This window comes from Pseudomonas sp. PvP025, from assembly GCF_017832155.1.
Taxonomy (GTDB): domain Bacteria; phylum Pseudomonadota; class Gammaproteobacteria; order Pseudomonadales; family Pseudomonadaceae; genus Aquipseudomonas.
Genome location: NZ_JAFIBJ010000001.1, coordinates 5,566,800 through 5,624,470, shown reverse-complemented (window position 1 = coordinate 5,624,470; position 57,671 = coordinate 5,566,800). Strand labels below are relative to the sequence as shown.

General features: G+C 61.8%; 50 protein-coding genes (2 of these 50 cut by a window edge). 22 read left to right on the top strand and 28 right to left on the bottom strand.

What is annotated here, in order from left to right:
- From JOE32_RS24635 to JOE32_RS24625, 3 genes are all read right to left on the bottom strand, one after another.
- Positions 1–785 carry the 5' portion of a lipoprotein-releasing ABC transporter permease subunit gene (locus tag JOE32_RS24635; RefSeq protein WP_209990150.1) on the bottom strand. Its footprint begins 460 nt before the window's first position, so only the first 785 of its 1,245 coding nucleotides appear in the window; the start codon lies at positions 783–785; the stop codon falls past the left edge of the window.
- A gap of 62 nt (positions 786–847) precedes the next feature.
- Positions 848–1,531, bottom strand: a complete 684-nt coding sequence (lolD, locus tag JOE32_RS24630) for a lipoprotein-releasing ABC transporter ATP-binding protein LolD (protein ID WP_209990148.1) — start codon at positions 1,529–1,531, stop codon at positions 848–850.
- A gap of 7 nt (positions 1,532–1,538) precedes the next feature.
- Positions 1,539–2,789: a lipoprotein-releasing ABC transporter permease subunit gene (locus JOE32_RS24625; RefSeq protein WP_209990145.1), complete on the bottom strand. Its 1,251-nt coding sequence runs from the start codon at positions 2,787–2,789 to the stop codon at positions 1,539–1,541.
- Positions 2,790–2,883: 94 nt separating this feature from the next.
- On the opposite strand from JOE32_RS24625, the gene JOE32_RS24620 reads away from it, so the two are divergent.
- Entirely contained in the window at positions 2,884–3,462 is a 579-nt protein-coding gene (locus JOE32_RS24620) for a PilZ domain-containing protein (RefSeq protein ID WP_209990140.1), read from the top strand.
- A 44-nt stretch (positions 3,463–3,506) separates the two neighbouring features.
- Positions 3,507–4,229 (top strand): glycerophosphodiester phosphodiesterase family protein, encoded by a 723-nt coding sequence (locus JOE32_RS24615; protein WP_057009572.1) that lies wholly within the window; start codon positions 3,507–3,509, stop codon positions 4,227–4,229.
- A gap of 42 nt (positions 4,230–4,271) precedes the next feature.
- Here the strand turns inward: JOE32_RS24615 and sthA are convergent, their stop codons facing one another.
- Positions 4,272–5,666 (bottom strand): Si-specific NAD(P)(+) transhydrogenase, encoded by a 1,395-nt coding sequence (gene sthA, locus JOE32_RS24610; protein ID WP_057009571.1) that lies wholly within the window; start codon positions 5,664–5,666, stop codon positions 4,272–4,274.
- 214 nt (positions 5,667–5,880) lie between these two features.
- Here sthA and JOE32_RS24605 point away from each other — a divergent pair, with 214 nt between their 5' ends.
- Positions 5,881–6,414: a chalcone isomerase family protein gene (locus JOE32_RS24605; RefSeq protein WP_209990137.1), complete on the top strand. Its 534-nt coding sequence runs from the start codon at positions 5,881–5,883 to the stop codon at positions 6,412–6,414.
- A gap of 180 nt (positions 6,415–6,594) precedes the next feature.
- On the opposite strand, the gene JOE32_RS24600 is transcribed toward JOE32_RS24605, so the two are convergent.
- Entirely contained in the window at positions 6,595–8,058 is a 1,464-nt protein-coding gene (locus JOE32_RS24600) for a glyceraldehyde-3-phosphate dehydrogenase (protein WP_032870509.1), read from the bottom strand.
- 340 nt (positions 8,059–8,398) lie between these two features.
- Between JOE32_RS24600 and mfd the strand changes: the two genes are divergently transcribed.
- From mfd to JOE32_RS24585, 3 genes are read left to right on the top strand one after another with little or no spacing between them, the layout of a single operon-like run.
- Positions 8,399–11,848 (top strand): transcription-repair coupling factor, encoded by a 3,450-nt coding sequence (mfd, locus tag JOE32_RS24595; RefSeq protein WP_209990135.1) that lies wholly within the window; start codon positions 8,399–8,401, stop codon positions 11,846–11,848.
- An 11-nt stretch (positions 11,849–11,859) separates the two neighbouring features.
- Positions 11,860–12,426 carry a CsiV family protein gene (locus tag JOE32_RS24590; RefSeq protein WP_209990132.1) on the top strand — a complete coding sequence of 189 codons (567 nt, stop codon included), beginning with the start codon at positions 11,860–11,862 and terminating at the stop codon, positions 12,424–12,426.
- Positions 12,427–12,435: 9 nt separating this feature from the next.
- Positions 12,436–15,141, top strand: coding sequence for a DEAD/DEAH box helicase (locus JOE32_RS24585; RefSeq protein WP_209990128.1), 2,706 nt, complete (start codon positions 12,436–12,438; stop codon positions 15,139–15,141).
- Between the two features lie 691 nt (positions 15,142–15,832).
- Here JOE32_RS24585 and JOE32_RS24580 read toward each other — a convergent pair.
- From JOE32_RS24580 to JOE32_RS24570, 3 genes are all read right to left on the bottom strand, one after another.
- A complete protein-coding gene (locus JOE32_RS24580) occupies positions 15,833–16,669 on the bottom strand; it encodes an SWIM zinc finger family protein (RefSeq protein ID WP_209990125.1) in 837 nt (278 codons plus the stop codon).
- Between the two features lie 124 nt (positions 16,670–16,793).
- Entirely contained in the window at positions 16,794–17,804 is a 1,011-nt protein-coding gene (nagZ, locus tag JOE32_RS24575) for a beta-N-acetylhexosaminidase (RefSeq protein WP_209990122.1), read from the bottom strand.
- A gap of 135 nt (positions 17,805–17,939) precedes the next feature.
- Positions 17,940–18,647: a TetR/AcrR family transcriptional regulator gene (locus JOE32_RS24570; RefSeq protein ID WP_209990119.1), complete on the bottom strand. Its 708-nt coding sequence runs from the start codon at positions 18,645–18,647 to the stop codon at positions 17,940–17,942.
- 263 nt (positions 18,648–18,910) lie between these two features.
- On the opposite strand from JOE32_RS24570, the gene lexA reads away from it, so the two are divergent.
- A complete protein-coding gene (lexA, locus tag JOE32_RS24565; protein WP_003172575.1) occupies positions 18,911–19,519 on the top strand; it encodes a transcriptional repressor LexA in 609 nt (202 codons plus the stop codon).
- A gap of 8 nt (positions 19,520–19,527) precedes the next feature.
- Entirely contained in the window at positions 19,528–20,001 is a 474-nt protein-coding gene (gene sulA / locus JOE32_RS24560) for an SOS-induced cell division inhibitor SulA (RefSeq protein ID WP_209990116.1), read from the top strand.
- Positions 20,002–20,059: 58 nt separating this feature from the next.
- Here sulA and JOE32_RS24555 read toward each other — a convergent pair whose 3' ends face one another.
- The 7 genes from JOE32_RS24555 to JOE32_RS24525 all read right to left on the bottom strand — a co-directional run bounded on the left by JOE32_RS24555 (position 20,060) and on the right by JOE32_RS24525 (position 28,524).
- On the bottom strand, positions 20,060–20,293 hold the full coding sequence (locus tag JOE32_RS24555; protein WP_209990112.1) for a hypothetical protein: 234 nt from the start codon (positions 20,291–20,293) through the stop codon (positions 20,060–20,062).
- A gap of 252 nt (positions 20,294–20,545) precedes the next feature.
- A complete protein-coding gene (locus JOE32_RS24550) occupies positions 20,546–21,067 on the bottom strand; it encodes a DUF6586 family protein (protein ID WP_209990109.1) in 522 nt (173 codons plus the stop codon).
- Between the two features lie 115 nt (positions 21,068–21,182).
- Positions 21,183–23,804, bottom strand: a complete 2,622-nt coding sequence (topA, locus tag JOE32_RS24545; RefSeq protein WP_209990106.1) for a type I DNA topoisomerase — start codon at positions 23,802–23,804, stop codon at positions 21,183–21,185.
- Between the two features lie 114 nt (positions 23,805–23,918).
- On the bottom strand, positions 23,919–24,155 hold the full coding sequence (locus JOE32_RS24540; RefSeq protein WP_057009560.1) for a DUF1653 domain-containing protein: 237 nt from the start codon (positions 24,153–24,155) through the stop codon (positions 23,919–23,921).
- A 96-nt stretch (positions 24,156–24,251) separates the two neighbouring features.
- A complete protein-coding gene (fadA, locus tag JOE32_RS24535; protein WP_003234046.1) occupies positions 24,252–25,427 on the bottom strand; it encodes an acetyl-CoA C-acyltransferase FadA in 1,176 nt (391 codons plus the stop codon).
- Between the two features lie 30 nt (positions 25,428–25,457).
- Positions 25,458–27,605, bottom strand: coding sequence for a fatty acid oxidation complex subunit alpha FadB (gene fadB, locus JOE32_RS24530; protein ID WP_209990103.1), 2,148 nt, complete (start codon positions 27,603–27,605; stop codon positions 25,458–25,460).
- A gap of 481 nt (positions 27,606–28,086) precedes the next feature.
- Positions 28,087–28,524, bottom strand: a complete 438-nt coding sequence (locus tag JOE32_RS24525; RefSeq protein WP_209990100.1) for a hypothetical protein — start codon at positions 28,522–28,524, stop codon at positions 28,087–28,089.
- 105 nt (positions 28,525–28,629) lie between these two features.
- Between JOE32_RS24525 and JOE32_RS24520 the strand changes: the two genes are divergently transcribed.
- Positions 28,630–29,070, top strand: coding sequence for a universal stress protein (locus JOE32_RS24520; RefSeq protein WP_209990097.1), 441 nt, complete (start codon positions 28,630–28,632; stop codon positions 29,068–29,070).
- Positions 29,071–29,165: 95 nt separating this feature from the next.
- Here JOE32_RS24520 and JOE32_RS24515 read toward each other — a convergent pair whose 3' ends face one another.
- Positions 29,166–31,088, bottom strand: coding sequence for an ATP-binding cassette domain-containing protein (locus tag JOE32_RS24515; protein WP_209990093.1), 1,923 nt, complete (start codon positions 31,086–31,088; stop codon positions 29,166–29,168).
- 213 nt (positions 31,089–31,301) lie between these two features.
- Here JOE32_RS24515 and JOE32_RS24510 point away from each other — a divergent pair, with 213 nt between their 5' ends.
- Positions 31,302–33,230 carry a transglycosylase SLT domain-containing protein gene (locus JOE32_RS24510; protein ID WP_209990091.1) on the top strand — a complete coding sequence of 643 codons (1,929 nt, stop codon included), beginning with the start codon at positions 31,302–31,304 and terminating at the stop codon, positions 33,228–33,230.
- 254 nt (positions 33,231–33,484) lie between these two features.
- On the opposite strand, the gene JOE32_RS24505 is transcribed toward JOE32_RS24510, so the two are convergent.
- Positions 33,485–35,242 (bottom strand): ABC transporter transmembrane domain-containing protein, encoded by a 1,758-nt coding sequence (locus tag JOE32_RS24505; RefSeq protein ID WP_209990088.1) that lies wholly within the window; start codon positions 35,240–35,242, stop codon positions 33,485–33,487.
- A 243-nt stretch (positions 35,243–35,485) separates the two neighbouring features.
- Here JOE32_RS24505 and JOE32_RS24500 point away from each other — a divergent pair, with 243 nt between their 5' ends.
- Entirely contained in the window at positions 35,486–35,653 is a 168-nt protein-coding gene (locus tag JOE32_RS24500) for a PA1571 family protein (protein ID WP_209990085.1), read from the top strand.
- 57 nt (positions 35,654–35,710) lie between these two features.
- On the opposite strand, the gene pdxB is transcribed toward JOE32_RS24500, so the two are convergent.
- Positions 35,711–36,853: a 4-phosphoerythronate dehydrogenase PdxB gene (pdxB, locus tag JOE32_RS24495; protein ID WP_209990081.1), complete on the bottom strand. Its 1,143-nt coding sequence runs from the start codon at positions 36,851–36,853 to the stop codon at positions 35,711–35,713.
- Between the two features lie 180 nt (positions 36,854–37,033).
- On the opposite strand from pdxB, the gene JOE32_RS24490 reads away from it, so the two are divergent.
- Positions 37,034–38,428 carry an MATE family efflux transporter gene (locus JOE32_RS24490; protein ID WP_209990078.1) on the top strand — a complete coding sequence of 465 codons (1,395 nt, stop codon included), beginning with the start codon at positions 37,034–37,036 and terminating at the stop codon, positions 38,426–38,428.
- Here the strand turns inward: JOE32_RS24490 and tusA are convergent.
- Both tusA and rlmM read right to left on the bottom strand, forming a co-directional pair.
- The gene (gene tusA, locus JOE32_RS24485) at positions 38,425–38,667 is read right to left on the bottom strand and encodes a sulfurtransferase TusA (protein ID WP_209990075.1); all 243 of its coding nucleotides are present in this window, start codon (positions 38,665–38,667) and stop codon (positions 38,425–38,427) included. The two genes, JOE32_RS24490 and tusA, sit on opposite strands and share 4 nt — an antisense overlap.
- A 125-nt stretch (positions 38,668–38,792) precedes the next feature.
- Positions 38,793–39,869: a 23S rRNA (cytidine(2498)-2'-O)-methyltransferase RlmM gene (gene rlmM / locus JOE32_RS24480; RefSeq protein ID WP_209990070.1), complete on the bottom strand. Its 1,077-nt coding sequence runs from the start codon at positions 39,867–39,869 to the stop codon at positions 38,793–38,795.
- A 189-nt stretch (positions 39,870–40,058) separates the two neighbouring features.
- Between rlmM and acnA the strand changes: the two genes are divergently transcribed.
- On the top strand, positions 40,059–42,800 hold the full coding sequence (gene acnA / locus JOE32_RS24475; RefSeq protein ID WP_209990067.1) for an aconitate hydratase AcnA: 2,742 nt from the start codon (positions 40,059–40,061) through the stop codon (positions 42,798–42,800).
- 484 nt (positions 42,801–43,284) lie between these two features.
- On the opposite strand, the gene JOE32_RS24470 is transcribed toward acnA, so the two are convergent.
- Both JOE32_RS24470 and cysK read right to left on the bottom strand, forming a co-directional pair.
- Positions 43,285–44,223 (bottom strand): aspartyl/asparaginyl beta-hydroxylase domain-containing protein, encoded by a 939-nt coding sequence (locus JOE32_RS24470; protein ID WP_209990065.1) that lies wholly within the window; start codon positions 44,221–44,223, stop codon positions 43,285–43,287.
- A gap of 144 nt (positions 44,224–44,367) precedes the next feature.
- The gene (cysK, locus tag JOE32_RS24465) at positions 44,368–45,342 is read right to left on the bottom strand and encodes a cysteine synthase A (protein WP_209990062.1); all 975 of its coding nucleotides are present in this window, start codon (positions 45,340–45,342) and stop codon (positions 44,368–44,370) included.
- Positions 45,343–45,466: 124 nt separating this feature from the next.
- On the opposite strand from cysK, the gene JOE32_RS24460 reads away from it, so the two are divergent.
- From JOE32_RS24460 to JOE32_RS24445, 4 genes are all read left to right on the top strand, one after another.
- Positions 45,467–46,543, top strand: coding sequence for a DUF748 domain-containing protein (locus tag JOE32_RS24460; protein WP_209990060.1), 1,077 nt, complete (start codon positions 45,467–45,469; stop codon positions 46,541–46,543).
- 213 nt (positions 46,544–46,756) lie between these two features.
- A complete protein-coding gene (locus JOE32_RS24455) occupies positions 46,757–47,602 on the top strand; it encodes a MoxR family ATPase (protein ID WP_209990058.1) in 846 nt (281 codons plus the stop codon).
- Positions 47,602–48,780 carry a VWA domain-containing protein gene (locus JOE32_RS24450; protein WP_209990055.1) on the top strand — a complete coding sequence of 393 codons (1,179 nt, stop codon included), beginning with the start codon at positions 47,602–47,604 and terminating at the stop codon, positions 48,778–48,780. Before JOE32_RS24455 ends, JOE32_RS24450 begins: the two co-directional genes overlap by 1 nt.
- A 487-nt stretch (positions 48,781–49,267) precedes the next feature.
- On the top strand, positions 49,268–49,441 hold the full coding sequence (locus JOE32_RS24445; RefSeq protein ID WP_209990052.1) for a hypothetical protein: 174 nt from the start codon (positions 49,268–49,270) through the stop codon (positions 49,439–49,441).
- On the opposite strand, the gene JOE32_RS24440 is transcribed toward JOE32_RS24445, so the two are convergent.
- Genes JOE32_RS24440 through JOE32_RS24430 form a run of 3 tightly spaced genes read right to left on the bottom strand, consistent with a single transcriptional unit; the run spans position 49,438 to position 51,320 of the window.
- A complete protein-coding gene (locus JOE32_RS24440) occupies positions 49,438–49,980 on the bottom strand; it encodes a DUF2937 family protein (RefSeq protein ID WP_209990048.1) in 543 nt (180 codons plus the stop codon). The genes JOE32_RS24445 and JOE32_RS24440 overlap by 4 nt on opposite strands.
- A gap of 11 nt (positions 49,981–49,991) precedes the next feature.
- On the bottom strand, positions 49,992–50,768 hold the full coding sequence (locus JOE32_RS24435) for a class II glutamine amidotransferase (protein ID WP_209990046.1): 777 nt from the start codon (positions 50,766–50,768) through the stop codon (positions 49,992–49,994).
- A gap of 21 nt (positions 50,769–50,789) precedes the next feature.
- Positions 50,790–51,320, bottom strand: coding sequence for a hypothetical protein (locus tag JOE32_RS24430; RefSeq protein ID WP_057009543.1), 531 nt, complete (start codon positions 51,318–51,320; stop codon positions 50,790–50,792).
- A gap of 24 nt (positions 51,321–51,344) precedes the next feature.
- On the opposite strand from JOE32_RS24430, the gene JOE32_RS24425 reads away from it, so the two are divergent.
- On the top strand, positions 51,345–53,390 hold the full coding sequence (locus JOE32_RS24425) for a S9 family peptidase (RefSeq protein WP_209990043.1): 2,046 nt from the start codon (positions 51,345–51,347) through the stop codon (positions 53,388–53,390).
- Here the strand turns inward: JOE32_RS24425 and JOE32_RS24420 are convergent.
- Positions 53,387–53,671: a hypothetical protein gene (locus tag JOE32_RS24420; protein ID WP_209990041.1), complete on the bottom strand. Its 285-nt coding sequence runs from the start codon at positions 53,669–53,671 to the stop codon at positions 53,387–53,389. The two genes, JOE32_RS24425 and JOE32_RS24420, sit on opposite strands and share 4 nt — an antisense overlap.
- Before the next feature lie 78 nt (positions 53,672–53,749).
- Between JOE32_RS24420 and JOE32_RS24415 the strand changes: the two genes are divergently transcribed.
- Positions 53,750–54,436, top strand: a complete 687-nt coding sequence (locus tag JOE32_RS24415; RefSeq protein WP_057009540.1) for a hypothetical protein — start codon at positions 53,750–53,752, stop codon at positions 54,434–54,436.
- Between the two features lie 123 nt (positions 54,437–54,559).
- Here JOE32_RS24415 and JOE32_RS24410 read toward each other — a convergent pair whose 3' ends face one another.
- Positions 54,560–55,480, bottom strand: a complete 921-nt coding sequence (locus JOE32_RS24410; RefSeq protein WP_209990038.1) for a ParB/Srx family N-terminal domain-containing protein — start codon at positions 55,478–55,480, stop codon at positions 54,560–54,562.
- Positions 55,481–55,577: 97 nt separating this feature from the next.
- Between JOE32_RS24410 and JOE32_RS24405 the strand changes: the two genes are divergently transcribed.
- From JOE32_RS24405 to JOE32_RS24395, 3 genes are all read left to right on the top strand, one after another.
- Positions 55,578–55,952, top strand: a complete 375-nt coding sequence (locus JOE32_RS24405; RefSeq protein WP_003172528.1) for a YajD family HNH nuclease — start codon at positions 55,578–55,580, stop codon at positions 55,950–55,952.
- Positions 55,953–56,112: 160 nt separating this feature from the next.
- Positions 56,113–56,580 carry an RNA methyltransferase gene (locus JOE32_RS24400; protein ID WP_003189607.1) on the top strand — a complete coding sequence of 156 codons (468 nt, stop codon included), beginning with the start codon at positions 56,113–56,115 and terminating at the stop codon, positions 56,578–56,580.
- A gap of 67 nt (positions 56,581–56,647) precedes the next feature.
- Positions 56,648–56,998, top strand: a complete 351-nt coding sequence (locus JOE32_RS24395) for a DUF2892 domain-containing protein (protein WP_209990034.1) — start codon at positions 56,648–56,650, stop codon at positions 56,996–56,998.
- 145 nt (positions 56,999–57,143) lie between these two features.
- Here the strand turns inward: JOE32_RS24395 and JOE32_RS24390 are convergent, their stop codons facing one another.
- Positions 57,144–57,671, bottom strand: the 3' portion of a protein-coding gene (locus JOE32_RS24390) for a hypothetical protein (protein ID WP_209990031.1). The gene runs 693 nt beyond the window's last position; the window shows 528 of its 1,221 coding nt (coding positions 694–1,221); its start codon lies beyond the right edge, outside the window; it ends in the stop codon at positions 57,144–57,146.

The window sequence follows — 57,671 nt, the reverse complement described above, 5'->3', positions numbered from 1 at the left end:
AACAGGCTGCCCTGGGTGTGAGTCCAGTCATCCGGTTTGTAGGCCGCACCGAGACTGGCGGCGATATCGGCCGAGACCTTGGGCGCCGCATACAAGTCCTTTACCGCCAGGCGCACGCTTTGCACCTGATTGGGTTGCCAATGCTGGATCTCGGCGGCGTCGGCCATATGGATCAACGCCATGGAGCCATCCAGCTCGGCACCGACCTTGAAGATACCCACCACGTTCAAGCGCTGCATGCGCGGGGTGATGCCGCCGGGGGCGGTACTGATTTCCGGCACGATCAGGGTCAGTTTGTCGCCCACGTTCAGGCGAAAGCGCCGCGCGGTGATGTCACCGATCACCACGCCGAACTCGCCGGCCTTCAAGTCGTCGAGTTTGCCGCGCACGATGTGCTGGGCCACGATCGACACCTTGCCTTCCTGTGCCGGGTCGACGCCGCTGATCTCGATCGGCTGCATGGCGCCCTTGTAGGAAAACATGCCGTCCATCTGGGTGAAAGGTACGGCAGCGGTCACTTCAGGATTTTTCATCGCCGCCGCTGCCACCGGCCGCCAATCGTCCATCGGCTTCACGCCGACGATGGTGGCGTGGGGCACCATGCCGAGGATGCGTGAGCTCATTTCACGCTGGAAACCGTTCATCACCGAGAGCACCACGATCATCGCCAGCACGCCCAGGGCGAGGCCGATCATCGAGGTCATCGAGATAAACGAGACAAAACGGTTGCGGCGCTTGGCGCGGGTATAGCGCGTGCCGATGAAAATCGATAACGGTCTGAACATTAGCGGGCACCGTCTGAAAAAATGAAAAAGCCCGGCACGTGAAGCACCGGGCCTGAAACGGGTCAGATGGCGACCAGATGACCTTCCTGCAGATGCAGCACGCGATCCATCTGGCGGGCCATGCTCATGTCATGGGTCACCACCAGGAACGCGGTGCGCATCTGGGTGCTCAGTTCCAGCATCAGGTCCTTGATGCCCTGGGCGGTGTGGGAGTCGAGGTTGCCGGTGGGCTCGTCGAGCATCACCAGTCCCGGGTTGTTGATCAGGGCGCGGGCAATCGCCACACGCTGGCGCTCGCCGCCGGACAACTCGGCCGGTTTGTGCTCCAGGCGATGGCCGAGGCCCACGCGCTCGAGCAAGGCCTTGGCGCGCTGGCGTGCTTCGGGGATCGCGGTCTTGCCGATCAGCAGCGGCATGCACACGTTCTCCAGCGCGGTGAATTCCGGCAGCAGATGGTGGAACTGGTACACAAAGCCCAGCGAGCGGTTGCGCAACTGGCCACGGGCCTTTTCACCGAGGGCCGACAGTTCTTCGCCAGCCAGCCATACGCTGCCCTTGGACGGCGTATCAAGGCCGCCCAGCAGGTTGAGCAAGGTACTTTTGCCCGAGCCGGAACTGCCGACGATCGCCACGCGCTCGCCCGGATGCAACTCAAGTTGCAGGTTGGACAGCACCACCACCGACTCCGGGCCTTCCTCGTAGGATTTGCCCAGGTTGCGGCAGCTCAGGATTGCTTTTTCACTCATGCCCGATTCACTCATAACGTAAGGCCTGTGCTGGCTGGGTACGTGCCGCGCGCCAGGCTGGATACAGGGTGGCAAGAAAACTCAGGACCAACGCGGCGCCGCCCACCATCAACACGTCCTGGGCCTGAACCTGGGACGGCAGGTAGTCGATGAAGTAGACGTCGGCGTTGAGGAACTTGTGACCGAGCACTTTTTCCAGCGCGGCAATCGCGGCGCTGACATTGAGCGCGGCCAGGATCCCGACCGCCGTGCCGATCAGGGTGCCGACCACGCCGATCACGGTGCCCTGCACCATGAAGATCGCCATGATCTGCCCCGGCGTGGCGCCGAGCGTACGCAGGATCGCGATATCGCCCTTCTTGTCATTCACCACCATCACCAGGGTGGAGATGATGTTGAACGCGGCCACGGCGACGATCAGCAGCAACAGCAGGCCGATCATGGCTTTTTCCATGCGGATGGCTTGATACAGGTTGCCATGGGTACGGGTCCAGTCGCGCGCGTAGTACTCGGACTCGCCCAGGTGCTGGGCAATTTCCCAGGCGCCGCGCGGCGCATCGAACAGGTCGTTGAACTTGAGGCGCAGGCCTTGCACCTGGTCCGGCTGCCAGCGATGCAGGCGCGCAAGATCGGTGAGGTTGGTAAGGCCCAGGTAACCGTCGATCTCGCCGGCGCCGACGTGGAAGGTGCCGATCACGGTAAAGCGCTTCATGCGCGGGAACATGCCGGCCGGGGTCACGGTCACTTCCGGCGCGACGAAGGTGAGCTTGTCGCCGACGCCCACGCCGAGCTTGGCCGCCGCCTTGTCGCCGATCACGATACCGAAGCTGCCGGGAGCCAGGTCGTCGAGTTTGCCCTGCAACATGAACTTGTCGATGATCGACACGTTGCGTTCCTGGGCCGGGTCGACGCCATTGAGCAGGATTTTCTGCACCTTGCCGTCATGGGTCAGCAAGCCCTGCATCTGGGTAAAGGGCGCTACGGCCAGCACCTTGGGGTTCTGCTTGACCCTGGCGGCCAGGCTTTGCCAGTCGCTGATCGGTGCATCGCCCTCGATGGTCGCGTGGGGCACCATGCCCAGCACGCGGGTGCGCATCTCATGATCGAAGCCGTTCATCACCGACAGCACCACGATCATCACGACCACGCCCAGGGCGAGACCGATCATCGAGGTCAGGGAAATGAACGACACAAAATGATTGCGACGCTTTGCACGGGTATAACGCGTGCCGATAAATACGAAGAGAGGTCTGAACATGTCGGGGCTTGTTCGGAGGAAAAGAAGACGTCCCGGTGGCGGGGGCTGGTCAGCAGCTTTACACTCAGACCATTGCCGCTAACTGGGGTTCGCCATGTCGACATTAGATGAAGAAGAGCGCCGCGAATACTACCGTATCGACGACATGATCGCACTTCAAATCAAAACCTTGTCGGCCCCCGAAGCGGCGGGCAAGGAAGTGTTGCTGGATGATTCACCGCTGTTCAATCTGCTCAGCGAACTGCACCTCAGCGAATTCGAAGCCCAGCACCTGCTGCGCCAACTGAGCGAGAAGGATCGCACCCTCGCCGCCTTCCTGCGCGTGCAGAACAAACGTCTGGACCTGCTCAGCCAGATCATGGCGCGCGGCCTGCTCGATGAAGTCGGCGCGCCGCAGCCGGTGATCATCTCCGAGGGCGGCATCGACTTCCATCACCCGGCCCCCGTGGCACCCGATTCGCACCTGGCGGTCAAGCTGGTGCTGATGCCCCAGGCGCTCGGCCTGCTGCTGCGTGCGCGAGTCACCCAGTGCACGCCACAGGACGACGGCTTTGAGGTGGCCACGGAATTCGAATCCATGACCGATGCCCAACGCCAATTGCTGGCACGCTACATCCTGCAGAAACAGGCGCAGGAACGCCGCCTGGCGCGGGAACAAAGCGACGACCTCTGACTACGAATTCACTACGCCAGCCACCCTGGCGCAAAGGAGCAACTGTGACCCTGATCTACGGCCATCGCGGTGCCAAAGGCGAAGCACCGGAAAATACCCTGACCAGCTTTCAGGAATGCCTCAAGCACGGCGTACGCCGCTGCGAACTGGACCTGCACCTGTCCATGGACGGCGAGCTGATGGTCATCCACGACCCGACCCTCAAGCGCACCACCGACCGGCGCGGCAAGGTGGTCGAGTATTCAGCGGCGGACCTGGTGAAAATGGATGCGCGCAAAGGCGGACCCGGCTGGGTGAAGCCGTGCCCGATCCCGCGCCTGGAGCAGTTGTTCGAACAGTGCGATTTCGATCATTGGCAACTGGAAGTCAAAAGCGCCTCACGCACCCGCGCCGCGACCACCGTGCTGGCGATTCGCGAGATGGCCGTGCGCTTTGGCCTGATGGACAAGGTCACCGTCACCTCAAGCTCGCGGGAAGTATTGAAAGCGGCGGTGGACCTCACCCCGGACCTGTCACGCGGGCTGGTGGCCGAATACGCCTGGCTCGATCCGTTGAAGGTCGCGCAGAACTACGGCTGTGAGTACCTGGCCTTGAACTGGACACTGTGCACCCCTGAACGGCTGGAAAAAGCCCAGCGCCAGGGTTTGCACGTGTCGGTGTGGACAGTCAACGAACCTGCGCTGATGCGCCGGCTCGCCGACTTCGGCGTAGATAGCCTGATTACAGACTTTCCCGGTTTGGCCACTGCCACCCTCGGGAATTACTGAAATCGGTCTCCCCGGCCGGCTCAGGCCACCGGCCGGAGCCGCTCAAAAAAGCCGGTTGAGGCCGTCGTAGGCGGCTACCCGATAGGCCTCAGCCATGGTCGGGTAGTTGAACGTGGTGTTCACAAAGTACTTGAGGGTATTTTGCTCACCCGGCTGACTCATGATGGCCTGACCGATGTGCACGATCTCCGAGGCCTGGTAGCCGAAGCAGTGCACGCCGAGCACTTCCAGGGTCTCGCGGTGGAACAGGATTTTCAGCATGCCTTGCGGCTCACCGGCAATCTGCGCCCGCGCCATGCTCTTGAAGAACGCCTTGCCCACTTCGTAAGGCACCTTGGCCTTGGTCAGCTCGTGCTCGTTCTTGCCGATCGAGCTGATCTCGGGAATCGTGTAGATCCCGGTCGGCACGTCGTTCACATAGCGCCAGCTGCCGTTGTCGATAATGCTGCCGGCGGCCGAACGACCCTGGTCATGCGCCGCACTGGCCAGGCTCGGCCAGCCGATCACATCGCCGGCGCCGTAGATGTTCGTCACGCAGGTGCGGTAGTTCTCGTCCACTTCGATCTGGCCACGGCTGTTGACCTTGACCCCGATGTTTTCCATGCCCAGCTTGTCGGTGTTGCCGGTACGGCCGTTGCACCACAGCAAGGCGTCGGCCTTGATCTTCTTGCCGGACTTGAGGTGCAGGATCACCCCGTTGTCCAGGCCTTCGACCCGCTCGTACTCTTCGTTGTGACGCACGGTGATGTTGTTGTTGCTGAAGTGGTAGCTCAACGCCTGGGAGATTTCCGAGTCGAGGAAGCTGAGCAACTGGTCGCGGTTGTCCACCAGCTCGACCAGCACACCCAGGCCGCTGAAGATCGAGGCGTATTCACAGCCGATCACACCGGCGCCGTAGATGATCAGCTTGCGCGGGGTATGGCCCAGGCTCAGGATGGTGTCGCTATCGTAGATACGCGGGTGGTGGAAATCGATGTCCGCCGGGCGGTACGGGCGCGAACCGGTGGCGATGATGATGTGCTTGGCCACCAGCTTCTCGACCACGCCATTGGCGCAGACCACTTCGACAGTCTGCTCGTCGGCGAAGCTGCCGGTGCCGAAAAACAGGTCGACGCGGTTACGGGCGTAAAAGCCGGTACGCGAGGCCACTTGTTTGGCAATGACTTTTTCGGCGCTTTTCAACACGTCCGGGAAGGAGAACCAGCGCGGCTCACCAATGGCCCGGAACATCGGGTTGGTGTTGAACTGCATGATCTGGCGGACCGAGTGACGCAAGGCCTTGGACGGGATGGTGCCCAGGTGGGTGCAGTTGCCGCCGACCTGGCGACGGCTGTCGACCATCGCCACCTTGCGCCCCGCTTTGGCGGCGTTCATTGCCGCGCCTTCTCCAGCCGGGCCGGAACCCAGTACCACCACGTCGTAGTTGTAGACAGCCATGCGTACTCCTCAGAACAGGCCAGGCGTACGGTTGGACGCCTGGCTAAATCATGCCGCGGCCAGCGGTCATGAAGGACAATTTGGCTCAAGTGTGTGAACCGGGGCACAGTCTATAGAAGGCTCACCGCCGCGCACATTAACCCTTGGTCGCGTCGTAGGCCAGTCTTGCCATACTACAGCACCCAAATCAGCGCTGAATTCAGGAAGGGCCATTATGCGACAACTCTTTATCTGCTTGATGCTCATGCTGTCGATCACCGCGCACGCCAACGATGCCGACCGACTCAGGCAAGCGGCTTTCCGGCCGCAGGTCGAGGGGCTGGTGCTGAAAAATCAGGCGGTGCTCAATTATCTCTGGGCGGATGTGTATGCGGCTGCGCTGTATGCGCCAGCGGATTCGAGCGCAAGGCAAGCCTGGGATCAGCAGAAAGCGCTGCGCCTGGAGCTCTATTACTTTCGCGACATTGACCGCAATGATGTGATCAAGGCCGCGACGGCTACCCTGGAGCGCCAGCAGGCCAGCGCCCGGTTAAAGCCGGAGCTGGACAAGTTGCACGCCAGTTTTCGCACTATCCGCAGCGGCGATCGCTATGCACTGGATGTTCGACCGGGACGCGGTTTGAACCTGGAGATCAATGGCAAGGTGGTGTTCAGCAGTCGCGATGAGGCGCTGGCGAAGGCCTATCTGGGCATCTGGCTGGCGCCCAAGGGCTTGTCCGACAGCCTGCGCAGCGCGTTACTCAATTGAGGAGAATGTTGACTGCCCCGCCGCTATCGGGAGCAAGCCCCCTCGCACATTTCGACTGCATTCACACAGTCGAAATGTGGGAGGGGGCTTGCTCCCGATGAGGCCCTCACAAACAACACAAACTGCGCGCCATAAAAAAGCCCCGAACCAGTCGGGGCCTTTTCATTTCAACACACAGGCTTAACGCGGAAACGCCGGCGGGTTAACCCCAGCCATGTCTTCCATCACGCGCACCACCTGGCAGCTGTAGCCGAACTCGTTGTCGTACCACACATACAGCACAACGCGGTTGTCCTGGCTGATGGTGGCCTCGGCGTCCACCACACCGGCGTGGCGCGAGCCCACGAAGTCGGTGGACACCACTTCCTGCGAGTTAACGTAGTCGATCTGCTTGTGCAGATCCGAGTGCAGCGCCATGTAGCGCAGGTACTCGTTCATCTCTTCACGGCTGGCGGCAGTCTCAAGGTTGAGGTTGAGAATGGCCATCGACACGTTCGGCGTCGGCACGCGGATCGCGTTGCCGGTCAGCTTGCCGGCCAGCTCAGGCAGGGCCTTGGCCGCAGCGGTGGCGGCGCCGGTTTCGGTGATCACCATGTTCAGCGCAGCGCTGCGGCCACGGCGGTCGCCCTTGTGGAAGTTGTCGATCAGGTTCTGGTCGTTGGTGTACGAGTGAACGGTCTCGACGTGACCATTGACGATGCCGAACTTGTCGTTCACCGCCTTGAGCACCGGCACGATGGCGTTGGTGGTGCAGGACGCAGCGGAGACAATCTTGTCGTCAGCGGTGATCTCGCCATGGTTGATGCCGTGCACGATGTTCTTCAGCTTGCCCTTGCCGGGCGCGGTGAGGACAACACGGTCGATACCCGGGCAGGCCAGGTGCTGGCCGAGGCCTTCGGCGTCACGCCATACGCCGGTGTTGTCCACCAGCAGGGCATCCTTGATGCCGTACTGGGTGTAATCCACCTCGGACGGGTTCTTCGCGTAGATCACCTGGATCAGGTTACCGTTGGCGGTGATGGTGCTGTTTTCTTCGTCGATGACGATGGTGCCGTTGAACGGACCGTGCACCGAATCGCGACGCAGCAGGCTGGCGCGCTTGGTCAAGTCGTTGTCGGCACCTTTGCGCACCACGATGGCCCGCAGGCGCAGGCCGTCGCCGCCGCCGGTTTTTTCGATGAGGATGCGCGCCAGCAGGCGACCGATCCGACCGAAACCGTACAGCACCACGTCGGTGCCCTTGCGGGCGGCGGCGCTTTGCTGGCCAACCACGTCGGCCATTTCTTCACGCACGAACTGCTCGGCGCTGCGGCCGGCGCCTTCCTTGCGGAATTTGTAGGCCAGTTTGCCGAGGTCGACCGAGGCCGCGCCGAGCTTGAGCTCGCTCATGGCCTTGAGCAGCGGGAATGTTTCGTGGACGGAGAGTTCGCTGTCGTCGGCGGAACGGTGACGCGCAAAGCGGTGGGCTTTGAGAATCGCGATGACAGACTGGTTGATCAGGCTGCGGCCATAGATCGAGCTCACCACATTGTTATTGCGGTACAGCTGACCGATAAGCGGGATCATCGCTTCTGCGAGTGCTTCACGGTCGATCCATTCACCAAGACACTGGTCGGGCTTCTGAGTCACGGGAACCTTCCACATGTAGGGGCTGAAAAAAGGGGCTACATTATGTCGTCCGAGTGCGCGATGAGCAATGCGCCAGGGCGAACAAAAACCCCTTGCAAAAAACCACCACCCCGCCACAGCCCTTGAAATACGTGGCTTCCAGAAGGCCACCAGTGGCACGCCACGGCCGACTTGTCCGTAACCCTCCGAAATATCCATCGTTTTTGGCACTACATATTGAGTCAAAACCGAGCATTGTTTGTCTTAGCCACTACATTTCCCGAAAACCGCATCAGGCACAGTCAGCAACTGACAGGCGGCACCTCTGGCCGTTACAATTACCGACTTTGTCGCAACGCTTGGAGCTCAACCTTCCGTGCCCGTCCTGCGTCTACCGCTCCTCCCTGCTGCGGCAGGTAAACAGCACTGGGGCAACCTGCCCGGTGCCGCCCTGAGCCTGGCCATTGCCGAGGCTGCCAGCGCAGCCAAGCGCTTTACCCTGCTGCTCACCGCCGACAGCCAGAGCGCCGAGCGGCTGGAGCAGGAGCTGAGCTTCTTCGTGCCGGATTTGCCGGTGCTGCATTTTCCCGACTGGGAAACCCTGCCCTACGACCTGTTCTCGCCGCATCAGGACATCATTTCCCAGCGCATTGCCAGCCTGTACCGCCTGCCGGAACTGGCCCACGGCGTGCTGGTGGTGCCGATCACCACCGCCTTGCACCGCCTGGCGCCGACCAAATTTCTGCTGGGCAGCAGCCTGGTGCTGGACATCGGCCAGAAGCTCGACGTGGAACAGATGCGCACGCGCCTGGAGGCCAGCGGCTACCGTTGCGTCGACACGGTGTACGAGCACGGTGAGTTCGCCGTGCGCGGCGCGCTGATCGACCTGTTCCCCATGGGCAGCAAGTTGCCGTACCGCATCGACCTGTTCGATGACGAAATCGAGACGCTGCGCACCTTCGACCCGGAAAACCAGCGCTCCATCGACAAAGTCGACTCGGTCAAGCTGTTGCCGGCCCGGGAGTTCCCGCTGCAGAAGGACGCGGTCACGCGCTTCAAGGCGCGCTTTCGCGAACGCTTCGACGTCGACTTCCGCCGCTGCCCGATCTTCCAGGACCTGAGCAGCGGGATTACCCCGGCCGGTATCGAGTACTACCTGCCGCTGTTCTTCGACGAAACCTCCACGCTGTTCGACTACCTGCCCCAGGACACCCAGGTGTTCTCGCTGCCGGGCATCGAGCAGGCGGCAGAAAACTTCTGGAACGACGTGCGCAACCGCTATGAAGAGCGTCGCGTCGACCCGTCCCGCCCGCTGTTGCCGCCCGCCGAGCTGTTCCTGCCGGTGGAAGACTGCTTCGCCCGCCTGAAAAACTGGCCGCGTGTGGTCGCCAGCCAGCAGGACGTGGACGCCGGCAGTGGCCGCGAGCGCTTCCCCGCCGCGACCCTGCCGGACTTGTCGATCCAGGCCAAAGCCACGCAACCGTTGGAAGCGCTGTCCAACTTCCTCGGCGACTTCCCGGGCCGCGTGCTGTTTACCGCCGAGTCCGCCGGGCGCCGCGAAGTGCTGCTGGAGCTGTTGGAGCGCCTCAAACTGCGGCCGAAAACTGTCGACAGTTGGCCGGACTTCGTCAACAGCCAGGAGCGCCTGGCCATCACCATTGCGCCGCTCGATGAAGGCTTGCTGCTGGACGACCCGGCGCTGGCGCTGATCGCCGAAAGCCCGCTGTTCGGCCAGCGCGTGATGCAGCGTCGCCGCCGCGAAAAACGCGCCGACCACAACAATGATGCGGTGATCAAAAACCTCACCGAGCTGCGTGAAGGCGCGCCGGTGGTGCATATCGACCACGGCGTGGGCCGCTACCTCGGTCTGCAGACCCTGGAGATCGACAACCAGGCCGCCGAATTCCTCACCATGGAATACGCCGAGGGCGCCAAGCTCTATGTGCCGGTGGCCAGCCTGCACCTGATCGCACGCTATACCGGCAGCGACGACGCGCTGGCGCCGTTGCACCGCCTCGGCTCCGAGACCTGGCAAAAAGCCAAGCGCAAGGCCGCCGAACAGGTGCGCGACGTGGCGGCCGAACTGCTCGATATCTACGCACGACGTGCCGCGCGCGAGGGCTATGCGTTCGCCGACCCCAAGGCCGACTACGCCACCTTCAGCGCCGGCTTTGCCTTCGAAGAAACCCCGGACCAGCAAACCACCATCGAAGCCGTGCGCGCCGACATGCTCGCGCCCAAGCCGATGGACCGCCTGGTGTGCGGCGACGTCGGCTTCGGCAAGACCGAAGTAGCAATGCGCGCCGCGTTCATTGCCGTGCACGGCGGTCGCCAGGTCGCCATTCTGGTGCCGACCACCCTGCTCGCCCAGCAGCACTACAACAGCTTTCGCGACCGCTTTGCCGACTGGCCGGTGAGCGTGGAAGTGATGAGCCGCTTCAAGTCGGCCAAGGAAGTCAACGCCGCCATCGCCGACCTGGCCGAGGGCAGGATCGACATCGTCATCGGCACGCACAAGCTGCTGTCGGACGACGTGAAGATCAAGAACCTGGGCCTGGTGATCATCGACGAAGAGCACCGCTTCGGCGTGCGTCAGAAAGAACAGCTCAAGGCGCTGCGCAGTGAAGTCGACATTCTCACCCTCACCGCCACGCCGATTCCGCGCACGCTGAACATGGCGGTGTCGGGCATGCGCGACCTGTCGATCATCGCCACGCCACCGGCGCGCCGGCTGTCGGTGCGCACCTTCGTGATGGAGCAGAACAAAAGCACGGTCAAGGAAGCGCTGCTGCGTGAACTGCTGCGCGGCGGCCAGGTGTACTACCTGCACAACGATGTGAAGACCATCGAGAAATGCGCCGCCGACCTCGCCGAACTGGTACCGGAAGCGCGCATCGCCATCGGCCACGGGCAGATGCGCGAACGCGAACTCGAACAGGTAATGAGCGACTTCTACCACAAGCGCTTCAACGTGCTGATCGCCTCGACCATCATCGAGACCGGCATCGACGTGCCGAGCGCCAACACCATCATCATCGAGCGTGCCGACAAGTTCGGCCTGGCCCAGTTGCACCAGTTGCGCGGCCGGGTCGGGCGCAGTCACCACCAGGCCTACGCCTACCTGCTCACGCCGCCGCGCCAGCAGATCACCTCCGACGCCGAAAAGCGCCTGGAAGCCATCGCCAACACCCAGGACCTGGGCGCCGGCTTTGTGCTGGCCACCAACGACCTGGAAATCCGTGGCGCCGGCGAGTTGCTGGGCGACGGCCAGAGCGGGCAGATTCAGGCCGTGGGCTTCACGCTTTATATGGAGATGCTGGAGCGCGCGGTCAAAGCCATCCGCAAGGGCGAGCAACCCAACCTCGATCAACCGCTGGGCGGCGGCCCGGAGATCAACCTGCGCCTGCCGGCGTTGATTCCCGAAGACTACCTGCCGGATGTGCACGCGCGGCTGATCCTGTACAAGCGCATCGCTTCGGCCACCGACGAAGAAGGCCTCAAGGACCTGCAGGTCGAGATGATCGACCGCTTCGGCCTGTTGCCCGACCCGACCAAGAACCTGGTGCGTCTGACCCTGCTCAAATTGCAGGCCGAGCAGTTGGGCATCAAGAAGGTCGACGCCGGGCCGCAGGGTGGGCGCATCGAGTTTGAAGCGCAGACGCCGGTGGACCCGTTGGTACTGATCAAGCTGATCCAGGGCCAGCCCAACCGCTACAAATTCGAAGGGGCGACGCTGTTCAGATTCATGGTGCCGATGGAACGCCCGGAAGAACGCTTCAATACCCTGGAGGCGCTGTTTGAGCGCCTCATTCCGAAATCTGCATGAAGGACGCCCCCATGCGCCTGTTCCGCATCTTGAGCCTGTTGCTGGTGGTTGTGGCGCCTGCGGCATTGGCCGACAGTCCTTACCAGGTCGAAATGATCCTGGTGCGCCAGAACGCGGAACCGCTGATCAACAGCCGCCCCGCCGCAGAAGACTGGGACGCCGGCGCACCGCGCCTGGGCGAGCGGATGAGCCCGCCGCGCCTGGGCACCATCGTCGACAAGCTGCGCGCCGACTCAAGCTACACGGTGTTGGCGCACAAGGCCTGGGAGCAGAACCTCGGTGAGCAACCGGTAAAAATCGCGATCACCGACGGCGCCGAACAGTTCGGCCAGTTCCCCCTCCAGGGCGTGCTGCGCCTGCAACTGGGGCGCTTTACCGACATCGACGCGGACTTCTGGATCAACCAGTTCGACGCCAACGGCAGCGTGATCGCCAGCGAACACTTGGCCCAGAAAGACGTGCGCACCAAGAACAATCAGCTCAACTACCTGGACGGCGGCCACCTGGCGTTGCTGATCAAGATCACTTCGCTGACCGCCAAGCCCCCCAGTGCGCCTCCGCCGGGCCTTCAGGACTGATCCTGCGCCATGTCCCTGACGCCGTCGTTGACCAAGCCCCTGGCCCCCTCGTGGGCCAACCGCTTCAAGGAGCAAAGCCTGGAGCGCGGCCGGCGGTATGCGCTGGAAAACCGCGTGCGCATCGTCGAATCCGGCGACAGCACCATCGTCGCCAGTTGCGAGGGCTCGGGCGGCAACGTCTATCGCCAGACCATCTCGTTGCGTGAGTCGGCCAAGGGCATGCTGATCCTGGTGGACAGCCGCTGCACCTGCCCGGTCCACACCAATTGCAAACACATCGCTGCGGTGTTGCTCAAGGTCCAGGAAACCCTGGCCTACCCGGCGGCGGTGCAGGACGCCGAGCTGCTGGGTAAATTGCAGGCCGTGCTCGACAACCGCGTGGTGCTGCCGCAGGTGGTGATGGAGGATGTGCTGCCGGTGCCGCGCCTGTGGCTGGCCAGTGTCGAGTTCAGCGCGTTCGAGCCGCGCAACGGCAAGATGCAGCGCTACATCCAGCACCGTGCGGCGTTGTCGTTCAACTACCTGGGCAACTACGTCAGCGGGCAGAAAAACGCCGACATCATCGTGCGCCAGGAAACCCGGAGCCTGCGCATCAAACGCCACCCGGAGCTTGAGCAACCGTATCGCGAGCGCCTGCGCCAGCTCGGTTTCAAGATCGCCACGCGCCAGAGCAAGGCACTGCCGGAAAGCGCCGGCGAACTGTTCGAGATGGTCAACGACAGCGCCTGGCTGAACTTCACCCTCAATGCATCGCCAGGCTTGCGCGCCGAGGGCTGGGAGCTGCAGATCGATGAGGATTTCGGCTTCGACCTGAGCCCGGTAGACGACTGGTACGCCAGCGTCGACGAAGCGCCGGAGCGCGACTGGTTCGACCTGGAGCTGGGCATCATCGTCAACGGCGAACGCCTGAGCCTGCTGCCGATTCTGCTGAACCTGATGCGCTCCCACACCGAAATTCTCAACCCGGAGAAACTGGCACGGCGCCGCGATGAAGAGCTGATCCTGGTGAATATCCCCGGCCTGCCCAACGGCCACGGACCGCTGCAGGTGGCGCTGCCGTACGGTCGACTCAAACCGGTGCTGGCCACCCTCGGCGAGTTCTATCTGCAGGAGCCGGGCACCACCACGTTGCGCCTGGCCAAGGCCGACGCGATTCGCTTGAACCCGTTGCAAGACCTGCCGCTGCAATGGGAAGGCGGCGAAAAGATCCGCAACTTTGCCCAGCGCCTGCGCGACATCAAGGACTTCACCTGCGTCGCGCCCCAAGGCTTGAATGCGACGCTGCGCCCGTACCAGTTGGAGGGACTGAGCTGGATGCAGTCACTGCGCCAGTTGGACGTGGGCGGGATTCTGGCGGATGACATGGGCCTGGGCAAAACCCTGCAAACCCTGGCGCATATCCTTACGGAAAAGGCCGCCGGGCGCCTGGACCGGCCGTGCATGGTGGTGATGCCCACCAGCCTGATTCCCAACTGGCTCGACGAAGCCGCGCATTTCACCCCACAACTCAAGGTGCTGGCGCTGTACGGCGCCGGGCGCAAGAAATATTTCGCGCCGTCGAAGGATCAGAGCCTGCAGGACTACGACCTGCTGCTGACCACCTATGCGCTGCTGCCCAAGGACATCGAACAGCTCGCCGCCCTGCCCTTGCACGTGCTGATCCTCGATGAAGCGCAGTACATCAAGAACCCCAACAGCAAGGCGGCCCAGGCGGCACGCGGGCTGAATGCACGCCAGCGCCTGTGCCTGAGCGGTACGCCGCTGGAAAACCACCTGGGCGAGTTGTGGTCGCTGTTCCACTTCCTGCTGCCGGGCTGGCTGGGGGACGTCAAAAGCTTCAATCGTGATTACCGCGTGCCCATCGAAAAGCGCGCCAGTGAGGTGCGCTTGCAGCACCTCAACGGTCGGATCAAACCCTTCCTGTTGCGGCGCACCAAGGAACAGGTGGCCACCGAATTGCCGCCCAAGACCGAGATCATTCATTGGGTCGATCTCAACGAGGCGCAGCGCGACGTGTACGAAACCATGCGCCTGGCCATGGACAAGAAAGTCCGTGACGAGATCACCCGCAAGGGCGTGGCGCGCAGCCAGATCATCATCCTCGAGGCGCTGCTGAAGTTGCGCCAGGTGTGCTGTGACCTGCGCCTGGTCAACGACGCCAGCCTGCCCGCCCATGGCAGCAGCTCGGGCAAGCTCGACAGCCTGATGCAGATGCTCGATGAGTTGTTTGCCGAGGGGCGCAGGGTGCTGCTGTTCTCGCAATTCACTTCGATGCTGAGCCTGATCGAAGTGGAGCTGCAACAGCGCGGGATCGCCTACGCCTTGCTCACCGGCCAGACCCGGGATCGGCGCACGCCGGTCAAGGACTTCCAGAGCGGCAAGTTGCAGATATTCCTGATCAGCCTCAAGGCCGGCGGTGTGGGGTTGAACCTGACCGAAGCCGACACCGTGATTCACTATGATCCGTGGTGGAACCCGGCCACCGAAAACCAGGCCACCGATCGCGCATACCGCATCGGGCAAGAGAAGCCGGTGTTCGTGTACAAGATGATTGCGCGGGGCACGGTGGAGGAGAAAATCCAGCACCTGCAGAAGGAAAAGTCGGATCTGGCGGCGGGCGTACTGGACGGCCGAACCACCGGGGATTGGCAGTTGGGCAATGACGATATTGAGGCGTTGTTTGCGCCGTTGCCCAATAAACAGGAAAAGCGTTGACCGGATAGAGCGGTTCTGTGGCGAGCAGGCTTGTCCTGCGTTGGGCTGCGCAGCAGCCCCAAAACCAGACGCTGAGCCGTATCAGGTACACCGCGTTTTGCTTGATTGGGGGCGCTTCGCACCCCAACGCGGGGCAAGCCCGCTCGCCACAATAAGCCCACACATTTTCCTTAACTGAACGGCATTAGGGCTAACCCCGCGTTGGGCTGCTAAGCAGCCCCAAAACCAGGCTCCGCGCAGTGTCAGACAGACCGCGTTGTCCTTGATTGGGGGGGGCTGCGAACCCAACGCGGGGCGAGCCCTAACGCCGTTCAGTTAAGCGCAGATTCCCTGTGGCGAGCAGGCTTGTCCTGCGTTGGGCTGCGCAGCAGCCCCAAAACCAGACGCTGAGCCGTATCAGGCACACCGCGTTTTGCTTGATTGGGGGCGCTTCGCACCCCAACGCGGGGCAAGCCCTAATGCCGTTCAGTTAAGCGCAGATTCCCTGTGGCGAGCAGGCTTGTCCTGCGTTGGGCTGCGCAGCAGCCCCAAAGGCAGGCGCTGAGCCGTATCAGGTACACCGCGTTTTGCTCGATGGGGGGCGCTTCGCACCCCAACGCGGGGCAAGCCCGCTCGCCACAATAAGCCCACAAGAGCCCTCTTGATCGTTCCCACGCGTGGGAACAATCAAAATTTCCTTAACTGAACGGCATTAGGGCAAGCCCGCTCGCCACTGCGGTCGGTGGCTGCCGTCCGATTGCACGGCCCAGTTGAAATGAGCCACACGCGTGGCGCCTGCGTTCAGGGGCAACTGAGCATCGAAGTCCAGGTAGAGGCGCTCGGTCTTGAGCGCCAGCTTGAGAATTTCAGCGCCGTCCTCCCCCTCCAGCGGAAAACTGCTGCCGTGCCGCCCATAGGCTCTTCCAAGCAACAGCAACCGACAAATACGCTTGTCCACCTCCAACATGTACGCCGGCGCGCGCGACAGGGTTTCATCGAGGGAATACAGGGCCTTGATGTCGCCGAAACCGCCCTTTTTCAGGGGGCGCGCCCGATAGACACTCAGCGACCAGCGATTTGAATAAGCATCCGGATTGAGCTGGTACAACAGGCAGATGGTGCTGCCTTTGGGTAATGACTCAATCGCGGGAGTGGTGGCAGGGATCGTGTTGAGCCATTGCTCGATCTGCGGATGAAGACGCTCGCTCGGTGCCTGCGCAGGTTCTCCTGGCTCATCCTGCTCATTCGATAGCATGTTCATGCTCAACTCGAACAAGACGGCAGCAGCATGTTTGCAGTCCATCCCCACAGGGCAGGAACACACGCAATGCATATCGCTGAAGCCCGGGCCGCCTGTGGCGGCCAGCGTGATCACCACCGAATAGACATTGCCGCCAGAGCCTCTGCATTTTGCAATGAGTCGCTGGGCGCCGACCTCGACCAGTTGGATGCGGCCTTCATCGGCATAGTCAAAAGCACGCTCAAGCGTGCTACGCGTAAAGTTATCCTGCCAGTCCAGGCTAGCGAGACGTTTGATCAGATCGCTCATGGGTACACACTTTACACCGGCCGTTAAACAGATAAAGACGGATATGTCCTGCCTACCAGTACGAACGTACAGCCACTTGATTCGGAGGCTTCCTACACTTGAAGCCGCGGACAAACACCGCTTGTCACTCGATCAATTGCGCATCCCGCAGCGCACCTGTCGCCAGCATCCAACGCGGGTCCTGCTTGTAGTCCGTCGACGCAATTGCCTGGCCGCGCATCCGCGCAATGCGCGCAGAGGGCGTGACCTTCATCCGTTGCGCGGCGGTGAGTGCAAGCTCGGCGGCCGCGCGATCGTTGCACACCAGCCCCATGTCGCAGCCGGCAGTCAGCGCTGCTTCGATACGGCTGGCGGCGTCGCCGACCACATGGGCGCCGGCCATGGACAGGTCATCGCTGAAAATCACGCCGTCAAATTGCAACTCGCCACGCAGGATGTCCTGTAACCAGCGTCGCGAAAAGCCGGCTGGCTGGGCGTCAACCTGCGGGTAGATAACGTGCGCCGGCATCACTGCCGCCAATTGCCGACTCAGCCGCGCGAAAGGCACCAGGTCATTGGCGCGAATCTGCTCCAGGCTGCGTTCGTCATTGGGAATGGCGACGTGGGAATCCGCCTCGGCCCAACCGTGGCCGGGGAAGTGTTTACCAGTGGCGGCCATACCGGCGCTGTTCATGCCGCGAATAAAGGCACCGGCGAGTACGGCAGCGCGCTCGGGGTCGCCCTCGAAGGAACGGGTGCCCACCACGGCGCTGCGCTGGTAGTCCAGGTCCAGCACCGGGGCGAAGCTCAGGTCCAGGCCAACCGCCAGCACTTCAGTGGCCATGATCCAGCCGCACTGCTCGGCCAGGTATTCGGCGTTGGGGTTGTCCGCCAGCGCACGCATGGCCGGCAGGCGTACAAAACCCTGGCGCAGGCGCTGTACGCGACCGCCCTCCTGATCGACCGCCAGAAGCAGGTCCGGACGCACCGCGCGTATCGCCGCGCTCAGCTCACGCACCTGCCGCGGATGCTCGATATTGCGCGCAAAAATGATCAGACCGCCGACCTCAGGCTGGCGCAACAAGTGGCGATCCTCGGCCGTCAGCCATGTACCGGCAACGTCGACCATCAAAGAACCTTGCAGGGCAGCAGTCATAAACCTTCCTTTAATAACGCGCACACCCCGTCGCCCTCACCAGGTACGGTGAGCACGACGGGTTGCGAGTAAATAGCTGAAATCGGCATGGCGGCTACTTTAGCGGATGCAAGCAGCCAAGCACACCCGCAGCGGTCAAACCTTGGCGGGCGCGGGTGCAGTTTTGCTGCGTGGGCGCAGTTGGGCGTCAGCCATGGCGGGGTCGGTGACACCGGTTTCGGCGCGCATGCCGGCGGCCAGGAACGGCACCATCAGGCGCATCACTTGCTCAATGGAGGTGTTGACGCCGAAATCGGTCTCGGCAATCGCACGCAGTGCCTTGATCCCGGACATGCTGAACGCGGCCGCGCCCAACATGAAGTGCACGCGCCAGAACAGTTCGATGGGCGGAATGCGCGGAGCGGCTTCGTTGACCAGCAACATGTAGCGACGGAACACCTTGCCATACATGTCTTCAAGGTAACGACGCAGGTGGCCCTGGCTCTGGCTGAACGCCAGGCCCAGCAAGCGCATGAAGATCGACAGGTCGTTTCCGCTGCGCGGTTGAACCACCAGGGCCTGCTCGACGAGCATCTCCAACAGGTCTTCCAGACTCGGCTTGTGGTCGGCCTTGGCCTGGCGGCGCTCCAGCTCGCGGTCGAGGCTGGCGCAGAACGGCCCCAGAAAGCGCGAAAACACCGCCTGGATCAAGGCTTTTTTCGAGCCGAAATGGTAGTTCACTGCGGCCAGGTTAACCCCGGCCTTGCTGGTGATCAGGCGCAATGAAGTTTCGGCGAATCCTTTTTCCGCGAACAATTGCTCGGCGGCATCGAGAATGCGTTCAACGGTTTCCGACTGGGCCATGGCTACTCCGCCTGACAAACACTTGTTTGAAACATACGTTTCAAGGTATGTCTTGTCAAGCCTGTGAGTTCGTTTTCCGGCCGGGCAGTCACCTTTTTCACCGGTATTTAATCACATCCTTGACGGTGCGTAGGCAGCGCTATCTCTGCCTTGTGGGAAGCCTGCCGAATGACCGTCCAGCGGAGGTGTGGAAAAGGATGATTGCCAAGCGCAGTCCACTGTATATAATCCCAGTCACTGTATAAAAAGACAGAGCGATCAACATGCTAAAACTGACGCCACGCCAAGCTGAGATTCTGGCTTTTATCAAGCGCTGCCTCGATGACAACGGCTACCCGCCGACGCGAGCGGAAATTGCGCTGGAGCTGGGGTTCAAATCCCCCAATGCCGCTGAAGAACACCTCAAGGCCCTCGCCCGCAAAGGCGCGATCGAGATGACCCCAGGCGCTTCACGGGGAATCCGCATCCCCGGTTTTGAAGCCAAGGCCGACGAGTCGACCCTGCCGATCATTGGCCGAGTCGCTGCCGGTGCGCCGATCCTTGCGCAGCAGCACGTCGAGGAATCCTGCAACATCAATCCGACTTTCTTCCACCCTCGCGCCGACTACCTGCTGCGGGTACATGGCATGAGCATGAAGGACGTGGGCATTTTCGACGGTGACCTGCTGGCAGTGCACACCACCCGCGAAGCGCGTAACGGCCAGATCGTCGTCGCCCGTATCGGCGATGAAGTGACGGTCAAGCGCTTCAAGCGTGAAGGCAGCAAGGTCTGGCTGCTGGCCGAGAACCCTGAGTTCGCCCCGATTGAAGTGAACCTGAAAGATCAGGACCTGGTGATCGAAGGCTTGAGTGTCGGCGTCATACGCCGCTAGGAGGCATCATGCAGTTCATGCACACCCCGCAACAGGCACAACTGTCGCTGTTTGAGGCCTTCATGGCTCAACCACTTGCGCCGCTGCTCAAGGAAACGGTCGAGGCCCCGTGGGGGTCCGAGGCCGAGGCGTTCAGTGAATTGTCGTTGCGCGGTGCTGCCGGGAACTGCCTGAGCCTGCTGGCGCCGATCCTTCGGGAATTGAGCGAGGAGCAGGACGCGCGCTGGTTGACGCTGATCGCCCCGCCCGCCAGCCTTACTCAGGCCTGGCTGCGGGACGCCGGCCTTAATCGCGAGCGCATCCTGTTGCTGCAGCCACGCGGCCTGCAAAGCGCCCAGCAGTTAACCTGCGAAGCATTGCGCCTGGGCCGTAGCCATACGGTGGTGAGCTGGTTGAATCCTTTGAACCCGACTACCAAACAGCAACTGATCAGTGCTGCTCGCATGGGCGATGCGCAGAGTTTGAATATTCGACTGGGGTAAACGGGGTTTTTGTGGCACGCGGGCTTGCCACAAAAATCCATTCAGTCTTGGCAGTGATTCAGTGAAGTACCTTCGGGCCATCGTCTTTCTCCGGCTCACCTTCCGCCAGACGACCGGCCATCTGCACACCCACGCTCAACATGGCTTTTGCCACTTCCACGTGCTGGCCTTGCAGGAACACCTTGGCGTCCTCGGAAAAGTCCAGAATAACCAGAGAACCTTCGTCCTCAGCCCGGCGCAGTTCGATGCGGCCGTCAGGCAGTTCAACAATTTCCAGAAAGGACGTCGGCATAAAAATCTGTTCTCCACGAAAGGCCGGGATTATATCAGTCATCCACCCGGCTTCGCTGTGGAACTGAAGAGGTTTCTTTACGGCTTGATGAATGGCGCTTTAGCGCAAGAAATACGAAAAACACAATCGAACGGTGGGAGGGAGCTTGCTCCCGATAGCGGTATGTCAGTCGATATCTCCATTGCTGACACATTGCTATCGGGAGCAAGCCCCCTCCCACAGCTTTTATCTGTGAGCATCAGTGACGCCGTTTCAGCACTCGTTCAAACCTTCGCGAAAGCGCAACGCCAGCTTTTTCAGCTCCTGGCGCCAGCTTTCCAACTCCTCACGGCTCAACGGCTTGGGCTCATCGTCTTCCAGCGAAATAGCCACAATCAACGGCTGTGTCACATCCCCCTTGGGCACGTGAGGCACACGCGGCGGCTGGAACATGTCGGCATGAGCCTTGAGCAGGCGCGCTATCCAGCTGTCCGGGCTCTGGGCCATTTCCACCAGCTCGGCCAGCTCGGGAATAGCCATACTCTCCAGCACTTCACGGGTCATGATCAATTCCGCACGGGGCGCACCGGCCTGCGGCAGACGGTAGTACCCGGCGATTTCATGGCACAGCCCCAGTAACGCACCATACAGATGAAACAAGGCAGCTTCCCGACCGGCCTGGGTCAGCGCGATAGCGTTCATCTCTTTGCCTTGCTCGGCACGGCCGAGGGCTTCCAGGGACAAACCCGCGAAGTAAATTTTCTGGTTGGTACGGGTATAGAGTTCGTTGGCCATGACGGCAATCTCCACAACGAATAAGCCTGATGCTGACAGTGTGGGAGCAAACTCGCTCCTACAAAAAGCAAAAGCCGTCTATACAGACGGCTTTCAACCTTAACAGACTAGCGAATCAAGCGCCCTGGCGCTTGTCCTCCACTTTCCACTTGCCACCGTCGTAGAAGGCTTTCCAGCCAGTCGGCTTGCCGTCCACTTCGGTCTGCACGTACTGCTCCTTGGTTTTGCGGCTGTAGCGGATCACGGCTGGACGACCATCCGGATCCTTCTTCGGCGCTTCACACAGGAAGTGGTACTTGGGATCGATTTCGTCCTTGTGCGGCACGATTTCCAGCACCAGCGGTGCACGGGTCTCGCGGTTTTTCGGGAACTGGCTGGCCGCCAGGAACAGCCCCGACGCACCGTCGCGCAGGATATAGGTGTCGTTGACCTTCTCGCACTTGAGCTCGGGCATCTTCACCGGGTCCATCTTCGGTGGCGCTGCGTCACCGCTTTTAAGCAGCTTGCGGGTGTTCTTGCAGGTCGGGTTGGTGCAACCGAAGAACTTGCCGAAACGGCCGGTCTTGAGCTGCATTTCACTGCCGCACTTGTCACACTCCAGGCTCGGGCCTTCATAGCCCTTGATGCGGTAGCTGCCCTCTTCGATCTCGTAACCGTTGCAATCCGGGTTGTTACCGCAGATGTGCAGCTTATGCTTCTCGTCCAGCAGGTAAGCGTCCATCGCCGTGCTGCAGATCGGGCAGCGATGCTTGCCACGCAGCACCAGCGACTCGGACTCACCCTCGTCATCGGCGGCGATTTCATCGCCCGGAACCAGGTTAACGGTGGCCTTGCAGCGCTCCTTGGGCGGCAGGCTGTAGCCCGAGCAGCCGAGGAACACGCCGGTGGACGCGGTACGAATCTGCATTGGCCGGCCGCAGGTCAGGCACGGAATGTCAGTCATCACCGGCTGGTTGGCGCGCATGCCGGTGTCAGGGCTTTCGGCCACTTCGAGCTTCTTCTTGAAGTCGCCGTAGAACTCGTCCAGCACGTTTTTCCAGTCGCGCTCGCCCTGGGCCACGTCATCGAGGTTCTCTTCCATACCGGCGGTAAAGCCGTAGTCCATCAGGTTGGAGAAGCTCTCGGACAGACGCTCGGTGACGATATCGCCCATTTTTTCCGAGTAGAAGCGACGGTTGTGCAGCGCCACGTAGCCACGGTCCTGGATGGTAGAGATGATCGCCGCGTAGGTCGAAGGACGACCGATGCCGCGTTTTTCCATCTCTTTCACCAGGCTGGCTTCCGAGTAACGGGCCGGTGGCTTGGTAAAGTGCTGGGACGGGTCGAGCTTGATCAGCTTCAGCGTGTCGCCCTGGGCCATGTCCGGCAGTACATCGTCATCACCCGGTTTGGCGATTTGCGGCATCACGCGGGTGTAGCCGTCGAACTTGAGGATGCGGCCCTTGGCACGCAGCTCGAAGTCGCCGGCACCCACGCTCACCGTGGTGGACAGGTACTGCGCAGGCAGCATCTGGCATGCCAGGAACTGGCGCCAGATCAACTCGTACAGGCGCTCGGCGTCGCGCTCCATGCCGCTCAGCTTGCTCGGCTCAGTGTTGGCGTCGGAAGGACGAATCGCTTCGTGAGCCTCCTGGGCGCCTTCCTTGCTGCTGTAGACGTTCGGCTTCTCCGGCAGGTACTTCTTGCCGAATTCGCTTTCGATATAGGTACGCGCCATTGCCACCGCGTCCTGGGACAGGTTGGTGGAGTCGGTACGCATATAGGTGATGTAGCCAGCTTCGTACAGACGCTGGGCCATCATCATGGTTTTCTTCACACCGAAGCCCAGCCGGTTGCTCGCGGCCTGTTGCAGCGTGGAGGTGATGAACGGCGCCGACGGCTTGCTGCTGGTCGGCTTGTCTTCACGCTTGACGATGCTGTAGCTGGAGGCCTTGAGCTTCTCCAGCGCGGCCATGGCCTGGGTTTCGTTCAGCGGTTTGAACGCCTCGCCTTTCTCGCGGGCCACTTCAAAGCGCACATTGTTGCCCTTGGCGGTGCCGAGGTCCGCGTGGACTTCCCAGTACTCTTCGGGGTTGAACGCACGGATCTCGCGCTCACGCTCCACCACCAGCTTGACCGCTACCGATTGCACCCGACCGGCGGACAGGCCACGGGCAATCTTCGCCCACAGCAGTGGCGAAACCATGTAACCCACCACACGGTCGAGGAAACGACGCGCCTGCTGGGCGTTGACACGGTCGATGTCCAGCTCGCCCGGCTTGGAAAACGCTTCCTGGATGGCTTTCTTGGTGATTTCGTTGAACACCACCCGCTTGTAGCGGCTGTCGTCACCACCGATGGCTTCGCGCAGGTGCCAGGCAATGGCTTCCCCTTCGCGGTCCAAGTCCGTCGCGAGATAGATGGTGTCGGCATCCTTGGCGAGCCGGCGCAGCTCTTCGATGACCTTTTCCTTGCCCGGAAGGATTTCGTACTTGGCCTTCCAGCCATGATCCGGGTCCACACCCATGCGCGAGACCAGCTGCTTGCGCGCTTTCTCTTTTGGCGTGAGTACCGGACCTTCGCCCGCGGCGGCCTTGCCGCGTTTGGCGGCAGGCTCCTTGCTGGCGCTAGCCGAACCGCTGGTGGGCAGGTCTCGGATATGGCCGATACTCGACTTCACCACGTACTCGTTGCCCAAGTACTTGTTGATGGTCTTGGCCTTAGCCGGGGATTCCACAATGACCAGCGATTTGCCCATGGATCGGAAAATTCCTGAATTCGAGAAGTGAAAGGCAGTTGGCGCCTGACGCGGCAACGCTATATATAGTGGCAACAAGGTGAGGTCAAGCGCAGCACTCTGCGCGACCTGCCGTTATTGCCCTGAAAAAAGACTGGGTTCGGCCTGCACCAAAGCAAAGCGCGGGACCTGCTCGCCGTCAACTTCGACGGACTCCACGAACATGCTCAAGGGACGCACCCAAAAGCCGTAATCGCCATACAGTGCTTGGTAAAACACTACTTGTTCTTCGGTTTCGGAGTGCCGCGCCACACTGAAAACACGGTATTGCGGACCTTTATAATGCTGGTAGAGCCCTGGTTCGACTTTCATGCTGCGGCCCCCTTAGAAAATTCGTAAAAAAAATATTACAAAACGCCAAAAAACAAAAACCGGGGCACTGGGCCCCGGCGTTCCGCCAAGCAACGCTTAGACGCGTTCGAAGACGGTGGAGATGCCTTGGCCAAGACCAATGCACATGGTTGCAACACCCAGGTTGCCGCCATTTTGCTTCATCACGTTAAGCAAAGTACCGGAGATACGTGCACCGGAGCAACCAAACGGATGACCCAGGGCAATTGCGCCGCCGTGCAGGTTAACCTTCTCGTTCATCTTGTCGAGCACTTTCAAATCTTTCAGCACCGGCAGGGCCTGTGCGGCGAAAGCTTCGTTGAGCTCGAAGAAGTCGATATCGGCGATGGTCAGGCCTGCGCGCTTCAAGGCTTTTTGCGTGGCCGGAACCGGACCATAGCCCATGATCGCCGGGTCCACACCCGCCACAGCCATTGAACGAATCACCGCCATCGGCTGGATGCCCAGGTCCTGGGCACGCTGCGCAGACATCACGATCATGCACGAGGCACCGTCGGTGATTTGCGACGACGTACCGGCCGTCACGGTGCCGCCCTTCGGATTGAATGCCGGCTTCAAGGCCGCCAGACTTTCCAGGGTGGTATCCGGACGAATGGTTTCGTCGTAGTCGAACAGTTTGAGGAAACCGTTCTCGTCGTAACCGTTCATCGGGATGATTTCATCCTTGAACTTGCCTTCCACGGTCGCCTTGTGGGCGAGCTGGTGGGAACGCAGGCCAAACGCGTCCTGGGCTTCACGGGTGATGCCGTGCATCTTGCCGAGCATTTCTGCGGTGAGGCCCATCATGCCCGACGCTTTTGCCGCGTACAGCGACATGTGCGGGTTGGGATCGACGCCGTGCATCATGCTCACGTGGCCCATGTGCTCCACGCCGCCGACCACGAATACATCACCGTTACCGGTCATGATCGCCTGCGCGGCGGTGTGCAGCGCGCTCATCGACGAACCGCACAGGCGGCTCACGGTCTGGCCCGCAGCAGTGTGCGGGATCTGGGTCATCAACGACGCCATGCGCGCGATGTTCCAGCCCTGCTCCAGGGTCTGGTTGACGCAGCCCCAGATCACGTCTTCGACTTCGTTGGGGTCGACCTTGACGTTGCGCTCCAGCAATTTGCTGATCAGGTGCGCCGACATGTCCTCGGCGCGGGTGTTGCGGTGCATGCCGCCCTTGGAGCGGCCCATCGGGGTGCGACCGAAGTCGACAATCACGACGTCTCTTGGATTCAAGCTCATAAATAGTCTCGCTCTAATGTCCGGGGGCGCTTAACCGAAGAAGCTCTGGCCATTTTTGGCCATTTCACGCAGCTTGGCGGTCGGGTGGTACAGCGGGCCCAGATCAGCGTATTTGTCAGCCAGGGCAACGAACTCGGCCACACCGATCGAGTCGATGTAACGCAGCGCACCGCCACGGAACGGAGGGAAACCAATACCGTACACCAGGCCCATGTCGGCTTCGGCGGCGGTTTCGACGATGCCGTCTTCCAGGCAGCGCACGGTTTCCAGGCACAGGGCGATCATCATCCAGTTGACGATGTCCTCGTCGGACACCTCACGCTGCTCGTAGATGACCGGCGCCAGCACTTCGTGCACCGACGGGTCGGCCACTTTCTTCTGCTTGCCCTTCTTGTCGGCCTCGTAGGCGTAGAAGCCCTTGCCGTTCTTCTGGCCCAGGCGCTTGGCCTCGTACAGCGCGTCGATCGCCGAACGGCGGTCGTCTTTCATGCGGTCCGGGAAGCCTTCAGCCATCACGTCGCGACCGTGGTGGCCGGTGTCGATGCCGACCACGTCCATCAGGTACGCCGGGCCCATGGGCCAGCCGAACTTTTCCATCACCTTGTCGATGCGCACGAAGTCCACGCCGGCACTGACCAGCTTGGCGAAACCGCCGAAGTAGGGGAACAGCACGCGGTTGACCAGAAAGCCCGGGCAGTCGTTGACCACAATCGGGTTCTTGCCCATTTTCTTGGCGTAGGCCACGGTGGTGGCAACGGCCAGCTCGCTGGACTTCTCGCCACGGATCACTTCCACCAGCGGCATCATGTGCACCGGGTTAAAGAAGTGCATGCCGACGAAGTTTTCCGGGCGCTTGAGGGCCTGAGCCAGCAGCGTGATGGAAATGGTCGAGGTATTGGAGGCCAGGATGGTGTCGTCCTTGACCTGCGCTTCCACTTCGGCCAGTACGGCCTGCTTGACCTTCGGGTTTTCGACGACGGCTTCGACCACCAGATCGACGTGACCGAAGTCACCGTAAGACAGCGTAGGACGAATGCCGTTAAGCACTTCAGCCATTTTCGCCGCGGTCATGCGACCTTTGTCCACGCGGCCGACCAGCAGCTTGGCGGCTTCCGCCAGGCCTTGCTCGATACCGTGCTCGTTGATGTCTTTCATCAGGATCGGCGTGCCCTTGGACGCCGACTGATAGGCGATACCGCCGCCCATGATCCCGGCGCCGAGTACGGCAGCCTGTTTCACGTCTTTGGCGATCTCGTCGTAGGCCTTGGCTTTTTTCTTCAGTTCCTGATCGTTCAGGAACAGGCCGATCAGGCTCTGGGCCGCCGAGGTCTTCGCCAGCTTGACGAAACCGGCCGCTTCCACTTCCAGGGCCTTGTCGCGACCGAAGTTCGCTGCCTTCTGAATGGTCTTGATCGCTTCAACCGGCGCCGGGTAGTTAGGGCCGGCCTGACCCGCCACGAAACCCTTGGCGGTTTCGAACGACATCATTTGCTCGATGGCGTTGAGCTTGAGTTTTTCCAGCTTCGGCTGCCGCTTGGCCTTGTAGTCAAATTCGCCGCTGATGGCGCCCTTGATCAGGTTCAGCGCAGCTTCAGCCAACTTGTCAGGGGCAACCACAGCATCGACGGCACCGACTTTCAGTGCGTCTTCAGCGTTGTTTTCCTTGCCGGCGGCGATCCACTCGATGGCGTTGTCGGCACCGATCAGGCGCGGCAGGCGCACGGTGCCGCCAAAGCCCGGGTAGATGCCCAGCTTGACTTCGGGCAGGCCGACTTTGGCAGTCGCCGACATCACGCGAAAGTCTGCGGCCAGGCACATTTCCAGGCCGCCGCCCAGCGCGATGCCGTTGATCGCGGCAACGGTAGGTACGTTGAGGTCTTCGAAATCGCTGAAAATCTTGTTGGCTTCGAGGTTGCCGGCCACAAGCTCCGCATCGGGAAGCTTGAAGTTGTCGACGAATTCGGTGATGTCAGCGCCGACGATGAACACGTCCTTGCCGCTGGAGACGATCACGCCCTTGACCGAAGCATCCGCTTTGATGGTGTCTACGGCCTGACGCAGTTCGTTCAGGGTTAGACGGTTGAACTTGTTGACGGACTCACCCTTGAGGTCGAATTTCAATTCGACGATGCCACTTTCAAGAGCCTTAACCGTGATGGCTTTACCTTCGTAAATCATCAACTGATCTCCACGATATGGAAGCTGAACAGTACACACTGGACGCTGGCCTAGGGTTGGACATTGAGGTTTTGCTCAATGTTCACGCCCATCCGCCAGGCACACCCGCCAATGCGATAGTCGGGATTATGTATGAAGCATCTGACAGACAAACGCTCAATTCATACGCCCGTTTGATTTGGGTACGCCACCTTCATCCAATTCCGGGCAATTGTCAATCGCTCCAAAGGCCAGGAAAAACACGACTTTCCAGTCATTTCAGGAACCACAACCCTAGCCCCGCACAGAGGGAATATTCAATTATTCACTGAATCAATAATGCAGGGATTATGCAAAAGGGCTGTACAGAACAGGTAAGCCCGCTAGGCTAGCGAGTACCTTACTGCGCCAGGATGAACATCCGACGCGACAAACAGCATTACCGGCCTGCCTGGCCAACTCCAGCCCGATGATGAATGTCGGGCTTTTTATCGCGCGGCTTTCAGGCCAGTGCCTTGAGCAACGCGTCGATGTCTCTGAGTACACTCGCCGCGCCCTTTTCGCCCCAGTAAACGGCGATCATCTGCTTGTCCGCTTCGACCTTGTAGACATTGGCCGGCAGCGTTGCAAAATGCGCCAGCAAGGCCTCCTCCACGCACACCTCGCGCCACTGGTTGACCCACACGCCTGGCTCCAGCTGCCAGTAGCTCCAAAGGGCCGGCGCACTGCCGCGTCGTGGCCGGCAATACTGCGCACAGGGGCTTGGCGGCTCGTGCTTGAGCCAGTGCGGCCACTCCTGCGGCGCCAGTTGCATGGCCAGGCCGATGCGTCGCGCCTCCATGCGCAGGGCCATGCGGCCGCTCTGCTGGCGCGACGGGCGCAGCCACGCCAGGGGGCTTAAAACCACCGCAAGGATTGACACCACTATCCACACCGTCATATGTGTACTCCCGAATTTCTAGATGAGCGGATTTGACCTGACGCAACCCCATCCGCTTGAAAGCAGCCATACTGAACTTATTGCAGTCCCTTGGAGGAACGCCTCATGCCCTACAAACATATTCTGGTCGCTGTCGATCTGACCGAAGAGTGCGATCCGGTGATCAAGCGCGCGCAGGAATCTGCATTGGCCAATGGCGCCATACTGTCGCTGGTGCATATCGTCGAGCCCATGGCCATGGCCTTTGGCGGTGACGTACCGATGGACCTTTCCCAGTTGCAGCAACAACAATTTGACCAGGCCAAGGAGCGCCTGGACCGTTTGATTCTCAAATACCCTCACCTGAAAAAGGACGACTGCCACCTGACATACGGCCAACCGCGCCAGGAAATCCACCACTTGGCCAAGGAAAAGGCGTGCGACTTGATCGTGGTGGGTAGCCATGGTCGTCACGGTTTGGCGTTGTTGCTGGGCTCTACTGCCAATGATGTACTACACGGCGCGCCGTGCGATGTACTGGCCGTCAAGCTGGTAAAAAATTCGTAAGACCGATGGCCCCTCCCATATTTTGAATCGCACTTCATATAAAAAACCCGGTGTTCATCAAATGAACACCGGGTTTTTTATTGCCCAGCAATCACTCAGGCATCCAGCTCGGCCCAACGCTCAACCAGCACTTCCAGCTCCTGGTTCAACGTCTCCAGGGAGGCGATGACCTTGGCGGTGTCTGCCGCCGGGCGCAGGTAGAAACCCGCATCAGCCATTTCTGCTTCGACTGCGGCGATCTGCTGCTCCTTGGCCTCGATCTCTCCCGGCAAGGCTTCCAGCTCGCGCTGCAGCTTGTAGCTGAGTTTCTTCCTGGCCGCCGGCGCTGCGTCCTGCGCGGGCGCAGGTGCGGCCGCCACCGGTGCAACCACGGCGGAGGTCAGGTCGGCCTTGCCGGACTTGCTCTCGGTCACGCCCAGCAGACGCGGCGAGCCGCCCTGGCGCAGCCAGTCCTGATAACCACCGACGTATTCACGCACCTTGCCTTCACCTTCGAAGACCAGCGTGCTGGTGACCACGTTGTCGAGGAATGCCCGGTCGTGACTGACCATCAGTACGGTGCCGTTGAAGGTCAGCAGCACTTCTTCCAGCAGTTCGAGGGTTTCCACGTCGAGGTCGTTGGTCGGTTCATCGAGCACCAGCAGGTTGGCCGGCTTGCTGAACAGCTTGGCCAGCAACAGGCGCGCACGCTCACCGCCGGACAACGCCTTGACCGGCGTGCGCGCACGCTGGGGGCTGAACAGGAAGTCGCCGAGGTAGCTCAGCACGTGGCGGCTCTGGCCGTCGATGTCGATAAAGTCGCGGCCTTCGGCAACGTTGTCGATCACGGTTTTTTCCAGGTCCAACTGGTGACGCAACTGGTCGAAGTAGGCCACGTCGATACGCGTGCCCTCTTCCACCTTGCCGCTGGTCGGTTGCAGGCCATTGAGCATCAGCTTGAGCAAGGTGGTCTTGCCGGTGCCGTTGGCGCCCAGCAGACCGATACGGTCGCCGCGTGCCAGCACCATGGAAAAGTCCTTGATCAGCAACGGACCGCCCGGGTGATGGAAGCTGACGTTCTCCAGCACCATCACCTGCTTGCCCGACTTGTCAGCGGTGTCCAGCTGGATATTGGCCTTGCCGGTACGCTCGCGACGCTCACCACGCTCAACACGCAAGGCCTTGAGTGCGCGCACACGGCCCTCGTTACGGGTGCGGCGCGCCTTGATGCCCTGGCGGATCCAGACTTCTTCCTGGGCCAGCTTCTTGTCGAACAGCGCATTGGCGGTTTCTTCAGCGGACAGCGCAGCCTCTTTGTGCACCAGGAAGCTGGCGTAGTCGCCGTTCCAGTCGATCAGACCACCACGGTCCAGCTCGAGGATGCGCGTGGCCAGGCTCTGCAGGAACGCCCGGTCGTGCGTGATGAACAGCACGGCGCCCTGGAAGTCCTTGATGGCTTCTTCAAGCCAGGCGATAGCGCCGATGTCCAGGTGGTTGGTCGGCTCGTCGAGCAGCAGCAGATCCGGCTCGGACACCAGCGCCTGGGCCAGCAGTACGCGACGACGCCAGCCGCCGGACAACTCGGCGAGGGTCTTGTCGGCCGGCAACTGCAGGCGGCTGAGGGTGCTGTCGACCAGTTGCTGCAAGCGCCAGCCGTCACGGGCTTCCAGCGCCTGCTGCACGTGCATCAGCTTGTCCAGGTCTTCTTCGGTGACGCAGTTCTGCGCCAGGTGATGGTATTGCGCGAGCAACTCGCCCACGCCATCGAGGCCTTCGGCGACCACGTCGAACACTGTCCGTCCGTCGGCCACCGGCAATTCCTGCGGCAATTCGCCAATCTTGAGGCCCGGAGCGCGCCAGACAGAGCCGTCATCGGGCTTCTGATCGCCCTTTACCAGCTTCATCATGCTCGACTTGCCGGTGCCGTTGCGGCCGATGATGCACACCCGCTCACCACGGGCGATCTGCCAGGACACCTTGTCCAACAACGGCATAGCGCCGAAAGCAAGGGACACATCGCTGAATTTGAGCAGGGTCATACACTTCTCCAAAAACCGGGCGCGCATTCTACCTGAGTTGAGGGTGGGATGCGGTCGGCTTTTTCGATGTCGACACGTTCTGTAGGACATTTCCGTCGAACTTGAACGAACCTCCCGGCAAAGCTTTCGCCGGTCGCTGGCAAAAGGCTAAGCTAGGGGCAATCAGTGTCGGCGGTGCCGGTGCTAGTCGTGATTTCTCTGCACGGACGTCTCATGCGCAGTCGCCTTTTCAACTTTTTATCCTGTCTGCTTCTTTCCGCCACCGCCGCCCAATCCGCCCAGGCCGTGGACCTCACCACCCAACGTCAATACTACGATGAAGCCAAACGTGCGCTGGCCAAGGGCGATACCGGCCCCTACATGCAATACAGCCAGGCGCTGGCCGACTATCCGCTGACGCCCTACCTGGCCTATGACGAATTGACCGCGCGCCTTAAAAGCGCGAGCAACGAGGAAATCGAGCAGTTCCTCGCCAAAAACGGCGACCTGCCCCAGGCCAACTGGATGAAGCTACGTTGGTTGCGCTGGCTCGCCGAACGTGGCGACTGGCAGACTTTTGAAAAGTACTACGACACCAAGCTCAATTTCGTTGAGCTGGACTGCCTGCACGGCCAATACCAGCTCACCCACAACCTGAAGGCCGAAGGCTACAAGACCGCCGAAAAGCTGTGGATGACCGGCAAAACCCAACCCTCCGCCTGTGATGTCACCTTCGGCCAGTGGGCGGCAGCCGGGCAACTTACCGAACAGAAAATCTGGGACCGCACCAAGCTCGCCGCCGAAGCGCGTAACTACGCGCTGGCCAATAGCCTGGTGAAAACCCTGCCCACCCTCGGCGCCCAGGGCCGCTTGATGGTGGATGTGGCGCAAAAGCCCGACATGCTCAGCGACCCGTCACGCTTCCTGCCGGCCAACGAGGCCATGTCCGATGCCGTGGGCCTGGGCCTGCGTCGTTTGGCACGCCAGGACCCGGACAAGGCCATGGCCCTGCTCGACGGCTACGCCAGCAGCATGCACTTTTCCCGTGACGAAAAAGTGTCGATCGCCCGCGAAATCGGCCTGACCCTGGCCCGCCGCTATGACCCGCGCGCCCTCGACGTGATGACCCAGTACGACCCCGAACTGCGCGACAACACGGTATCCGAATGGCGCCTGCGCCTGCTGCTGCGCCTGGCACGTTGGGAAGAGGCCTACCAGCTCACCCGCAAACTGCCACAGGACCTGGCCACCACTAACCGCTGGCGCTACTGGCAGGCCCGCAGCCTGGAACTGGCCGAGCCGAAAAATCCGCAAGCCATGGTGCTGTACAAAAACGTCGCCAAGGAACGGGATTTCTACGGTTTCCTCGCCGCCGACCGCTCCAGGTCGCCGTACCAGCTCACCAACAAACCGCTGGTGATGAGCCAGGCGCTGATGAACAAGGTGCGCAATACACCGGGCGTGCGCCGCGCAATGGAGTTCTATGCGCGTGGCCAGATCGTCGACGGGCGCCGCGAGTGGTATCACGTCAGCCGTCACTTCAACCGCGATGAAATGGTCGCCCAGGCCAGGCTGGCCTACGACATGAAATGGTACTTCCCGGCGATCCGCACCATCAGCCAGGCGCAGTACTGGGATGACCTGGACATCCGCTTCCCCATGGCCCACCGCGACACCCTGGTGCGCGAAGCCAAGGTGCGTGGCTTGCATTCGAGCTGGGTGTTCGCCATCACCCGCCAGGAAAGTGCGTTCATGGACGACGCGCGCTCCGGCGTCGGCGCCAGCGGCCTGATGCAACTGATGCCGGGCACCGCCAAGGAGACCGCGCGCAAATTCAGCATCCCCCTGGCCTCACCGGCCCAGGTGCTCGACCCTGACAAGAACATCCAGCTCGGCGCCGCCTACCTGAGCCAGGTGCACAGCCAATTCAACGGCAACCGCGTGCTCGCCTCCGCCGCCTACAACGCCGGCCCAGGCCGCGTACGCCAGTGGCTGCGCGGTGCCGACCACCTGAGTTTCGACGTGTGGGTGGAAAGCATTCCGTTCGACGAAACCCGTCAGTATGTGCAAAACGTGCTGTCTTATTCGGTGATCTACGGACAGAAGCTCAATTCGCCACAGCCGTTGGTGGATTGGCATGAGCGCTATTTCGACGATCAGTAATAGCCAAATGTGAAAGCGCGCTTATCGTGGCGAGCGGGCTTGCCCTAATGCCGTTCAGTTAAGCGCAGATTCCCTATGGCGAGCAGGCTTGTCCTGCGTTGGGCTGCGCAGCAGCCCCAAAGCCAGGCGCTGAGCCGTATCAGGTACACCGCGTTTTGCTTGATGGGGGGCGCTTCGCACCCCAACGCGGGGCAAGCCCGCTCGCCACAGGAGTGTGGCTGCCTGAAACGTGGGGTGTATCCACAAGCGTGGCACTACGTGTCCGCACTGAACTGCAATGCCGCCAAGCGCGCGTACAGCGCATTGCTCGCAATCAACTGCTGGTGCGTGCCCACCGCCACCAGCTTGCCCTGGTCCATCACCGCAATCCGGTCCGCATTCTTTACCGTCGCCAGCCGATGCGCGATCACCAGGGTGGTGCGGCCCTGCATCAGTTGCGGCAGCGCCTGCTGGATCAGGTGTTCGCTCTGGGCGTCGAGGGCGCTGGTGGCTTCGTCCAGCAGCAGGATCGGTGCGTCCACCAGCAGCGCGCGGGCAATGGCCAGGCGTTGGCGCTGGCCACCGGACAGGCCCAGCCCGCTTTCGCCCAGGTGCGTCTGGTAGCCGTCGGGCATTTGCAGGATGAAGTCGTGGGCATGGGCGATACGCGCCGCGGCCTCAACCTGTTCACGGGTGGCGGACGGATTGCCGTAGCGGATGTTGTCTTCGACGCTGCCGAAAAACAGCGCCGGGTTCTGTGAAACAAGCGCGAAGTGGCGGCGCAGGTCCAGAGGGTCGAGTTCGGTCAGCGCGTGGCCTTCAAGCGAAATGCGACCGTGCTGCGGGTCGTAGAAACGCAGCAGCAGGTCGAACAGCGTCGACTTGCCCGCGCCGGAGGGGCCGACCAGTGCCAGGGTTTCGCCGGGGTTGATGCTCAGGCTCAAGCCGTCGATGGCGTAAGTGTCCGGGCGCGACGGGTAGGCAAAGCGCAGGTCCTGCAATTCCAGGCGCCCGCTGACACGCTCCGGCAAGCGCACCGTGCCCTCCACCGGGGCTTTAATTTCGTTGCTCGACTGCAACAACTCACCGATGCGCTCGGCCGCACCGGCGGCGCGCTGCAGCTCACCGAGCACTTCGCTCAGGGTGCCGACGGCGCTGCCGACAATCAGGCTGTAAAACACGAACGCCGCCAGCTCGCCCCCGGAAATGCGCCCGTTGATCACGTCCATGCCGCCCACCCACAGCATCACGCCCACGGCACCGAGCACCAGCATGATCACCAGGGTAATCAGCCAGGCACGCTGGGCGATGCGTTTGCGCGCGGTGGCGAAAGCCTCTTCCACGGTCACGGCGAAGCGCTGCTCGTCCTGCACCTGGTGGTTGTAGGCCTGCACCGTCTTGATCTGGCCGAGGGTCTCGGACACGTAGCTGCCCACATCGGCAATGCGGTCCTGGCTCTGCCGCGAGAGGCTGCGTACACGCCGCCCGAAAATCAGGATCGGCGCCAGCACCAGCGGCAGCGCCACCACCACGATGCTGGTGAGCTTGGGGTTGGTGACAAACAGCAGCACGATGCCGCCGATGACCATCAGCGCATTGCGCAAAAACAGCGAGAGCGACGAGCCGATCACCGATTGCAGCAAGGTGGTGTCGGTGGTCAGGCGCGACTGGATTTCCGAGCTGCGGTTGTTCTCATAGAAGCCTGGGTGCAGGTAGATCAGGTGGTTGAACACCTGCCGGCGAATGTCCGCCACCACCCGCTCGCCGATCCACGACACCAGGTAGAACCGCGCAAATGTGCCCACTGCCAGGCCCAGCACCAGCAGCATGAACAGGCCGATGGACTGATTGAGCAGGTGCGGGGATTGCGTCATGAAACCCTGGTCCACCAACAGGCGAATACCCTGCCCCATGGATAAGGTGATGCCGGCGGTAACGATCAGCGCCAGCAAGGCACCGAGCGCCTGCCAGCGATAGGGCGCGATAAAGCGACTGGCCAGGCGAATCGCACGGCGTTGACGGACTGAGAACATGAGGGCATTACCGATGGGGAACCTGTACTCAACATTGGGGGAACTTGGGCGAATAACAATGAGTCAGGTTAATTATGCCCAGCGAACCGGGCTCCTAGAGGCTATCGGTCTAACGCGCGACTGGAAATCCATGGTGGTTTCTGGTGCACTTGTCGTTCGAACCGGTGAGTGTGCAGGGAGTTGTCACAGCGCGGTCACGCGGGGGTTTTAGAATAGGGACACAACCTGATGAGGAGACAGGCCATGACCTTGCAAAACAGCAGCAATGCCAAGATTGAAGTGATCCGCCAACCGCAGCAGTTGCCTTGCTCGTATATCGACGCCAAGGGCCGCGAAGTACAGATTACCGAAGAGATGATCCAGCAAGCCTGCAGCGAACTGGAGCAGCGATTGGTCAAGCCTGCCCAATGAGGCGAGCGCCAACGCTCTTGTAAACCCGGCCTTGATGGCCGGGTTTTTTATGGGCGCTTAAACGACCTCGGCGCCCAACGCGCGCGCAATGTTCGACAGCACCGGCGACTGGCCATTGATCCGCACCTTCAAGCCATCGATTTCGCGGCGCTCGGGGTAATGCTTGCGCAGCAGGTCGAAGGCCTTGCGCTGCTCCTGCACGGTTCCCACCAGGCTGCGGCGGAAATCCGCATCATCGCGCCGCGGGTCGTACACGCTGCGGCACAGCGTGGCCAGTGCCCAGGCCGGGTCGGTGGATGCATTCAACTGCACCTCGGCCAACCACGGCTGCGGCAGCAGGTCACTCAGGGCAATGCCGGGCGCCTGGCCAAGGTACGCGCACAACGCCTGATAGATCTGCGCCGTACCGCGCTGCTTGCCGTCCAGGCTGTAGCCGGCGATATGCGGCGTCGCCAGTACACAGAGGTCGGCCAGGTCGACGTCCACTTCCGGTTCGCCCTCCCACACATCCAGCACGGCCTGCAGGTCTTCACGCTCCAGCAGCACCTCGCGCAGGGCAGCGTTGTGCACCACGGGGCCGCGGCTGGCGTTGATCAGCCAGGTGCCGGGTTTGAGCTGCCGCAGACGCTCGCGATCGAACAGGCGCCAGGTTGCACCATTGCCGGACTTGATCAGCGGCGTGTGCAGGCTGATCACATCGCACTGCTCGATGATCTGGTCCAGGCTCACGTAGTCTGCGTCTTCGGCGATCTGCCGTGGCGGGTCGCACACCAGCACGTTCCAGCCCAGCCCCTTGAGCACCTTGAGCAACCGCCCGCCCACTTCACCGGCACCGACGATGCCGTAGGTGCGCTGGGCGAGGTCGGCGCCTTCGATTTCAGCCAGGGTCTGCAGGCTGCCGAGCACGTAGTCCACCACGCCGCGCGCGTTGCAACCGGGGGCGCTGGACCAGTGAATGCCGGCCTGCTGGAAGTAGTCGAGGTCCAGGTGATCGGTGCCGATGGTGCAGGTGCCGACGAACTTGACGTGGCTGCCCTCGAGCAAGGCCCGATTGACGTTAGTCACCGAGCGCACCAGCAGCACATCGGCCTGCCCGACCGTGGCGCGGTCGATGGCGCGGCCGGGCACGCGGCGAATCTCACCAAAGCCCTGGAAAAACTCATCGATCAGCGGAATATTCTCGTCGGCAACAATCAGCATGGCGGGGCTCCTTTGGCGGAACGGCAGTGTACAGGCTTGCGATCTGACTCACACTGAAGAACCCCTCCCACCTCAGGCCGACGCCGTTTACAAATCCCCAACACAGGTTTTTTCCTGACCATTGCGTCAACGCGTAGAATCCGCGGTCCTTGCGCTTTGCCTTTGATTGGACATCTGTACGTGAACACTGCCACCGCCCCTCTCACCCGCCCCGCCCGCATCCGCCGGGAAGTGCGCGGCCTGCTGACGCTTGCCCTGCCGATCATGATCGGTCAACTGGCCACCACCGCGATGAGCTTCGTCGACGCGGTGATGGCCGGGCGGGTCAGCCCTGAGGACCTGGCGGCGGTGGGCCTGGGCAACTCGATCTGGATTCCGGTGTACCTGCTGATGACCGGCACCCTGCTGGCCACCACGCCCAAAGTCGCCCAGCGTTACGGCGCGGGCCAGTTCAGCGAGATCGGGCCGCTGGTGCGTCAGTCCCTGTGGCTGGCGGTGGTGGTCGGTCTGTGCGGCGCGCTGTTGCTGCTGTGCGCCGAGCCGGTGCTGCAGGCGATGAAGGTTGAGCCCGACCTGATCGCGCCCTCCATGGGCTACCTGCATGGCATCGCCGCCGGCATGCCGGCGATTGCGCTGTATTACGTGCTGCGCTGTTTCAGTGACGGCCTGGGCCGCACCCGGCCGAGCATGGTCATGGGCCTGTGCGGCCTGGCGCTGAACATCCCGCTGAACTACATCTTCATTTACGGCCACTTCGGTGTGCCGGCCATGGGCGGCGTGGGCTGCGGCTGGGCCACGGCGATTGCAATGTGGGTGATGATGCTCGGCCTGGCCTGTTGGACTCGCTGGGGCGCGGCCTACCAGAGCAGCGAACTGTTCAAGCGTTTCGACTGGCCGCAATGGGCGGTGATCAAACGCGTGCTGGGCATTGGCCTGCCGATTGGCGTGGCGATCTTTGCCGAGTCGAGCATTTTTGCCGTGATCGCCCTGTTGCTCGGCAGCCTTGGCGCCACCGTGGTGTCGGGCCATCAGATCGCGCTGAACGTCAGCTCGCTGGTGTTCATGATCCCCTACTCCCTGAGCATGGCCGTGACCGTGCGCGTCGGCCAGGCCCTGGGCCGTGGCGAACCCCGTGAGGCGCGCTTTGCCGCCGGAGTCGGCATGGGCACGGCGCTGGCCTATGCCTGCCTGTCCTGCAGCCTGATGCTGCTGTTTCGCGAGCAGATCGCGGCGATCTATACGCCGGACCCGGTGGTGATCCACCTCGCCTCGACGCTGATCGTGTTTTCCGCGCTGTTCCAGTTTTCGGACTCGATCCAGGTCACCGCCGCCGGTGCGTTGCGCGGTTACCAGGACACCCGGGTGACCATGGTGCTGACCTTGTTCGCCTATTGGGGCGTGGGCCTGCCGGTGGGCTACGCCCTGGGGCTCACCGACTGGCTGGGCGCAGCCAGCGGCCCGAGCGGCTTGTGGCAAGGCCTGATCGTCGGCTTGAGTTGCGCCGCAGGCATGTTGCTGGTGCGCCTGGCGCGCAGTGCACGCCGACGTATTCACGCCGGTAAGGCGCGGGTTTAATCGACTTTCTTGCGAATCCAGTACAGGTAGGTGCCGGCCTCTTCTTTCTGTTCAACCAGTTCGTGGTCCAGGAACACACAGAACTTGGGAATATCGCGACGGGTGGAAGGGTCGGTCGCGATCACCTTGAGCAGGCCGCCTGGCGCCAGGTCACGGATGTGCTGGTGCAGCATCATCACCGGCTCCGGGCAGTTGAGGCCGGTGGCGTCGAGGGTGCCGTCAATGGGTAATTCACTCATACATCACTCCTGAAACACACCCGCTCCAGTGTGGGAGCGGGTTTGCCCGCGATGACGGGGGCACATTCAACATAATTTCGACAGCTATACCGCTATCGCGGGCAAGCCCGCTCCCTCAGGGGCGGTCAGTGTCTCTTGGGTTTCCTTGCAGACTCAAGCCGACGCAGGTGGCAGGTCACCTCCTCCCGGTCGTGATACAGCTGCTTGCAGCCAATCTCCACACGAATACCGCGCGCCTTGAAGCCCTCTTCGATCCGCTCCAGCAGGCGTTTGACCTCGGCATAACGCTGCTTCATCGGCAGCTTCAGGTTCACCACCGCCTCGTGGCAATGGCCTTCGCCGATCCAGGTTTCCAGCAGCGCGGCATTGCGCGCCGGTTTCTCGACAATGTCACACACCATCCAGTCCACCGGCTGTTTTGGCACGAAGGTGAAACCGTCGGCCATCAAGTGCTGCACCAGGCCCGTGTCCATCAGGCTTTCGGCCATGGGGCCGTTGTCGATGGCGGTCACCAGCATGCCCCGGTTGACCAGTTGCCAGGTCCAGCCGCCGGGGGCGGCGCCGAGGTCGACACCGGTCATGTCGCCGTGCAGGCGCTCGTCCCACTGGTCGCGGGGGATAAAGTGATGCCAGGCCTCTTCCAGCTTCAGGGTCGAGCGGCTGGGCGCGTCACGCGGGAATTTCAGACGCGGGATGCCCATCGGCCACATCGCCGAATTGTTCGACTCGGCCAGACCCATGAACACTTCGCGGCCACTTTTGAAGGTCAGCAGCAGGCGTGGCTTGCTCGGGTCGTCCACCAGCTTGCCGGCATTGAGCAGGGCCTTGCGCAGGTGCACTTCGAATTTTTTGCAGAAGTTCGACAGCTCCTTGCCGTCGTTGGTGTCAACCATCTCCAGCCACAGGCTGCCGCACACCGGGAATGGATGCAGGTGCGCGAGGATCACGCTGATGCGGTCGGTTTCCGGCAGGTCGATGAACACCCCGCGCGCCCACTGCCGGGGGAAGATCAATTCGGCGAAGCGCTGGCCGTGCATCAGGCGCTGGGCGCCGTCGTCCTCGGTGCAGACGAACTCGGCGCAGGCGCTGCCGGTCTTGGCCTTGGCGTAACCGGAAACGTTAAGGCGCGCGGCATGCTCGGCGATCTCGGAGCAGACTTCGCCCTCGAAACCTGGACGGCAGTGCATAAAAAGGGTGTTCATTGAATCTCCTGGCACCGGCTTGCTGTCGTGCAAGGCCTGTCATGAAAACGCGCGCATGATAGCCGAGTTCGGAACCTTGGACTTCACCCGGCAGTCCAGTTATTAGCCTGCTACTCAAAACAGGGCTAAGTTAAACGCTCTGTTCGTCCCGCCAGGTCCGTAGCCGTGCGGACCATAAGGAGTCGTGTCATGTCATCCCTTGATAGCCTGAGAACCCTTAAGACCCTGCAAATCGACAACAAGACCTACCACTATTTCAGCCTGCCCGAGGCCGCCAAGAGCCTGGGCGACCTGGACAAGCTGCCGATGTCGCTCAAAGTGCTGCTGGAAAACCTGCTGCGCTGGGAAGACGACAAGACCGTCACCGGCGCCGACCTCAAGGCCATCGCCGCCTGGCTCAAAGAGCGCCAGTCCGACCGCGAGATCCAGTACCGCCCCGCCCGCGTCCTGATGCAGGATTTTACCGGCGTACCTGCCGTGGTCGACCTCGCCGCCATGCGCGCCGCCGTGGCCAAGGCCGGTGGCGACCCGCAGCGCATCAACCCGTTGTCCCCCGTGGACCTGGTCATTGACCACTCTGTGATGGTCGACAAGTTCGGCAACGCCGACGCCTTCGAGCAGAACGTCGACATCGAGATGCAGCGCAACGGCGAACGCTACGCCTTCCTGCGCTGGGGCCAGAGCGCCTTCGACAACTTCAGCGTGGTGCCACCGGGCACCGGCATCTGCCACCAGGTCAACCTCGAATACCTGGGCCGCACCGTGTGGACCAAGGACGAAGACGGCCGCACTTACGCCTTCCCCGACACCCTGGTGGGCACCGACTCCCACACCACCATGATCAACGGCCTGGGCGTGCTCGGCTGGGGCGTGGGCGGTATTGAAGCGGAAGCGGCCATGCTCGGCCAGCCGGTGTCGATGCTGATCCCGGAAGTGATCGGCTTCAAGCTCACCGGCAAATTGAAAGAAGGCATTACCGCCACCGACCTGGTGCTGACCGTCACCCAGATGCTGCGCAAAAAAGGCGTGGTGGGTAAATTCGTCGAATTCTACGGCGATGGCCTGGCTGACCTGCCGCTGGCCGACCGCGCCACCATCGCCAACATGGCCCCGGAATACGGCGCCACCTGCGGGTTTTTCCCGGTGGACGACGTGACGCTGGACTACCTGCGCCTGTCCGGTCGCCCCAGCGAAACCGTGAAACTGGTGGAGGCCTACACCAAGGCCCAGGGCCTGTGGCGTAACGCAGGGCAAGAGCCGGTGTTCACCGACAGCCTGGCGCTGGACATGGGCAGCGTCGAAGCCAGCCTGGCCGGGCCGAAGCGCCCACAGGACCGCGTGGCGCTGCCGAATGTGGGCCAGGCGTTCAGCGATTTTCTCGACCTGCAATTCAAGCCGACCAACAAGGAAGAAGGCCGCCTTGAAAGCGAAGGCGGCGGTGGCGTGGCCGTGGGCAATGCAGACCTGGTGGGCGAGGCCGACTACGAATACGAAGGCACCACCTATCGCCTGAAAAACGGCGCGGTGGTGATCGCCGCCATCACGTCCTGCACCAACACCTCCAACCCCAGCGTGATGATGGCTGCCGGGCTGGTGGCAAAAAAGGCCGTGGAAAAGGGCCTGACCCGCAAGCCGTGGGTCAAGACCTCCCTGGCGCCGGGCTCCAAGGTGGTCACCGACTATTACCACGCCGCAGGCCTCACCCAGTACCTGGATAAACTCGGTTTCGACCTGGTGGGCTACGGCTGCACCACCTGCATCGGCAACTCCGGGCCGCTGCCCGAGCCGATTGAAAAAGCCATCCAGACCGCCGACCTCGCCGTGGCCTCGGTGCTGTCCGGCAATCGCAACTTCGAGGGCCGCGTGCACCCGCTGGTCAAAACCAACTGGCTGGCCTCGCCGCCCCTGGTGGTGGCCTATGCGCTGGCCGGCACCGTACGTATCGATATCAGCAGCGAGCCGCTGGGTAACGATAAGGACGGCAATCCGGTGTACCTGAAAGACATCTGGCCGAGCAGCAAAGAGATCGCCGACGCCGTGGCACAAGTCACCACGGGCATGTTCCACAAGGAATACGCCGAAGTGTTCGCCGGTGACGAGCAATGGCAGGCAATCGAGGTGCCCCAGGCCGCTACCTACGTGTGGCAGCAGGACTCCACCTATATTCAGCACCCGCCGTTCTTCGACGACATTGCCGGCCCCCTGCCGGTGATCAAGGACGTCACGGGCGCCAACGTGCTGGCGCTGCTGGGCGACTCGGTGACCACCGACCACATCTCGCCTGCCGGCAACATCAAGGTCGACAGCCCCGCCGGGCGCTACCTGCAAGAGCAAGGCGTGGAACCGCGCGACTTCAACTCCTACGGCTCACGCCGGGGCAACCATGAAGTGATGATGCGCGGCACCTTTGCCAATATCCGCATCCGCAACGAAATGCTCGGCGGCGAAGAAGGCGGCAATACGCTGTACATCCCCACCGGCGAGCGCATGGCGATCTACGACGCAGCGATGAAATACCAGGCCGCAGGCACGCCGCTGGTGGTGATCGCCGGCCAGGAATACGGCACCGGCTCCAGCCGCGACTGGGCGGCCAAGGGCACCAACCTGCTGGGCGTCAAGGCAGTCATTGCCGAAAGCTTCGAACGGATTCACCGCTCCAATCTGGTGGGCATGGGTGTGTTGCCGTTGCAGTTCAAGCTGGATCAGAACCGCAAATCGCTCAAACTCACCGGCAAGGAGAAAATCGACATCCTCGGCCTCACCGACGTGGAGATCGTGCCGCGCATGAACCTGACGCTGGTGATTACGCGGGAGGATGGCAGCAGCGAGAAAGTGGAAGTGCTGTGCCGGATCGATACGCTCAATGAAGTGGAATACTTCAAGGCCGGTGGCATCCTGCACTACGTGCTGCGCCAGTTGATCGCCTCATAAGCAACACTGGAGATGCAAAGGTGGGAGGGGGCTTGCTCCCGATGAGGGTGGGTCAGTCAGCTTGTTTGTAGCTGACCCACTGCCATCGGGAGCAAGCCCCCTCCCACATTTGATCTCCATTTGTCTGATACATATCACACCGCTTTGCTTTGGCTTTTGATCTTGATCTTGATCTTGATCTTGATCTCAGGCGCCCCGTCAACCACGCTGGCCGCACGCAGGCTTGAATCCGTGGGTAACCCGGCAGGACGCCGGGTTAGCCGCGCTGGGCCAGGGATGGCCCATCGCGGCGGCCCACGGATTCAAGCCTGCGTGCGGGCACACCGAGCCTAAGCGAGGTGCCGAGTGGTGGGGCAAGAGCCCTTTTGGTTACTTTTGGGGCTCTTTTCCAAAAGTGACACGCCGTAAGGGCGGAACCCTACGTAGCCGTTACCGCAGCAACGGATATGTACACCAACACCAAGAGCCCCCATCCCCCACCAAATCAGCCAAACAACCACTTCCACAACAACACCAACACCCCCACCGCCAACACCGGCCGCGCAATCCGGTAAGCCTGGGGATACTTGCGCTTGAACTGTTTAACCCGACCGCTGAACCTGTCGCTGAACGTCTTGCTCCACGCATAAGCCTGGTTAATCCCACCCACCCGCTCATCATCCAGATTCTGCGGCGCAGTCGCGCGCCCCAGCTGCTTACTGACCCAACGGTTGAGACGGGTCATCAGACGGTTGCTCAGCGGACGTTCAATGTCGCAAAACAGGATCACCCGAGTCTGCTCGGTTTCGTTCTTCACCCAGTGCACATAGGTTTCGTCGAACATCACGTCTTCACCATCGCGCCAGGCGTAAACCTGGCCGTCGACAAAGATGCGGCAATCGTCGGAGTTGGGCGTTGACAGGCCCAGGTGATAACGCAAGGACCCGGCAAACGGATCGCGGTGCGGGTTGAGGTGGCTGCCACCCGGCAACAGCGCAAACATCGCGCCCTTGACGTTGGGGATGCTGCTCACCAGCGCCACAGTCTTCGGGCACAGGGCCTCGGCCGACGGCAGCGGTTTGTCGTACCACTTGAGGTAGAAACGCTTCCAGCCCTTCTTGAAGAACGAACCGAAACCGGCGTCATTGTTCTTTTCGGCCGCGCGGATGTAACCCTCGTCGAACAGGTGCATGGCCTCTTCGCGGATCACTTCCCAGTTATCCTTGAGCACGTCCAGCTCCGGGAACTTGCTGCGGTCCAGGTAAGGTTTGGACGGTACCGCGGAGAACAGGTACATCAAGGCGTTATACGGGGCGAACAGCGCCGAATGGTTGACGAACTGGCGCAACATCGGCAAACGGGCCTTGCCGCGCAGGTGCACATACAGCGTACTGCCGATAAACAGCAGCAACACCGACAACTTGGCGGCCAAAGAAAAGGTCATGCAGCAACTCCTGAAAATAAGCGCCTGGCCAACAGCAGACGTAGCAGCCGGCCATGATAAACATTTGGGCCAGTATGCAGAAGGCCCCGGCTGACCAGCTGACACAAATCAAACCCGGCGATCAGCCGGCAGTTGTGGTGAGCATCACGCCTGGTTCTCCTGATCGGTGAACAAGTCGCTGAACAACATGCTCGACAGGTAACGCTCACCCGAGTCCGGCAGGATCACCACGATGGTCTTGCCCTGCATCTCCAGTTTCTCGGCCAGACGCACGGCCACCGCCATCGCCGCGCCGCAGGAGATACCGCAGAGGATGCCCTCCTCCTGCATCAGGCGCCGGGCCATGGCCTTGGATTCCTCATCGGTCACCCGCTCAACGCGGTCGACCATCGACAGGTCGAGGTTTTTGGGCACAAAACCGGCGCCGATCCCCTGGATCTTGTGCGGGCTCGGCTTGATCTCTTCACCGGCCAGCGCCTGGGTGATCACCGGCGACGCCATCGGTTCGACCGCCACCGACAGGATCGGCTTGCCCGCGGTGTGCTTGATGTAGCGCGACACACCGGTGATGGTGCCGCCGGTGCCCACGCCCGCCACCAGCACGTCCACCGCGCCGTCGGTGTCGTTCCAGATTTCCGGGCCGGTGGTTTTTTCGTGGATGGCAGGGTTGGCCGGGTTTTCGAACTGGGCCGGCATAAAGTAGGTGGCCGGGTCGCCGGCGACGATTTCAGCGGCTTTGTCGATGGCGCCTTTCATGCCTTTGGCCGGTTCGGTCAGCACCAGTTCGGCGCCCAGGGCCTTGAGCACCTTGCGCCGCTCGATACTCATGGACGCCGGCATGGTCAGCAGCAGTTTGTAGCCACGGGCCGCAGCGACAAAGGCCAGGCCGATACCGGTGTTGCCGGAGGTGGGCTCGACAATGGTCATGCCCGGCTTGAGTTTGCCGTTGCCTTCGGCGTCCCAGATCATGTTGGCGCCAATGCGGCACTTCACCGAATAGCCCGGGTTGCGCCCCTCGATCTTCGCCAGGATGGTCACGCCGCGCGGCGCAATGCGGTTGATCTGAACAAGAGGTGTGTTACCGATGGAGTGCGCGTTATCTGCAAAAATGCGGCTCATGACGGGTCCCTGGGGCAATGTGAACAAGGCCACAAGGGTATGCCTCAGGCTTTGAGGCGTCCAGTCGGCGGAACGTTGCGCCTGCTGCGGCAGTCCACACCCTATCTGCACGGAGGAGCCTTTCATGAAACGTCGCTACAGCTGGCCACTTTGGACCGTCGCCGCACTGGTGGTTTTCCTGGTGGCACTGAACATCGCCCTGCCCTATCTGGTGCGCAATTACCTGAACGAAAAGCTCGCCAACATGGGCGATTACCGTGGCGAAATTGCCGACGTGGACCTCGCGCTGTGGCGCGGCGCCTACCGGATCAACGGCCTGCAGATCGTCAAGGTGGACGGCAAGGTACCGGTGCCCTTCGTCAAGGCGCCGCTGATCGAGTTCGCGGTGAGCTGGCATTCGCTGTGGTACGACCATGCGGTGGTCGCCGAGGGGCATTTTGTGCGTCCGGAAATCAACTTCGTCGACGGCGGCGCCAACAAGGCCGCGTCCCAGACCGGTAAAGGCACCGACTGGCAGGAACAACTGAGCAAGCTGCTGCCGATCACCCTCAACGAAATGCGCATCGAAGACGGCAAGATCGCGTTCCACAACTTCACCTCCAAGCCAAAGGTCAATATCAACGCCACCGGGGTCAACGCCAGTTTCTACAACCTGACCAACGTGGTGGACGTGGAAGGCAAGCGCGACGCACGCTTTGAAGGCAAGGCGCTGCTGCAAGGCCAGGCACCTCTGGAAGCCAACGCCACCTTCGACCCACTGAGCGATTTCGAAGAGTTCGAGTTCCGCTTCCGTGCCCGCGACCTGCAACTGACGCGCATGAATGACTTCGCCTCGGCCTATGGCAAGTTCGATTTCAAGGCCGGCACCGGCGATGTAGTGATCGAAGCCCAGGCCGAGAAAGGCCAGCTGCGCGGCTATATAAAGCCGCTGCTGCGCGATGTGGAAGTGTTCGACTGGCAACAGGATGTCGAAAACAAGGACAAGAATATCTTCCGTTCGATCTGGGAAGCCGTGGTCGGCGCCAGCGAGACGGTGCTCAAGAACCAGCGTAAAAATCAGTTCGCCACCCGCGTGGAATTGAGCGGCAGTGTGCATCAGCAGAATGTCAGCGCGTTTGGCGCGGTCATCGCGATCCTGCGCAATGGCTTCATCCAGGCCTTCAATGCCCGTTACGAACAACCCAAGCCGAGCGCCGATTAAAACGGTGGGAAGGGACTTGCTCCCGATGGCGGTGTGTCAGTTTATACATCCATGACTGAACCAACGCTATCGGGGCAAGCCCCCTCCCACATTGATTGCATTGGCCGGAAATGAACGTGACCGTCCATTCAGAGACTGAATAACCCGTCTGCGTTCACAGTCGCCGGGGCCGCGCGGTATAGTCCGGGCATTGATGAATCCGAGGACACACCGATGAAGTTCGAAGGCACCCAGGCCTATGTGGCTACCGATGACCTGAAACTGGCCGTCAACGCCGCCATCACCCTGGAGCGGCCGCTGCTGGTCAAGGGCGAACCGGGCACCGGCAAGACCATGCTCGCCGAACAGCTGGCCGAATCCTTCGGCGCCCGGCTGATCACCTGGCACATCAAATCCACTACCAAGGCGCACCAGGGCCTCTACGAGTACGACGCGGTCAGCCGCCTGCGCGACTCGCAGTTGGGCGTGGACAAGGTGCACGACGTACGCAACTACCTGAAGAAAGGCAAGCTGTGGGAGGCCTTCGAGGCCGAAGAGCGGGTGATCCTGCTGATCGATGAAATCGACAAGGCCGATATCGAATTCCCCAACGACCTGTTGCAGGAACTCGACAAGATGGAGTTCTACGTCTACGAAATCGACGAGACCATCAAGGCGAAGAAACGCCCGATCATCATCATTACCTCCAACAACGAAAAAGAGCTGCCGGACGCGTTCCTGCGCCGCTGCTTCTTCCACTACATCGCGTTCCCCGACCGCACCACCCTGCAGAAAATCGTCGATGTGCACTACCCCGACATCAAGAAGGACCTGGTCAGCGAAGCGCTGGACGTGTTCTTCGACGTGCGCAAAGTGCCGGGCCTGAAGAAAAAACCTTCCACCTCCGAACTGGTCGACTGGCTCAAGCTGCTGATGGCCGACAACATCGGCGAAGCGGTGCTGCGCGAGCGCGACCCGACCAAAGCCATTCCGCCGCTGGCCGGCGCACTGGTCAAGAACGAGCAGGACGTGCAGTTGCTGGAACGGCTGGCATTCATGAGCCGTCGCGGTAATCGCTGATGCTGCTCAACCTGTTCAATGAAATGCGCGCCGCCAAGGTGCCGGTGTCGGTGCGCGAGCTGCTTGACCTGATCAACGCGCTCAAACAGCGCGTGACCTTCGCCGACATGGACGAGTTCTACTACCTGGCGCGGGCGATTCTGGTCAAGGACGAGCGGCATTTCGACAAGTTCGACCGCGCCTTCGGGGCCTACTTCAACGGTCTGGAAAAACTCGACGACCACCTGCAGGCGCTGATCCCCGAGGACTGGCTGCGCAAGGAGTTCGAACGCTCGCTGAGCGATGAGGAACGCGCGCAGATCCAGTCCCTCGGCGGCCTCGACAAGCTCATCGAGGCATTCAAGAAACGCCTGGAAGAACAGAAGGAACGCCACGCCGGCGGCAACAAGTGGATCGGCACCGGCGGCACCAGCCCGTTTGGTTCCGGCGGCTACAACCCGGAGGGCATACGCGTGGGCGATGCCGGCGAGCGCAAGGGCAAGGCCGTGAAGGTGTGGGACCAGCGCGAGTACAAGAACCTCGACGATCAGGTCGAGCTGGGCACGCGCAACATCAAGGTGGCCCTGCGCCGCCTGCGCAAATTCGCGCGCCAGGGTGCGGCCGAAGAGCTGGACATCGACGGCACCATCGATCACACCGCGCGCGACGCCGGCCTGCTGAATATCCAGATGCGCCCGGAACGGCGCAACACCATCAAGCTGTTGCTGCTATTCGATATCGGCGGCTCGATGGACGCCCATGTGAAGATCTGCGAAGAGCTGTTCTCTGCGTGCAAGACCGAGTTCAAACACCTGGAGTACTTCTACTTCCACAACTTCGTGTACGAGTCGGTGTGGAAGAACAACCAGCGCCGCACCTCGGAGCGCACCTCAACCCAGGACCTGCTGCACAAGTACGGCGCCGATTACAAAGTGATCTTTATCGGCGACGCGTCGATGGCGCCCTATGAAATCACCCAGGCCGGCGGCAGCGTCGAACACTGGAACGAGGAGCCGGGCTATGTGTGGATGCAGCGCTTCATGGCCAAGTACAAGAAGCTGATCTGGATCAATCCGTACCCGAAGGACACCTGGGGCTATACGGCGTCGACGGGGATTGTGCGCGAGTTGGTGGAAGATCAGATGTACCCGCTGACGTTGCGCGGGCTGGAAGAAGGCATGCGCTTTCTATCCAAATAACGGTGAGAGTCCCCACTACCTCTTCGACGTAGCGCTGTCGCGCAGCAAGCTGGGGCCTCTGTGGCGAGCGGGCTTGCCATTTCGGTCGGCTCTCAGGCCGCCGCGCTCTTGATCTTGATCTTGATCTTGATCTTAGGCGCCCCGTCAAACACGCTGGCCGAACGCAGGCTTTGGAGCGTGGGTAACCCGGCAGGACGCCGGGTTAGCCGCGCTGGGCCATGGATGGCCCATCGCGGCGGCCCACGCTCCAAAGCCTGCGTTCGGGCACACCGAGCCTAGGCGAGGTGCCGAGTGTTGGGGCAAGAGCGTTTTGCTTACTTTTGCGCTTTTCAAAAGTGAGCCGCTGTAAGAGCGGAACCGCCAGCAGCCGTTACAGCAGAAACGGATATGTACACCGAAAAAGTCGCACCGCTCTTTGCTTTGAACATCACGCTGGCTTAACTGAACGGCATTGGGGGGCGCAGCGCCCCCAATCAAGGAAAACGCGGTGTACCTGACCCTGCCCGGAGCATGGCTTTGGGGCTGCTGCGCAGCCCAACGCAGGACAAGCCTGCTCACCACAGGAAACTGGCTGCTTGAAATTTCAGGTTTTAAATCAAAAAGTTATTTTGTGTTTGATAAGAGGGGGCTGGCTCCCACAGTGGATCGAGCCGCTATTTAAAGGCCTTTGAGGTCACGCTCTTCAATCGGACGGCTCTGGCGCAGGCGCTTGCCGCCCAGCACCACCCAGTCGATCAGGCGGAACAGGCATTCGATGCCGAACGACAACAGCATCGCCCCACCCAACCCCCAGCCCATCGCTTCGGGGGTCAGCAGGATCTGGTAACTGTAGCCATTCCAGGTCTCCCGGCGAATGTCCGGGTTGGCGGCCACCGCCACCTGCAGGGCGCGGATGTACCAGGGGCCTTGCATGGCCTGGAACTGCTTGTCCAACGCAAGCTGGCGGTCAAGCATGGCACCCAGGCTGTTGGCGTCGCTCTGGAACACCGGGTCATCACTGGCGCGGTAATGGGCCACCAGCGCCTGCAGGTCGCCCTTGAAAAACTGCTGCGCGGTGGTCTCGAACCCGCGCAGGCCGGTCTGGGCCTCGATCAGGTGGGCTTCGACGCGCTTGGCGTAGTCGTTGATGAAACCCGGCACTTGCACGCCGACCAACAGGCCAATGGCAAACAGCACCAACCGCAGATAGCTGAGCAACATGGTCGATATCCTTACTCGGTAACGCCCTGGCTGACGCATTCACCGCGTCGCCACAGGCTCCATTGGCCCGGTTCGTAGCGGGTCCAGTTTTCGTTGTCGGTCAACGGTTCGGTGGCAATCACCGTCACCACGTCATTGGGCGTGGTTTCGGCCTGGAAATCGACGATCACGTCGACATCCTTCAAGCGCGCCGGGCCAAAGGGTGCGCGTCGGGTGATCTGCGCCAATTTAGTCGTGCAATAGCAAAACAGCCAGTCGCCGTCGCTGAGCAGGCAGTTGAATACGCCCTTGCTGCGGTATTCGGTGCAGGCGGCGATCAGGTCGGGCAGCACCTGCTTGATGTCCACCGGTTCCGGGAAGGCTTCGCGCACACGGTTGAGCAGATCGCAGAAGGCCGCTTCGCTGTCGGTGTCGCCCACCGGGCGGTAAAAAGTGGCGCGCGGATTGAACTGCGCCAGTTGGCCGTTGTGGGCGAAGCACCAGTTGCGGCCCCACAGCTCGCGCACGAACGGATGGGTGTTGGCCAGGCTGACCTTGCCGACGTTGGCCTGGCGGATATGCCCGATCACCACTTCGCTCTTGATGGGATAACGCTGCACCAGCAGCGCGACTTCCGACTCACTGCTCGCCGCCGGGTCCTGGAACAGGCGCAGGCCACGGCCTTCGTAAAAGGCAATGCCCCAACCGTCACGGTGCGGGCCGGTGCGCCCGCCGCGCTGCATCAGCCCGGTAAAGCTGAACACGATATCGGTGGGGACGTTGGCACTCATGCCCAATAATTCACACATGCCAGGGCTCTCGCTGCAACGTTAAAGGCGCGGTTCGACCCGCGTGCCGCTGGCGGGTGCCGGACGGTGGAAAGGCTCGTCGTCTTCAGCCGGCTCCTGGGCCAGCGCCGCATCGAACGCAGCCTTGCGCTCGCGGCGCGCATTGGCGGCGCGCTCGATGGGCCAGCGAATCAACACGATGACGATATACACGGCGAAGACGATCATCGTGTACATGAACAAATCGGAAATCGCCCGCCAGGCGTTGTTGCCGACCTTGAGCACCAGGTCCAGCGCGGTAATGGCCACGGCCGGCGCAAACTGGGTCTTGACCGGATCGACGATGGTCGGGCTGAACAGCAGCACCGCCATCAGCAATTGCAGTGGCTCGCGCAGCCAGCGCCAGATCCAGCGGGTCATGCGCCACCACACCAACAGGCAGCCCAATGCGGCGAAGGCGTAAAGGCCCCAGGCAATCAGATAATCGTTCTCGGTCATGGTGTCCATGGCAAGGCTGGCAAAGAGGCGGCTATGATAACGGCTTTTGCGTGTCGCGGCTGCAATGCCTGCCACCGTCCGCCAGACAGAGAGTGATCCATGCCCCTATCCAATGCCCCGATCGCCCGCAAGGCCCCAGGTCCAGACCCGTACGCCTGGCTGCAGGAGCGCGATAACGCAGACGTCCTCGACTACCTCAAGGCCGAAAACGCCTGGCAGCAAGCCCAGCTCGCCGACCAGCAGGCGCTGCGCGACACGCTGTTCGAGGAAATCAAGGGCCGCATCCTCGAGACCGACCTGTCGCTGCCCTCTCCGTGGGGCCCGTATCTGTATTACACGCGCACCACCGCCGGCGACGAATACGCCCGCCACTACCGCTGCCGCCGCCCTGTCGACGACAGCAATCAGGTGGATGAAGACAGCGAAGAACTGCTGCTGGACCCGAACGCCTTGGCTGGCGGCGGCTTTTTCTCGCTGGGCGCCTTCAGCATCAGCCCCGACCACCAGCGCCTGGCCTACAGCCTCGACACCAGTGGCGAAGAGATCTACACCCTGTTCGTCAAGGAATTGTCCTCGGGCAAGGTCAGCGAACTGGAATTCCAGGACTGCGACGGCAGCATGACCTGGGCCAATGACAGCCTCACCCTGTTTTTTGGCGAGCTGGACGACACCCATCGCCCGCACAAGCTGTATCGCTACCGCCTGGACGGCACGGCGGCACAGGAAGTGTTCCACGAACCCGACGGGCGTTTCTTCCTGCACTGCTACCGTTCCAGTTCCGAGCGCCAGCTGCTGCTGGCCCTGGGCAGCAAGACCACCAGCGAAATCTGGGCACTGGACGCAGGCCAGCCGCACCTGGACTTCACCTGCCTGGCGCCTCGCGTCGAAGACCATGAATACGATGTCGACCACGGCCAGCTTGACGGTGAGTGGACCTGGTTTATCCGCAGCAACCGCGACGGCATCAATTACGCGCTGTTTGTCGCCGCCGACACCGGCACCGTGCCCGGCGAGGCCGACTGGCACACGCTGATCCCCCACAGCGACGAGGTGATGCTCGACGGCGTGAGCCTGAATGCCCGCGCCATGACCCTGAGCCTGCGCATCGGCGGCCTGCCGGTGATCGAAGTGCATGCCGAGGGCGTGCCGGCCTATCGCGTGGAGTTACCCGACGCCGCCTACAGCCTCTACGTACAGAACAGCCTGGAATTCCCCAGCGACAGGATCCGCCTGCGCTACGAAGCGCTGAACCGCCCGGCCCAGGTGCGTCAGTTGGAGCTGGCCAGCGGCGCGCAACAGGTACTCAAGGAAACCCCGGTACTCGGCGCATTCAATGCCGATGACTACGTCAGCCAGCGCCTGTGGGCCACCTCGGCCGACGGCACTCAGGTGCCGATCAGCCTGGTGATCAAGCGCGACCAACTGGGCAAGCCGACCCCGCTGTACCTCTACGGTTACGGCGCCTACGGCCAGAGCCTCGACCCGTGGTTCTCCCACGCGCGCCTGAGCCTGCTGGACCGTGGCGTGGCGTTCGCCATCGCCCACGTGCGCGGTGGCGGCGAGCTGGGGGAAGCCTGGTACCGCAACGGCAAGCAGGCCCACAAGCAGAACACCTTCAGCGACTTTATCGCCTGCGCCGAACACCTGATTGCCGAGGGCCTGACCACCTCCCGGCAACTGGCGATCAGCGGCGGCAGTGCCGGCGGTCTGTTGATCGGCGCGGTGCTCAACCAGCGTCCGGCGCTATTCCAGGCGGCGATTGCCGAAGTGCCGTTTGTGGATGTGCTCAACACCATGCTCGACCCGGAGCTGCCGCTGACGATCACCGAGTACGACGAATGGGGCAACCCCGAAGAGCCCGAGGTGTATGCGCGCATCAAGGCGTATGCGCCGTACGAAAACGTCAGCGCCCAGGCCTACCCGGCGCTGCTGGTGATCGCCGGCTACAACGACAGCCGCGTGCAGTACTGGGAAGCGGCCAAATGGGTCGCCAAGCTGCGCGACACCGCCACCTCCGACAACCTGCTGCTGCTCAAGACCGAACTGGGTGCGGGCCACGGCGGGATGAGCGGTCGCTACCAGGGGCTACGCGACGTGGCGCTGGAATACGCGTTTGTGTTCAAGGCGCTGGCACTCGACGCTTAACCACCGGGGGTCTTCGGTTTGCTGTCGTTCTGCTGCAGGCCAGGCACGGTCTGGTCCTTGGGCGGCGTCGGCAACACGATCGGCACCAGCGCCGGCGAGCCGTCGGCGTTGGCTTTAGGCAACGCCGGCGGCGTCACCTGCGGGTACAGCGTCGGCGTCGGAGTGCCCGGCGCGCCTGGGGTTGGCGCGGGGGCGGCCGGTACACTCTGCACCTCCTGCGCCTGCGCGGCACCCAATGTGAGCGCGCCGAGCACAATGACCGTTAGAATGCTGCACTTCATCGATGGCTCCATGGCCTGACCGGAATGCCTCAAGGCTACTCCCAACCGCGCAAGAATGCCCTTCCCAATGAGATTTCCATGAAACGTTTCATTCTGCTCGACACCACCCCGATCCCCGACAACGGCGGCGCCCTGTGCCTGTTCGAATACGGCGAGGATTTTGTCATCAAGATCCAGGGCGGTGACGGCGGCCAGCTGATGAACACCCGCATGCACGGCTCCGAGGATGCCCTGGCGGAAATTCCCTGCCGCAAGGTGGCCGGGCGTCCCGGTTCACGGGTATTGATCGGCGGGCTGGGCATGGGTTTTACCCTGGCTTCGGCGCTCAAGCACCTGGGCAAGACCGCCGAAGTGGTGGTGGCCGAGCTGGTGCCCGGCGTGGTGGAGTGGAACCGCGGCCCGCTGGGCGAAAAATCCGGCCGCCCGCTGCTGGACCCGCGCACCGTGATCCGCCTGGAAGACGTGGCCAAGGTGCTGCAGGCCGAACCCCAGGGCTTTGATGCGATCATGCTCGACGTCGACAACGGCCCCGAAGGCCTCACGCAAAAAGCCAACAGCTGGCTCTACTCCGCCGGTGGCCTGGCCGCCTGCGCCAAGGCACTGCGGCCCAAGGGCGTATTGGCCGTGTGGTCGGCCAGCGCCGACAGGCTGTTCAGCGACAAACTGCGCAAGGCCGGCTTCAAGGCCGAGGAAGTGCAGGTATTTGCCCATGGCAACAAAGGCACCCGGCACACCATCTGGATCGCCGAAAAACTGAAAGCCTGATACCAGACACCACAAATCCCCTGTGGGAGGGGGCTTGCTCCCGATAGCGGTAGCTCAGTCACCGATGTGTTGACTGACACACTGCTATCGGGAGCAAGCCCCCTCCCACATTTCTAACCTGTTTCAGCGCAGGGATTTGCGGTAGTCAAAGATGTACGGCACTTTATTCTCGAAGGTTTTCTCCAGCGCCTTGCGATCCAGCTCGCTCATGCCGCCCAGTTGATGAGCGGTAAACCCGCTGTCACCCACCTTCGAGCCTGGCGCCAGGCTGACCATGCGCTTGGCAACGGCTTCGATGGCGTCCTTGTAGCCACCTTTGCTGTCCAGGTTGTACTGGCTCAAATCAATCTGCGTGCGCAGCCAGTCGCCCCAGTAAAACTCCAGAAATTCGGGGGCAATCTCGCCATCGTCCGGCTTGCCATAGGCGGCCTTGCGGGTGAAATACACCAGGCTGCGAAAGGTGTCGTTCTGCAGGTGCTTGAAGCCCAGATGCGCCGGCAACTGCTCAGGCGCCAGGGTCCGGCCCTGACTGTCCTTGAGCCAGACTTTGCGCGCCGCTGCCATACGCTGCCAGAAGGTGTTCATGTCCGGGCTGCTGCTGAAATCGTCGGTCACCCGGACCCACATTTTCAAGCGCGCTCCGCCGCCGGGCACTTCCCACAGCGTGGTGAAGCTGTGGTGACCGTCGGTCAGGTACAGCTGGCCGCCGGGGCCGACCACGACGGTTTTCATCTCATCCGGGTGAGCACCTACCGGATCCTCGCAGGTAAAGCTCTCGGGGTGATGCAGGTCGGCCTTTTTCGGCACCTTTTTCGCTTCGCCCTGGCCGTTGGTTTCGCAGTACTCGTCAAAGACCTTGGCCGGTTTGGCGGCGAACAACCCCAGGCTGTAATAGATCTGGTCAAAACCCACCACGGCCTGGGTGGGATGCAACTGCTCGAGGGCCACTTCGATCACCTGCCCGGGCCTGGGCACAGAAAGGGCGTGGGCGTGGGCAGTCACCCCACACAGCAGCAATGCAGCAATCCATGAATGCAGACGCATGAAGTTGAATCCTTATGGCTAAAGTGAAGCGGTTATTTAGCGCGCGAGCAGCTAGAATCCACGGTATCCGTGAACCCTCAAACAGCCAGGAGCCATGATGAGCTCGACCAACCCGCCCTCCCACACCGCCAAGCTGGACCGCATTCTCGCCGATGCCCAGCGCGACCGGGAAATGGGCTATCGCGACAAAGCCCTGAAAATGTACCCCCACGTGTGCGGCCGCTGCGCCCGTGAGTTCGCCGGCAAACGCCTGAGCGAACTGACCGTACACCACCGCAACCATAACCATGATGACAATCCTCAGGATGGCTCCAACTGGGAATTGCTGTGCCTGTATTGCCATGACAACGAGCACTCGCGCTACACCGACCAGCAGTATTTCGGCGAAGGCTCCACCAGCAGCCCGACGATTGCCAAGGCCACGCACAACCCGTTTGCGGCGTTGGCGGGGTTGATGAAGAAAGACAGCTGAACATCGTCATCGCCTGTACCGGCCTCATCGGGGGCAAGCCCCCTCCCACACTGAAATGCAGTCCAACAGTGGGAGGGGCTTGCTCCCGACAGCGATCGTGCAAGCACCGCATCACTTCAAGGCCGTATAATCGCGCCTTTTCGTCAAGGCACCCTTCCCCGTGGGCAATAAACGCTACAGCTGCATTGGTCTGTATAACCCCAAATCACCCGAGAACGTCGGCTCGGTGATGCGTGCCGCCGGCTGCTACGGCGTGGCCTCGGTGTTCTACACCGGCGTGCGTTACGAGCGCGCGCGGGATTTCATCACCGACACCAAAAAGGTCCACCACGACATTCCGCTGATCGGCATCGATGACCTGAAGAAAATCCTGCCTCTGGGCTGCATCCCGGTTGCCGTGGAGCTGGTGGAAGGCGCCCGTCCGCTGCCCGAATACACCCATCCCGACCGCGCGCTGTATATCTTCGGCCCCGAAGACGGCTCGCTGGATAAAGAGATCCGCGACTGGTGCGAAGACGTGGTGTACATCCCGACCACCGGCTGCATGAACCTTGCCGCCACCGTCAATGTGGTGCTCTACGACCGCCTGGCCAAGGGCAACAACACCCGCTCGGGGCCCAAGTACTGATTTTTCGGGAACATCCGGCGCCGGCCAGCAGTCAGCTATTTACACTAGCCCTTGTTGGAGACGGATCATGAGTGACAGCACACACCTGCGACCTATCATCGAGCACCTGCAGCCCGCCCCGCAGCATGAGCAAAACGTGCACGGCTGGGAACGCATCGGCTCGGTGGCCGGCGGTTTCATCATGCTGGGCAAAGGCCTGCGCCGTGGCGGCGTGTTCGGCCTGATCCAGGTGGCAATCGGCGGCGTGGCGCTCAAGCGCGGCTTTACCGGCCACAGTTCGCTCAAGGACAAGCTGGAGCAGGGTCGTCAGGAGATGAACAGCCTGCGCACCAAGATTGAACGGTCCGGCGCAGAGCTGAACAACCTCAAGACCAAAGCCGAAGTGGCCGCCGAGAAAGCGGTAAAAACCACCGACTGATCAGGCTTTCATGCCTGTTGAACATCCAAATGTGGGAGGGGGCTTGCTCCCGATGGCAGTGTGTCAGTCAACACATCAGTGACTGAACTACCGCCATCGGGAGCAAGCCCCCTCCCACATTTGCCCTGGTGTGTGTGCTTCCAGATCAGTGCAGTAATCTGGAATCGAGCACCGTTGATGGCTCACCGATAATGCTTGCAGCCAACTGCACAAATTGCGCCGTGTTCACGCTGTCAGCCCGCATCACCGCCTGTGCCAGATCATCCAGGGACCGCTTGTTATGGGTCTTCACGCGGATCTCACGGTCCAGGTCCTGCAACACCAGCACCGCCCGCGCCACCGTGGCGCCGCTGACGTGTTCGCCGCGCAGGCTGGTCACGTCCTTGCCCTGCTTGCCCAGCCGCGCCTGAATTGCGGCATAGCGCTCATCGGTAATCCCGCCGGCACGGCGCATCAACTCAATCGCATAAAACTCGCCGAACCCTTCGCTGATCCAGTCGCTGGTGTCGTGGTCATTGAATCGCCCGATGGCCTGCACCACTTCACGCAGCAATGGGCTGCTGCCACTCTCACTCACCAGCGGCGTGCGGCTGTTGAGGTAGATCGAGTCACGCGCCGCAAACGCGCCACGGCGCATCGGGTCGCTGGCGCCCACCACCAGCAGCTTGGCCGG

Coding starts and splice junctions, on each gene's coding strand:
- JOE32_RS24590 (WP_209990132.1), top strand. CDS start 11,860: ATGCGCCTGTTCCGCATCTTGAGCCTGTTGCTGGTGGTTGTGGCGCCT.
- JOE32_RS24395 (WP_209990034.1), top strand. CDS start 56,648: ATGAGTGACAGCACACACCTGCGACCTATCATCGAGCACCTGCAGCCC.
- JOE32_RS24580 (WP_209990125.1), bottom strand. CDS start 16,669: ATGAGCGATCTGATCAAACGTCTCGCTAGCCTGGACTGGCAGGATAAC.
- JOE32_RS24525 (WP_209990100.1), bottom strand. CDS start 28,524: ATGACGGTGTGGATAGTGGTGTCAATCCTTGCGGTGGTTTTAAGCCCC.
- acnA (WP_209990067.1), top strand. CDS start 40,059: ATGTCATCCCTTGATAGCCTGAGAACCCTTAAGACCCTGCAAATCGAC.
- JOE32_RS24515 (WP_209990093.1), bottom strand. CDS start 31,088: ATGACCCTGCTCAAATTCAGCGATGTGTCCCTTGCTTTCGGCGCTATG.
- pdxB (WP_209990081.1), bottom strand. CDS start 36,853: ATGCTGATTGTTGCCGACGAGAATATTCCGCTGATCGATGAGTTTTTC.
- JOE32_RS24500 (WP_209990085.1), top strand. CDS start 35,486: ATGACCTTGCAAAACAGCAGCAATGCCAAGATTGAAGTGATCCGCCAA.
- JOE32_RS24570 (WP_209990119.1), bottom strand. CDS start 18,647: ATGGCCCAGTCGGAAACCGTTGAACGCATTCTCGATGCCGCCGAGCAA.
- JOE32_RS24625 (WP_209990145.1), bottom strand. CDS start 2,789: ATGTTCAGACCTCTCTTCGTATTTATCGGCACGCGTTATACCCGTGCA.
- tusA (WP_209990075.1), bottom strand. CDS start 38,667: ATGAGTGAATTACCCATTGACGGCACCCTCGACGCCACCGGCCTCAAC.
- JOE32_RS24435 (WP_209990046.1), bottom strand. CDS start 50,768: ATGTGTGAATTATTGGGCATGAGTGCCAACGTCCCCACCGATATCGTG.
- lolD (WP_209990148.1), bottom strand. CDS start 1,531: ATGAGTGAAAAAGCAATCCTGAGCTGCCGCAACCTGGGCAAATCCTAC.
- JOE32_RS24425 (WP_209990043.1), top strand. CDS start 51,345: ATGCCCCTATCCAATGCCCCGATCGCCCGCAAGGCCCCAGGTCCAGAC.
- JOE32_RS24450 (WP_209990055.1), top strand. CDS start 47,602: ATGCTGCTCAACCTGTTCAATGAAATGCGCGCCGCCAAGGTGCCGGTG.
- lexA (WP_003172575.1), top strand. CDS start 18,911: ATGCTAAAACTGACGCCACGCCAAGCTGAGATTCTGGCTTTTATCAAG.
- JOE32_RS24415 (WP_057009540.1), top strand. CDS start 53,750: ATGAAACGTTTCATTCTGCTCGACACCACCCCGATCCCCGACAACGGC.
- rlmM (WP_209990070.1), bottom strand. CDS start 39,869: ATGAACACCCTTTTTATGCACTGCCGTCCAGGTTTCGAGGGCGAAGTC.
- JOE32_RS24410 (WP_209990038.1), bottom strand. CDS start 55,480: ATGCGTCTGCATTCATGGATTGCTGCATTGCTGCTGTGTGGGGTGACT.
- JOE32_RS24605 (WP_209990137.1), top strand. CDS start 5,881: ATGCGACAACTCTTTATCTGCTTGATGCTCATGCTGTCGATCACCGCG.
- JOE32_RS24440 (WP_209990048.1), bottom strand. CDS start 49,980: ATGTTGCTCAGCTATCTGCGGTTGGTGCTGTTTGCCATTGGCCTGTTG.
- JOE32_RS24555 (WP_209990112.1), bottom strand. CDS start 20,293: ATGCCGACGTCCTTTCTGGAAATTGTTGAACTGCCTGACGGCCGCATC.
- JOE32_RS24455 (WP_209990058.1), top strand. CDS start 46,757: ATGAAGTTCGAAGGCACCCAGGCCTATGTGGCTACCGATGACCTGAAA.
- JOE32_RS24470 (WP_209990065.1), bottom strand. CDS start 44,223: ATGACCTTTTCTTTGGCCGCCAAGTTGTCGGTGTTGCTGCTGTTTATC.
- JOE32_RS24420 (WP_209990041.1), bottom strand. CDS start 53,671: ATGAAGTGCAGCATTCTAACGGTCATTGTGCTCGGCGCGCTCACATTG.
- fadB (WP_209990103.1), bottom strand. CDS start 27,605: ATGATTTACGAAGGTAAAGCCATCACGGTTAAGGCTCTTGAAAGTGGC.
- JOE32_RS24520 (WP_209990097.1), top strand. CDS start 28,630: ATGCCCTACAAACATATTCTGGTCGCTGTCGATCTGACCGAAGAGTGC.
- JOE32_RS24550 (WP_209990109.1), bottom strand. CDS start 21,067: ATGGCCAACGAACTCTATACCCGTACCAACCAGAAAATTTACTTCGCG.
- JOE32_RS24505 (WP_209990088.1), bottom strand. CDS start 35,242: ATGTTCTCAGTCCGTCAACGCCGTGCGATTCGCCTGGCCAGTCGCTTT.
- JOE32_RS24540 (WP_057009560.1), bottom strand. CDS start 24,155: ATGAAAGTCGAACCAGGGCTCTACCAGCATTATAAAGGTCCGCAATAC.
- JOE32_RS24510 (WP_209990091.1), top strand. CDS start 31,302: ATGCGCAGTCGCCTTTTCAACTTTTTATCCTGTCTGCTTCTTTCCGCC.
- JOE32_RS24620 (WP_209990140.1), top strand. CDS start 2,884: ATGTCGACATTAGATGAAGAAGAGCGCCGCGAATACTACCGTATCGAC.
- JOE32_RS24600 (WP_032870509.1), bottom strand. CDS start 8,058: ATGTGGAAGGTTCCCGTGACTCAGAAGCCCGACCAGTGTCTTGGTGAA.
- topA (WP_209990106.1), bottom strand. CDS start 23,804: ATGGGCAAATCGCTGGTCATTGTGGAATCCCCGGCTAAGGCCAAGACC.
- nagZ (WP_209990122.1), bottom strand. CDS start 17,804: ATGACTGCTGCCCTGCAAGGTTCTTTGATGGTCGACGTTGCCGGTACA.
- JOE32_RS24405 (WP_003172528.1), top strand. CDS start 55,578: ATGAGCTCGACCAACCCGCCCTCCCACACCGCCAAGCTGGACCGCATT.
- JOE32_RS24460 (WP_209990060.1), top strand. CDS start 45,467: ATGAAACGTCGCTACAGCTGGCCACTTTGGACCGTCGCCGCACTGGTG.
- sthA (WP_057009571.1), bottom strand. CDS start 5,666: ATGGCTGTCTACAACTACGACGTGGTGGTACTGGGTTCCGGCCCGGCT.
- fadA (WP_003234046.1), bottom strand. CDS start 25,427: ATGAGCTTGAATCCAAGAGACGTCGTGATTGTCGACTTCGGTCGCACC.
- cysK (WP_209990062.1), bottom strand. CDS start 45,342: ATGAGCCGCATTTTTGCAGATAACGCGCACTCCATCGGTAACACACCT.
- JOE32_RS24585 (WP_209990128.1), top strand. CDS start 12,436: ATGTCCCTGACGCCGTCGTTGACCAAGCCCCTGGCCCCCTCGTGGGCC.
- sulA (WP_209990116.1), top strand. CDS start 19,528: ATGCAGTTCATGCACACCCCGCAACAGGCACAACTGTCGCTGTTTGAG.